The 40,680-nt window shown below is 69.9% G+C and carries 47 protein-coding genes and 1 pseudogene; 18 read left to right on the plus strand and 30 right to left on the minus strand.

Annotated features, from left to right (window positions below):
* The first annotated feature begins 354 nt into the window (after positions 1–354).
* From H7I41_RS15380 to H7I41_RS15400, 5 genes are all read left to right on the plus strand, one after another.
* Positions 355–669 carry a putative quinol monooxygenase gene (locus H7I41_RS15380; RefSeq protein WP_264013469.1) on the plus strand — a complete coding sequence of 105 codons (315 nt, stop codon included), beginning with the start codon at positions 355–357 and terminating at the stop codon, positions 667–669.
* Between the two features lie 31 nt (positions 670–700).
* Entirely contained in the window at positions 701–1,528 is an 828-nt protein-coding gene (locus tag H7I41_RS15385; RefSeq protein WP_264013470.1) for a mycofactocin-coupled SDR family oxidoreductase, read from the plus strand.
* A 236-nt stretch (positions 1,529–1,764) separates the two neighbouring features.
* On the plus strand, positions 1,765–2,397 hold the full coding sequence (locus H7I41_RS15390) for a TetR/AcrR family transcriptional regulator (protein ID WP_264013471.1): 633 nt from the start codon (positions 1,765–1,767) through the stop codon (positions 2,395–2,397).
* Positions 2,398–2,438: 41 nt separating this feature from the next.
* Complete coding sequence (locus H7I41_RS15395; protein WP_264013472.1) at positions 2,439–3,575, plus strand: oxygenase MpaB family protein; 1,137 nt, start codon at positions 2,439–2,441, stop codon at positions 3,573–3,575.
* 2 nt (positions 3,576–3,577) lie between these two features.
* Positions 3,578–3,934, plus strand: a complete 357-nt coding sequence (locus H7I41_RS15400; RefSeq protein ID WP_264013473.1) for a hypothetical protein — start codon at positions 3,578–3,580, stop codon at positions 3,932–3,934.
* Positions 3,935–3,961: 27 nt separating this feature from the next.
* Here H7I41_RS15400 and H7I41_RS15405 read toward each other — a convergent pair whose 3' ends face one another.
* The 3 genes from H7I41_RS15405 to thyX are packed head-to-tail and all read right to left on the minus strand — an operon-like array spanning position 3,962 to position 7,356.
* On the minus strand, positions 3,962–5,641 hold the full coding sequence (locus H7I41_RS15405) for a ribonuclease J (protein WP_264013474.1): 1,680 nt from the start codon (positions 5,639–5,641) through the stop codon (positions 3,962–3,964).
* Between the two features lie 22 nt (positions 5,642–5,663).
* Entirely contained in the window at positions 5,664–6,572 is a 909-nt protein-coding gene (gene dapA / locus H7I41_RS15410) for a 4-hydroxy-tetrahydrodipicolinate synthase (RefSeq protein ID WP_308214627.1), read from the minus strand.
* Positions 6,573–6,591: 19 nt separating this feature from the next.
* Positions 6,592–7,356 carry an FAD-dependent thymidylate synthase gene (thyX, locus tag H7I41_RS15415; protein ID WP_264013476.1) on the minus strand — a complete coding sequence of 255 codons (765 nt, stop codon included), beginning with the start codon at positions 7,354–7,356 and terminating at the stop codon, positions 6,592–6,594.
* A 75-nt stretch (positions 7,357–7,431) separates the two neighbouring features.
* On the opposite strand from thyX, the gene H7I41_RS15420 reads away from it, so the two are divergent.
* The 4 genes and pseudogenes from H7I41_RS15420 to H7I41_RS15430 all read left to right on the plus strand — a co-directional run bounded on the left by H7I41_RS15420 (position 7,432) and on the right by H7I41_RS15430 (position 8,810).
* Complete coding sequence (locus tag H7I41_RS15420) at positions 7,432–7,812, plus strand: hypothetical protein (protein WP_264013477.1); 381 nt, start codon at positions 7,432–7,434, stop codon at positions 7,810–7,812.
* Positions 7,809–8,174 carry a hypothetical protein gene (locus H7I41_RS15425; protein WP_264013478.1) on the plus strand — a complete coding sequence of 122 codons (366 nt, stop codon included), beginning with the start codon at positions 7,809–7,811 and terminating at the stop codon, positions 8,172–8,174. The genes H7I41_RS15420 and H7I41_RS15425 overlap by 4 nt, the downstream gene beginning before the upstream one ends.
* A 131-nt stretch (positions 8,175–8,305) precedes the next feature.
* Positions 8,306–8,551 (plus strand): annotated as a pseudogene (locus tag H7I41_RS30470) (hypothetical protein); the annotation flags it as partial.
* Between the two features lie 7 nt (positions 8,552–8,558).
* Positions 8,559–8,810, plus strand: coding sequence for a DUF6188 family protein (locus H7I41_RS15430; protein ID WP_264013479.1), 252 nt, complete (start codon positions 8,559–8,561; stop codon positions 8,808–8,810).
* Position 8,811: 1 nt separating this feature from the next.
* Here H7I41_RS15430 and H7I41_RS15435 read toward each other — a convergent pair whose 3' ends face one another.
* The 5 genes from H7I41_RS15435 to H7I41_RS15455 all read right to left on the minus strand — a co-directional run bounded on the left by H7I41_RS15435 (position 8,812) and on the right by H7I41_RS15455 (position 12,782).
* Positions 8,812–10,041, minus strand: a complete 1,230-nt coding sequence (locus H7I41_RS15435; protein WP_264013480.1) for a winged helix-turn-helix domain-containing protein — start codon at positions 10,039–10,041, stop codon at positions 8,812–8,814.
* A 14-nt stretch (positions 10,042–10,055) separates the two neighbouring features.
* Positions 10,056–10,634 carry a TetR family transcriptional regulator C-terminal domain-containing protein gene (locus tag H7I41_RS15440; protein ID WP_264013481.1) on the minus strand — a complete coding sequence of 193 codons (579 nt, stop codon included), beginning with the start codon at positions 10,632–10,634 and terminating at the stop codon, positions 10,056–10,058.
* A gap of 3 nt (positions 10,635–10,637) precedes the next feature.
* Positions 10,638–11,366, minus strand: coding sequence for a hypothetical protein (locus H7I41_RS15445; protein WP_264013482.1), 729 nt, complete (start codon positions 11,364–11,366; stop codon positions 10,638–10,640).
* A gap of 104 nt (positions 11,367–11,470) precedes the next feature.
* On the minus strand, positions 11,471–11,959 hold the full coding sequence (locus H7I41_RS15450) for a dihydrofolate reductase (protein ID WP_264013483.1): 489 nt from the start codon (positions 11,957–11,959) through the stop codon (positions 11,471–11,473).
* A 22-nt stretch (positions 11,960–11,981) separates the two neighbouring features.
* Entirely contained in the window at positions 11,982–12,782 is an 801-nt protein-coding gene (locus tag H7I41_RS15455) for a thymidylate synthase (RefSeq protein WP_264013484.1), read from the minus strand.
* 43 nt (positions 12,783–12,825) lie between these two features.
* Here H7I41_RS15455 and H7I41_RS15460 point away from each other — a divergent pair, with 43 nt between their 5' ends.
* On the plus strand, positions 12,826–13,569 hold the full coding sequence (locus H7I41_RS15460) for a dienelactone hydrolase family protein (protein ID WP_264013485.1): 744 nt from the start codon (positions 12,826–12,828) through the stop codon (positions 13,567–13,569).
* Positions 13,566–14,666, plus strand: a complete 1,101-nt coding sequence (locus H7I41_RS15465; RefSeq protein WP_264013486.1) for a winged helix DNA-binding domain-containing protein — start codon at positions 13,566–13,568, stop codon at positions 14,664–14,666. The genes H7I41_RS15460 and H7I41_RS15465 overlap by 4 nt, the downstream gene beginning before the upstream one ends.
* On the opposite strand, the gene H7I41_RS15470 is transcribed toward H7I41_RS15465, so the two are convergent.
* The 4 genes from H7I41_RS15470 to dapB are packed head-to-tail and all read right to left on the minus strand — an operon-like array spanning position 14,641 to position 16,763.
* Positions 14,641–15,090: a hypothetical protein gene (locus H7I41_RS15470; protein WP_264013487.1), complete on the minus strand. Its 450-nt coding sequence runs from the start codon at positions 15,088–15,090 to the stop codon at positions 14,641–14,643. The genes H7I41_RS15465 and H7I41_RS15470 overlap by 26 nt on opposite strands.
* 25 nt (positions 15,091–15,115) lie before the next feature.
* Complete coding sequence (locus tag H7I41_RS15475; protein ID WP_264013488.1) at positions 15,116–15,571, minus strand: flavodoxin family protein; 456 nt, start codon at positions 15,569–15,571, stop codon at positions 15,116–15,118.
* Positions 15,568–16,032, minus strand: coding sequence for a tetratricopeptide repeat protein (locus tag H7I41_RS15480; RefSeq protein ID WP_264013489.1), 465 nt, complete (start codon positions 16,030–16,032; stop codon positions 15,568–15,570). Before H7I41_RS15480 ends, H7I41_RS15475 begins: the two co-directional genes overlap by 4 nt.
* Positions 16,029–16,763, minus strand: a complete 735-nt coding sequence (gene dapB, locus H7I41_RS15485) for a 4-hydroxy-tetrahydrodipicolinate reductase (protein ID WP_264013490.1) — start codon at positions 16,761–16,763, stop codon at positions 16,029–16,031. Before dapB ends, H7I41_RS15480 begins: the two co-directional genes overlap by 4 nt.
* A 148-nt stretch (positions 16,764–16,911) precedes the next feature.
* Here dapB and H7I41_RS15490 point away from each other — a divergent pair, with 148 nt between their 5' ends.
* A complete protein-coding gene (locus tag H7I41_RS15490) occupies positions 16,912–18,294 on the plus strand; it encodes an HNH endonuclease signature motif containing protein (RefSeq protein ID WP_264013491.1) in 1,383 nt (460 codons plus the stop codon).
* An 18-nt stretch (positions 18,295–18,312) separates the two neighbouring features.
* On the opposite strand, the gene H7I41_RS15495 is transcribed toward H7I41_RS15490, so the two are convergent.
* Complete coding sequence (locus tag H7I41_RS15495; protein WP_264013493.1) at positions 18,313–18,978, minus strand: MOSC domain-containing protein; 666 nt, start codon at positions 18,976–18,978, stop codon at positions 18,313–18,315.
* A gap of 43 nt (positions 18,979–19,021) precedes the next feature.
* The gene (gene aldR, locus H7I41_RS15500) at positions 19,022–19,537 is read right to left on the minus strand and encodes an HTH-type transcriptional regulator AldR (protein WP_264013494.1); all 516 of its coding nucleotides are present in this window, start codon (positions 19,535–19,537) and stop codon (positions 19,022–19,024) included.
* A 91-nt stretch (positions 19,538–19,628) separates the two neighbouring features.
* Between aldR and ald the strand changes: the two genes are divergently transcribed.
* Positions 19,629–20,744, plus strand: a complete 1,116-nt coding sequence (gene ald / locus H7I41_RS15505; protein ID WP_264013495.1) for an alanine dehydrogenase — start codon at positions 19,629–19,631, stop codon at positions 20,742–20,744.
* 4 nt (positions 20,745–20,748) lie between these two features.
* Here the strand turns inward: ald and H7I41_RS15510 are convergent, their stop codons facing one another.
* Entirely contained in the window at positions 20,749–21,138 is a 390-nt protein-coding gene (locus H7I41_RS15510; protein ID WP_264013496.1) for a YchJ family protein, read from the minus strand.
* 56 nt (positions 21,139–21,194) lie between these two features.
* Here H7I41_RS15510 and H7I41_RS15515 point away from each other — a divergent pair, with 56 nt between their 5' ends.
* Entirely contained in the window at positions 21,195–21,749 is a 555-nt protein-coding gene (locus tag H7I41_RS15515; RefSeq protein ID WP_264013497.1) for a DUF4334 domain-containing protein, read from the plus strand.
* Between the two features lie 9 nt (positions 21,750–21,758).
* Here the strand turns inward: H7I41_RS15515 and H7I41_RS15520 are convergent, their stop codons facing one another.
* From H7I41_RS15520 to H7I41_RS15540, 5 genes are all read right to left on the minus strand, one after another.
* Entirely contained in the window at positions 21,759–23,108 is a 1,350-nt protein-coding gene (locus tag H7I41_RS15520) for a M16 family metallopeptidase (RefSeq protein WP_264013498.1), read from the minus strand.
* Positions 23,086–25,368, minus strand: a complete 2,283-nt coding sequence (locus H7I41_RS15525) for a polyribonucleotide nucleotidyltransferase (protein WP_264013499.1) — start codon at positions 25,366–25,368, stop codon at positions 23,086–23,088. Before H7I41_RS15525 ends, H7I41_RS15520 begins: the two co-directional genes overlap by 23 nt.
* A gap of 308 nt (positions 25,369–25,676) precedes the next feature.
* Positions 25,677–26,168: an LppU family putative lipoprotein gene (gene lppU / locus H7I41_RS15530; protein ID WP_372503749.1), complete on the minus strand. Its 492-nt coding sequence runs from the start codon at positions 26,166–26,168 to the stop codon at positions 25,677–25,679.
* A gap of 10 nt (positions 26,169–26,178) precedes the next feature.
* Positions 26,179–26,448, minus strand: coding sequence for a 30S ribosomal protein S15 (gene rpsO, locus H7I41_RS15535; protein WP_264013500.1), 270 nt, complete (start codon positions 26,446–26,448; stop codon positions 26,179–26,181).
* A gap of 120 nt (positions 26,449–26,568) precedes the next feature.
* The gene (locus tag H7I41_RS15540; protein ID WP_264013501.1) at positions 26,569–27,546 is read right to left on the minus strand and encodes a bifunctional riboflavin kinase/FAD synthetase; all 978 of its coding nucleotides are present in this window, start codon (positions 27,544–27,546) and stop codon (positions 26,569–26,571) included.
* A 113-nt stretch (positions 27,547–27,659) separates the two neighbouring features.
* Between H7I41_RS15540 and mntR the strand changes: the two genes are divergently transcribed.
* On the plus strand, positions 27,660–28,361 hold the full coding sequence (gene mntR / locus H7I41_RS15545; protein ID WP_372503752.1) for a manganese-binding transcriptional regulator MntR: 702 nt from the start codon (positions 27,660–27,662) through the stop codon (positions 28,359–28,361).
* Between the two features lie 145 nt (positions 28,362–28,506).
* Here the strand turns inward: mntR and H7I41_RS15550 are convergent, their stop codons facing one another.
* The 4 genes from H7I41_RS15550 to pptH form a co-directional block, all read right to left on the minus strand.
* A complete protein-coding gene (locus H7I41_RS15550) occupies positions 28,507–29,160 on the minus strand; it encodes a TetR/AcrR family transcriptional regulator (protein WP_372503750.1) in 654 nt (217 codons plus the stop codon).
* A gap of 90 nt (positions 29,161–29,250) precedes the next feature.
* On the minus strand, positions 29,251–30,147 hold the full coding sequence (gene truB, locus H7I41_RS15555) for a tRNA pseudouridine(55) synthase TruB (RefSeq protein WP_264013504.1): 897 nt from the start codon (positions 30,145–30,147) through the stop codon (positions 29,251–29,253).
* A complete protein-coding gene (gene pptT, locus H7I41_RS15560) occupies positions 30,144–30,782 on the minus strand; it encodes a 4'-phosphopantetheinyl transferase PptT (protein ID WP_264013516.1) in 639 nt (212 codons plus the stop codon). The genes truB and pptT overlap by 4 nt, the downstream gene beginning before the upstream one ends.
* Positions 30,783–30,799: 17 nt before the next feature.
* A complete protein-coding gene (gene pptH, locus H7I41_RS15565; RefSeq protein ID WP_264013505.1) occupies positions 30,800–31,765 on the minus strand; it encodes an ACP phosphodiesterase PptH in 966 nt (321 codons plus the stop codon).
* 139 nt (positions 31,766–31,904) lie between these two features.
* On the opposite strand from pptH, the gene H7I41_RS15570 reads away from it, so the two are divergent.
* On the plus strand, positions 31,905–32,486 hold the full coding sequence (locus tag H7I41_RS15570) for a DUF3558 domain-containing protein (RefSeq protein ID WP_264013506.1): 582 nt from the start codon (positions 31,905–31,907) through the stop codon (positions 32,484–32,486).
* A gap of 25 nt (positions 32,487–32,511) precedes the next feature.
* Positions 32,512–34,188 carry a CocE/NonD family hydrolase gene (locus tag H7I41_RS15575; protein ID WP_264013507.1) on the plus strand — a complete coding sequence of 559 codons (1,677 nt, stop codon included), beginning with the start codon at positions 32,512–32,514 and terminating at the stop codon, positions 34,186–34,188.
* On the opposite strand, the gene H7I41_RS15580 is transcribed toward H7I41_RS15575, so the two are convergent.
* Positions 34,177–34,737, minus strand: coding sequence for a DUF1802 family protein (locus H7I41_RS15580; RefSeq protein WP_264013508.1), 561 nt, complete (start codon positions 34,735–34,737; stop codon positions 34,177–34,179). The genes H7I41_RS15575 and H7I41_RS15580 overlap by 12 nt on opposite strands.
* The gene (locus H7I41_RS15585) at positions 34,734–35,018 is read right to left on the minus strand and encodes a DUF2277 domain-containing protein (protein WP_264013509.1); all 285 of its coding nucleotides are present in this window, start codon (positions 35,016–35,018) and stop codon (positions 34,734–34,736) included. The genes H7I41_RS15580 and H7I41_RS15585 overlap by 4 nt, the downstream gene beginning before the upstream one ends.
* Before the next feature lie 37 nt (positions 35,019–35,055).
* Here H7I41_RS15585 and H7I41_RS15590 point away from each other — a divergent pair, with 37 nt between their 5' ends.
* The gene (locus H7I41_RS15590) at positions 35,056–35,817 is read left to right on the plus strand and encodes an enoyl-CoA hydratase (protein WP_264013510.1); all 762 of its coding nucleotides are present in this window, start codon (positions 35,056–35,058) and stop codon (positions 35,815–35,817) included.
* 11 nt (positions 35,818–35,828) lie between these two features.
* Here H7I41_RS15590 and H7I41_RS15595 read toward each other — a convergent pair whose 3' ends face one another.
* The 4 genes from H7I41_RS15595 to infB all read right to left on the minus strand — a co-directional run.
* The gene (locus tag H7I41_RS15595) at positions 35,829–37,160 is read right to left on the minus strand and encodes an MATE family efflux transporter (protein ID WP_264013517.1); all 1,332 of its coding nucleotides are present in this window, start codon (positions 37,158–37,160) and stop codon (positions 35,829–35,831) included.
* 16 nt (positions 37,161–37,176) lie between these two features.
* On the minus strand, positions 37,177–38,187 hold the full coding sequence (locus H7I41_RS15600; protein WP_308214628.1) for a DHH family phosphoesterase: 1,011 nt from the start codon (positions 38,185–38,187) through the stop codon (positions 37,177–37,179).
* Positions 38,162–38,680, minus strand: coding sequence for a 30S ribosome-binding factor RbfA (rbfA, locus tag H7I41_RS15605; RefSeq protein WP_264013512.1), 519 nt, complete (start codon positions 38,678–38,680; stop codon positions 38,162–38,164). The genes H7I41_RS15600 and rbfA overlap by 26 nt, the downstream gene beginning before the upstream one ends.
* Positions 38,680–40,680: translation initiation factor IF-2 (infB, locus tag H7I41_RS15610; protein ID WP_264013513.1), on the minus strand; the 2,001-nt coding region annotated here is incomplete at its 5' end. The genes rbfA and infB, both read right to left, overlap by 1 nt.

The following is a 40,680-nucleotide window of genomic DNA, read 5'->3' on the forward strand; positions in this document are numbered from 1 at the left end:
GGCGCGTGCGCCCCGGCCGACGGCGGCCCCGGCGGTGGCCAGAGGCGACGCGTGTCCCCGAGGGGCGGGCCTGCGGCGGGCGGGCCCCGACTTCCGTGGTCGCGCCGCGCTCCGCGTACCCGCCTTTGACCTGCCGGAACGCGCTCCGGATCGGGCAACGGTCTTACTTGCCATGCCGCTCAGCCTAGTCGCATCAACCCCACTCTCACCATCTGCCACACGGGTCACAGATTGGTTGCAAAGACGCCGGTCTGCCTCACATCGCCGCCGGGCCTGCTGTTTAAGGTGGACACCTGTCCGGTCACTGTGCTGGACCGCCACCCACCGCCCCGCCCCACGAGGAGTCATCTGCCCATGCCCGTCACCGTCGTCGCCACCATGCAGGTCAAGCCCGAATCCGTGGACACCGTTCGGGAGATCATGAAGCGCACCGTCGCCGAGGTGCATCAGGAGCCGGGCTGCGACCTGTACTCGCTGCACGAGACGAACGGCACCTTCATCTTCGTCGAGCAGTGGGCCGACGGAGACGCGCTGGCGGCGCACGGCCAGGCGCCCGCGGTGACGCAGATGTTCGCCGAGGTCGGCGAGCACCTCGCTGGAGCTCCCGACATCAAGGTGGCGCAGGCCGTGGTGGCGGGCGATCCGGCCAAGGGCTCGCTGCGGCCCTGATGAGCGCTTGCGCGAAGAAGCGAGGATTTTGATGAGCGCCGACAAACCGCTCGCAGGCAGGGTCGCGTTCATCACCGGAGCCGCCCGCGGCCAGGGCCGTGCGCACGCCGTCCGGCTGGCGTCCGAGGGCGCCGATGTGATCGCTGTCGACATCTGTGACCAGATCGCGTCGGTCCCCTACCCGCTGGCGACCGCCGACGACCTGGCCGCCACGGTGAAGCTGGTCGAGGACACCGGCGCGCGGATCGTCGCCACGCAGGCCGACGTCCGCGACCGCGCGGCACTCAAGGCCGCGCTGACCGAAGGCGTAGAGGCGCTGGGCGGACGACTCGACATCGTGGTCGCCAACGCCGGCATCGCGCCGATGGCCGGCGAGGACGCCTGGCAGGACGTCATCGACGTCAACCTCACCGGCGTCTTCCACACCGTGGAGCTCGCTGCGCGCCCGATGGTCAAGGCGGGCAACGGCGGCGCGATGGTGCTGACCAGCTCGGTGGCGGGCCTGGTCGGCCTTGCGTCGCCGATGGCCGGCTCCGTCGGTTATGCCGCCGCCAAGCACGGCATCGTGGGCATCATGCGCGTGTACGCCAATCTGCTTGCCTCGCACAGCATCCGGGTCAACTCGGTGCACCCGGCGGGCGTCGACACACCGATGATCGACAACGAGTTCATCCGCAGCTGGCTCGAGGGTCTGGCGCAGGAGAGCAAGGGCGGCCCCGACATGGGCAATGCCTTGCCTGTGCAGACACTGCAGGCCGAGGACATCGCCGCGGCGGTGGCCTGGCTGGTGTCCGACGAGGCGCGCTACATCACCGGCGTCACGCTGCCGGTCGACGCGGGATTCGTCAACAAACGTTGACGCGGCCCAGATGAGAGCGCTCTCATCTGGGTCTCACCGCCGGTCCATCCTGTTCCGCGATGCCGGTGGCCGTGCCTACCTTGCTCGCCGCGACCGCGGTGGCGGTCGCCGGCGACTCGTTCTCAGCCTCGGACACTCCCGACGCATCCGATAAAAACCTTCACTGGTGAAGGAATTTCCTACATCGATGCAGAAATTTCCTTCACACATGTAGCTTCCGCTGGTACGTTGCGTTCATGGCCACCGCCGTGAAGACACGTCGACGCAGCCGGGCAGCCCACCTGGGCCCGGAACGCCGCCGGCCGCAGGTCCTCGACGCCGCCTTGGCCATCACGTTCGAGGAGGGCGTCAGCGAGGTCACCATCGGCGCTGTCGCACAACGCCTCAACGTCACCCGCCCGGTGGTCTACGCGTGCTTCGCCGACCGGATCCAGCTCATCTCGGCACTGCTGGAGCGCGAGACCGCCGTCCTGCGCGACGCACTGGTCGAGGCGCTGCACTCCGCCCGCGGCGACACCCCCGAGGCCGCCTTCACCACCGGCTTCCAGTCGCTGCTGCGGGTGGTGCAGGCGCGGCCGCAATCGTGGCGCTTCGTCTTCTTCGCCACCCCGGACCCGGCCGTGGCAAGCCGATTCGCTCGCGTGCGTGCCCAACTGGGCGACGCGACGTCCGCCTGGCTTCGGCCGGTGCTGGAGAAGTGGTGGTCGATGACCGACGCCGACACGAAACTGCCCGTCCTGGTCGAGCTGCTGATGTCCTCCTCCGAGGCGGCCGTCCGGTCACTGCTCGACGACGCAAACCCCTGGAGTGCAGACGATCTCGGCGAGCTCTACGGCCGGATGATGTGCCACGCCTTCGCCGCCGCATAGCAACAGCGGCAGCTCTCCACCCACCACTGAAGGGAAGTCCCATGTCCACAACCAGTCTCGAGCGCACCGCACGCCGTCGCAGACCCCGGTCCGGACCCGCTGCCGTCCTCCGGGCGGTCACCACCGAGAGCAGGGGCGCCGTGACCGCTCATGAGGACTACGGGTTCTTCGGACCCGACTCGGTGACCTGGAAGGTGTGGGGGTATCCGACATCGCTCACGGTCGGGTTCCAGCGCGCCGTCGTGGTCGAAGAACTCGACCCGAACCTCGTCGCCGCGGTCGACACGACCCACGACATCTACAAGCGCCCCCGCACCCGCTACGACCGCACCCTGCACTACTTCGCGCTGGTCGCATTCGGGGGGACACGCGAAACCGCCACCGCCTCGGACATTCTGGTGAAGATCCACTCGAAGGCGATCGGCACCGAACCCTACGGCGGCGGGCGATACGACGCGAACGATCCCGCCTCCCAGCTGTGGATCCATCTGACCGCCTGGCACTCGATCCTCTACGCCTACGAGAAGTACGGTCCCGGCCCCCTATCTCCCGAGGAGGAGGCCCGCTACTGGGAGGAGTGCGCGGTCGCCGCCGAACTGCAGACCTGCTCGCCCGAGGACGTGCCGCGCACCCGCGATGGGGTGCGACGCTACTTCGAGCAGATGCGACCGCAGCTGGCGGGCAGCGAGATCGCCGTCCAGGCGATGAACCACCTGCTCGACGCCAAGGTGATGCTGCCGCCGATGCCCAGGGCGGCGCGCCCGGTGGCGCGGGTGGTCGCCGAGGTGCTGCGGGCCGGAACCATCGCCACCATGCCGCGGTGGATGCGCGAGATGAGCGACATCCGCCAGCCCAGGATCGTCGACGTCGCGGTCCGGCCCGTCCTGTGGACGGCCTTCCGGGCGATGACCGTGAGTCCGCGCGCCGAACTCGCCATGCTCAAGGTGCTCTCGCCGATGACACATCCCGTCGTGGCGCCGGTCAAACTCGGTGTGCCCCCGGCTCGCCGGGAGACACTCACGCCCGCCGAGGCGCGGACGCGCTACGGCTTCGAACCACCCGCCGTCGCGCACCGCGAATTGCGGGACCGCCAGGCCAAGCGCGTGTTCGGGCAGCACATCGCGCCCAGCGACGAAGGCCTCATCGAGTCCGAGCCCATCCTGGGTTCCCTGTCCTGAGCATGCGACTGGTCAGGGCGATGCGCGACCGGGTCACGTTGGCCCTCATCGCTGCGGCGATGATCGGTGTGGGGTTCCTTGGGCTGTACTGGTCGACGTCGCTCGACGACTTCGACCAGTGGGGATTCCGCATCACGTGCGGTACCGGCTTCGCCGCCGACTACAGCCAGGCCGGCACCGCGGACGCCGCCGCCGCGGAAACCCGACAGACACAACCGGATTACGTCGGGCAGTGTCGTTCGGCGATCTGGATCCGCCGCGGCTGGACCGCGTCGGTGATGTCGATCGGCCTCGCCCTGTCCATCGCGCTGCTGCTCAACAGCAGGGAACGCGTCGACGACAGGGCAGCGCAGGAGTGATCCGAGGAGGAACCGCGGCGCGGACCCTCAGATCTCGATGACCGTCGGGACGATCATCGGCTGACGGCGATAGGTCTCCCCCACCCACTTGCCGACGGTGCGGCGCACCGCCTGGGCGATGCGCCCGGGATCGGTGACCGTGTCGGCGGCCAGCGACTCCAACTCGGCCTCCACCTTGCGCGCGACCGGTTCGAGCGCCTTGGGATCTTCGGAGAAGCCGCGGGAGAGCAGGTGCGCCGGCCCAGCGGGGCGGCCGGTGCCACGGTGCACCACCACGGTCACGGCGATGAAACCCGATGACAGGATGAGCCGTTCGCCGAGCGTGGCGTCGCCGACGTCGCCGGTGATCAGACCGTCGACGAACATCTTGCCGACCGGGACCGCTCCGGCGATGCTCGCCTTGCCCGCCACCAGGTCGACGCTGACGCCGTTCTCGGCGATCACCACGTTGTCCTCCGGCACGCCGCTCGTCGCCGCCAGCTTCGCGTTGGCGCGCAGGTGCCGCCAGGTGCCGTGCACCGGCATCACGTTGCGCGGTCGCACGCCGTTGTAGAGGAACATCAGCTCGCCGGCGTAGGCGTGACCCGTGACGTGCACGCGCGCCTGGGCATTGGTGACCACCCGGGCGCCGATCTTCGCCAGCGCGTCGATGACGCCGTAGACGGCTTCCTCGTTGCCGGGGATGAGCGACGACGACAAGATGATCAGGTCGCCTGCGGTGAGGGTGATGCTGCGATGCTCGCCACGTGACATCCGGGACAGGGCGGCCATCGGTTCGCCCTGGGTGCCGGTGGTGATGAGCACCACCCGGTCGGGCGGCATCATCTCGGCCGCGCCGATGTCGATCACGTCGTCGGTGCCGACGTCGAGGTAGCCGAGTTCGCGCGCGATACCCATGTTGCGCACCATCGACCGGCCGACGAACGACACCCGCCGGCCCAGTGCCACTGCGGCGTCGATGATCTGCTGCACGCGGTCGACGTTGGAGGCGAAGCACGCGACGATCACCCGGCCCTCGGCGCCGCGGATCAGCCGGTGCATCGTGGGGCCGATCTCGCTCTCCGACGGGCTGACACCGGGGTGTTCGGCGTTGGTCGAATCGCACAGGAACAGGTCGACGCCGGCGTCGCCCAGCCGCGACATCCCGGGCAGGTCGGTCGGGACGCCGTCCAGCGGCATCTGGTCGAGCTTGATGTCACCGGTGTGCAGGACGGTTCCGGCGCCGGTGTGCAGGGCCACCGCCAGGCAGCCGGGGATGGAGTGGTTGACGGTGAAGTACTGGCACTCGAAGACTCCGTGAGTGCTGCGCCCGCCCGCCGCGACCTCGACGAACTTCGGCTTGAGGCGGTGTTCGCGGCACTTCTCCGCCACCAGCGCGAGGGTGAACTTCGAGCCCACCACCGGGATGTCGGGACGCAGCTTGAGCAGGAACGGGATGGCGCCGATGTGGTCCTCGTGCGCGTGGGTGAGCACGAGGGCCTCGACGTCGTCGAGCCGTCCCTCGACGTGCCGCAGGTCCGGCAGGATGAGGTCGACGCCTGGCTCGTCGTGGGTGGGGAACAGCACCCCGCAGTCGATGATGAGCAGCCGGCCGAGGTGCTCGAAGACCGTCATGTTGCGGCCGATCTCGCTGATGCCGCCGAGTGCGGTGACCCGCAGCCCACCCGGTACCAGCGGGCGCGGTGGCCTCAGTTCGGGGGTCTCCATCACCGTGCCGTCCGAGCGGCGGTCATCGCAGTACCGCTGCCGCGCGCATGTCTCTGGCCAGCTCCTCGACCTCGGTGGGTGTGGCCGCGACCTGGGGAAGTCGCGGATCGCCGGTCTGGAAGCCCTGCAGGCGCAGTCCCTCCTTGGCCATCGTCACTCCGCCCAGGCGGGCCTGCGCGTCGGCCAGCGGCGCCAGCGTGCCGTTGATCTTGCGTGCGGTCGCCACATCGCCGGAGTGGAACGCGGACAGCATGTCGCGGATCTGGCCGGCGGCCACGTGCCCCCAGACGCTGATCACTCCGACGGCGCCCATCGCCAGCCACGGCAGGTTCAGCGCGTCGTCTCCCGAGTAGTACGCCAGCCCCGTCTCGGCGATGATCCGCCCGCCACCGTGCAGATCGCCCTTGGCGTCCTTGATCGCGACGACGTTCGGATGTTCGGCCAGCGTGCGGATGGTCGGCCATTCGATGGGGATCACCGAGCGCGGCGGGATGTCGTAGAGGATCAGCGGCAGCGGGGTCGCGTCGGCGATCGCGGTGAAGTGCGCGAGCAGGCCGGACTGCGAGGGTCGCGAGTAGTACGGGGTCACCACCAGCAGGCCGTGGGCGCCCTCCGCCTGGCAGGCCCTGGCCAGGTTCATGCTGTGGGCGGTGTCGTAGGTGCCCGCGCCGGCGATCACCCGCGCCCGGTCTCCGACCGCTTCGAGCACGGCGCTCAGCAGTGTCAGCTTCTCGCCGTCGGTGGTGGTCGGCGACTCGCCGGTGGTTCCGGAGAGCACCAGCCCGTCGCAGCCCGCGTCGACCAGGTGGGTGGCCAACCGGGCGGCGGTGGCGGTGTCCAGGGAGCCGTCCGGCTTGAACGGAGTGACCATCGCGGTCAGCACGGTGCCCAGTCGGGCCGTCACGTCGAATCCGCCGGTGCTCACGGACACCTAGATTACCCGCTGGTGTTCACGCTTCCGTAGCCAGCGGCGAGGTGGCCACCTCGGTGCCGTCGGCGAGCGTCGCGATGTCGAAGTCGCCGAACACCGCGGGGGCGACGTCGACGAGCTGGCGCAGGCAGGCGATGGCGAGCCGGCGGATCTCGACGTCGGCGTGCTCACTGGCCCGCATCGCGATGAAGTGCCGCCAGGCGCGGTAGTTGCCGGTGACGACGATGCGGGTCTCGGTCGCGTTGGGCAGCACCGCGCGGGCCGCCTGCCGGGCCTGCTTGCGGCGCAGCACGGCCGACCGGTCGCCGGACTGGTCGCCGATGAGCTTCGCCTCCAGCCGGGCCAGCAGGTCGGTGTACGTGGCCCGGTTCGCGTCGGCCGCCTCGGTGAAGATCCGGACCAGCTCCGGGTCGTCCTCCATGCCCGGCGGGATCACCACCTGCGAGTCGTGCTCGGGGACGTACCGCTGCGACAGCTGCGAGTAGGAGAAGTGCCGGTGCCGGATCAGCTCGTGGGTGCACGACCGGGAGATGCCGCTGATGTAGAAGGACACCGAGGCGTGCTCGAGCACCGAGAAGTGTCCGACGTCGATGATGTGCCGCAGGTAGGAGGCGTTGGTGGCGGTGCGGGGGTTGGGCTTGGACCAGCTCTGGTAGCAGGCCCGGCCGGCGAACTCGACCAGCGCCTCGCCGCCGTCGGCGTCCGTGCTCCACGGGACGTCCGGCGGCGCCACGAAGTCGGTCTTCGCGATCAGTTGCACGCGCAGCGGCGCGGTCTCGGCCACGGGCTCACCTTAGTGCGACGGCCGCAGGATTCGTGACCGGTGGCCTGCCGGAACCGCCTTACGCTGGACGGACCGATGAGCCACTACGCCGAGATGCCCGGATTGAGTGCCCTCTACCTCGAAGACAGCTATGTGCTCGACATCGTCGAGGCGGCCGGACGACTGACGTTCTCGATGTCGGCCGTTCTCGCCCCTGAGCATCCCGCCTATCACGATCCGCTTCCCGGCGAGCAGTACTGCTACGCCCACGGCGCGCTGGTGTTCTCCGACGTGGCGCACACCGATTGGCTGGAGCGCTCGACGCGGCGCTACGTCGACGCGACCGGCGAGACCGACCTGGGCAATATCGACAGCCTGACGTCGGCCGACGGCACGTACGAGGTCACCGGTGACTGGGGACGGGTTCGGGTCCGATGCGCCGGCCCGCCGCGGTTCACCCTGCGGGACGCGCCGTGACGCCGAAGGAGTACGACGCTGACTGGCGGCAGATGTCCGAGGAGGAGATGGCGGTGGTGACGGCCGTCGTCGCGGCACTGCCCGGGTTCGCGGGGCTGCTCGACGGGCTCGCCGGGGCGGTCGTCCGTCGTTCGACCGACTGGATCCTCGACATCCGGTCCCACAGCGATGTGCCGGAGGTCGACGTGCCGGACGGGCCGGTCCCGGCGCGGGCGTTCGTTCCGAACGGGGCCGAGTACCGGGGCGAGATCCTCGTCTGGGTGCAGGGCGGCCGGCTGTCCGGCCTCGAATACGCCTGGGTGACCGACGATGTGCCCACGCGGTGGCCGCGCCCGGACGAGATCGAGGTCGTCGGCCCGTGAACGGCGAATTCGAGTTCCTCACCCGCGATGACGCCGGGTTGCTCGTCGAGATCACGAGCCGCCGCCATCCGGATTTGGCCGACCGGATCCGCACGGCGCATGCGCTGTCGCGACCGGATGCCGTCGAGATCGTGAACACGCTCAGCGAGGAGTTCGTCGATCATCTCGACCGGGACTGGGAGCCGACGGACTACGGGCGGGACTATCCGCGGGAGGGCTTCTTCGACGATCTGACCCTGACCGTCAACGTCCTCTACGACATGGTGCTACCCGATCCGGGTGCCCGGCTGGGAACGGTCCTGACCGATGACCGCGAGGTCGACACGCTGAGGCTGCTCGAGCGGGTGCTCGGGCCGCTGATCGCCGATCTGGGCGATGCCCCGGATGCCCGTTACCTCTCCGACCCGCGCTGGGGCGACGTCGTGGATGCGTGCGCTGCTGGGTCGTCTCGTCGGCCACACCATCGTCGATGCCCGGGTGTCCGAAGCAGGGGCGCTGACAATCGGTTTCGACGACTCGACCCGGCTGACGGTCGAGCCCGATCTGGCCTACGAAGCGTGGAACGTCAGCGGTCCGGTCGGGTTCCTGACCGTGTGTATGCCCGGCGGCGAACTCGCGATCTGGACCGGCTCCTGACTCACCTCGGCGCCGTCGCGCCGACAGCGGCCCGTAACGCGCCGGCCAGATCCCCGCGCTCCCCGACCGCCACGTCGGCCAGTCCCAGCCAGTCCGCCATCCGGCGCAGCTCGACGGCCAGAGCGGCGGCCACCTCCACCGGGCGCTCCCCCGGCTCGGTGAACGCCCCCACCACGTGCAGGGCATCGGCGGCGCGTTCGGCCTTCAGGTCAACCCGGCCCACCAGGCGGCCGTCGAGCAGGAACGGCCACACGTAGTAGCCGAACTGCCGCTTGTGTTGCGGCACATAGATCTCGATGCGGTAGTGGAATCCGAACAGGCGCTCCATCCGCGGCCGGAAGAAGATCAGCGGATCGAACGGGCAGAGCAGCGCGGTGCCCCGGTCTCGGCGCGGCACACTCTGGCCCGCTCGCAGATATGCCGGCGCGGCCCACCCGTCGACCTCCACGGCCTCGAGCTGTCCCGCGTCGACGAGATCGGCGAGCGCCGGCTTCACCTGTTTGGCCGAGAGCCGGAAGTAGTCGCGGATGTCGGCCTCGGTGGCCACCCCGAGCGCCGTCGCCGCGCGCAGCGCCAGTTCGCGGATCGCCTCGTCGTCGTCGACCTCCCGCGCCAGCACGTCCGGCGGCAGCACCCGCTCGGACAGGTCGTAGTGCCTGGCGAATCCCACCCGGGTCGCTGTGGTCAGCACCCCGGACGACCACAGCGCCTCGGCCACCCACTTGGTCTCGCTGCGGTCCCACCACGGACCCTTGCGCCCCCGCGGCTCCGCCTCCAGGTACGCCTCGATCTGGCCGGCCGTCGACGGACCGAGCTCGGCCACGGCCGCGACGACGTCCTCGGCGAGCTTCGGATTCTTCCGGACGATCTCGGTGCCCCAGCGGCCGTGGACGTATTCCCGCATCCGCCAACGCATCAGCGGCCAGTCGTCGACGGCCATGAGCGCCGCCTCGTGCGCCCAGTACTCGACGAGCAGCCGGGGCGAGCGCGCACTGTGCCGCCAGGCGGCCGCGTCGAGCACGTCCCGGTCGTACCCGCCGAGACGACTGAACACCGGCGCGTAGTGCGCACGCACCGTCACCGACACCGAGTCGAGCTGCAGCACCTGGATCCGCCCGATGAGCCGTCGCAGGTGCGCGCGGGTGACCGGGCCGCGCGGCGCGGGCTCGCCGAAGCCCTGTGCCGACACGGCGATGCGACGGGCCTGCGCTGCGCTGAGCGAGACGACCATCAGGTGATCGTGCCCTAACGCACCGACAGGATGCGATCGAAGATCAGCGCGGTCACGTTGTCGATCGGTCTGCTCTCGCCGGTGCTCTTCGCCCGCAGCGCCGCGCCCTCCCATGCGTCGACGATCAACTCAGCCGCGGCACCGGCGTCGATGTCCCGGGCGAACTCACCGGACTGCTGCCCGTCGCGGATCGCGGCGGCCAGCACGCTGCGCCACCGTTCCAGCCCTCCGACCGCGGCGGCGGTGACCGCGGGCGCGTCCGCGGGCGCCTCGGCGGCGAAGTTGCCGTACATGCAGCCGCGCCGGTAGCCGTGCGCGGCGAGGTCCTGCCTCAGGTGTTCGAGGTGGTTGCGGACACGTTGCGCCGCAGGCACATCGGGTTGGTCGAGCAGCGAGAGCCGGCGCTGTTCGCCGTACCGGGCGAGCACCTCGAGGGCGAGCGCCTCCTTGCTCGGGAAGTGGTTGTAGAAGGACCCTTTCGGCGCGTGGGCGGCTGCAGCGATCGCCGCCACCCCGGTGGCGGTGTACCCACCGGCGTGCAGCGCGGCGAAGCCGGCGTCCAGGAGAGCCTCGCGGAGGCTGGGCTTGGGCACGGGCTACCTCCAGCCGGTCTGCACGTCGTCGATGTCGATGGAGACGGTGACGACGTCTTCGACCGGCCTGCCGTCGTCGTCGCGCGGATGGACGATGCGCGTGACGGGCAGCACGATGCCGTCGAATTCGCGGTGGTCGTCCATGTAGTGCGCCGCGGGGGACCCGCCGGCGATGTCGACCTGGTAGTCGCGCCGGCGTAGCAACCCGTCGGCGTCGACGTAGAGCACCTGGTCGGAGCTGTGCGTGGCGATGTCCTCGGGATACCGGACGGCCAGCCGTCGCCAGGTCTCGCCGCGTTCGTGCCAGGTGCCGAGTTCCTCGGTCTGCACGCCCGGAAAGGTCAGCTGGTAGGGCTCGGTCAGATACGTCCACATGGCGTATCCCGAGAAGTACGCGAGTTGGGAGGGTGACCAAGGCGTCTCGAGAGTGTGACCGGTGAAGGACGAGCGAGGGTCACGCAACTCCTCCACCTGCTGGTGTGCGTCGTCATCGTGTTCGATCACCACCAGGCCGGGGGTGAAGTGCGACCGGAATCCCGGTGTCGGTAGCGGTCGGTGCCATGTGTGCTGCTCCTGCACCCGGATCTGCACCCTCGAGTCGTCGAGGATGCCGCCGACACCCTTGAGCGGCCACAGCACGCCGCCCACGATCTGGTGAATCCCGAGCGTGTCGAGCTGCTGCCACCGGTCAGCACCTCCGTATGCGGCGAGAACCTCGTCGAGAAGCTTCATTGCAGTCTCCCTTCTGTGCGGTGACCGAGGAAAACGACCGGTCGTCTTACGCTTAACGCGGCGGTGCGGCGCCGCATTCCGGGGAGCGCTCAGTGCGCGGGGACTCAGGATCGGCGGTAGCTGGAGAATCGGTATCTCAGGCCGGCGGCACTGGTCAGCCACTCCCCCGCGGTCCCCACCCAGTCGCCGCCCAGGACCGGCGCCACCGCGTCGGCGTCCTCCCGCGGCAGGTCGATCTCCACCTCGGTGACTTCGCACCGCGTCGCCAACGGCATCGCGAGCGTGTAGATCTGGGCGCCACCGATCACCCAGGTGTCGTCGTCGCCGATCGCCTCGTCGAGGTCGCCGACCACGCTGGCGCCGTCGGCCGCGTACTCCGCCTGCCGGGTGATGACGACGTTCTTGCGTCCCGGCAGCGGCCGCACCTTGGCCGGCAGCGATTCCCAGGTCAGCCGGCCCATCACCACGGTGTGGCCCATGGTGAGTTCCTTGAACCGGGCCTGGTCCTCGGGCAGCCGCCACGGGATGCCGCCGTCCCGGCCGATGATCCCTGAGGTGGACTGAGCCCAGATGAGGCCCAGACTCAGCGACATGACTCGGACCTGCGAGCAGTCCTCATACCGCCACCGGGGCCTTGATGGCCGGGTGCGGATCGTAGTTCAGGATCGAGATGTCGTCGTAGGTGTAGTCGAAGATCGAGTCACGCTGCGCCAGAAGGAGTTGCGGGTACGGCCGGGGCTCCCGGCTCAGCTGCAGCGTCACCTGCTCGACGTGGTTGTCATAGATGTGGCAGTCACCGCCGGTCCAGATGAACTCGCCGACGCCGAGCCCGGCCTGGGCCGCCATCATGTGCGTCAGCAGCGCGTAGCTCGCGATGTTGAACGGCACTCCGAGGAACAGGTCGGCGCTGCGCTGATAGAGCTGGCACGACAGCCTGCCGTCGGCGACGTAGAACTGGAAGAACGCGTGACACGGCGGCAACGCCATCTGGGGGATCTCCCCGACGTTCCAGGCCGAGACGATGATGCGCCGGGAGTCCGGGTCGGTCCGCAGCAGGTCGAGCGCCGCGGTGATCTGGTCGATGTGCTCCCCCGACGGCGTCGGCCACGACCTCCACTGGACCCCGTAGACCGGGCCCAGATCGCCTGTCGGCGAGGCCCACTCGTTCCAGATAGTGACACCGCGCTCCTGCAGCCACCGGACGTTGGAGTCACCGCGCAGGAACCACAGCAATTCGTAGACGATCGACTTGGTGTGCACCTTCTTGGTGGTGATCAGGGGGAATCCGGCGGCCAGGTCGTAGCGCAGCTGGTGGCCGAACAGGCTGCGGGTGCCGGTGCCGGTGCGGTCGGATTTCGGCGTTCCCTCCGAGAGCACCAGACGCAGCAGATCCTCGTACGGCGTCTCGATCGGCACGTCGCTCAGCTTACGTCCACCCCCGGCGAGTAGAAACGAAGCCATGCCGAGTATCAACGCCACGATCGACACGCCCGACGGCGCCTGCCCCGTCACGCTGCACACGCCGAACGGCACCGGCCCCTGGTCGGGTGTGGTGATGTTCCCCGACGCCGGCGGCGTGCGCCCGACCTTCCAGGAGATGGCCGCCCGGCTGGCCGGCTTCGGCCACGCCGTGCTGCTGCCCGACGTCTACTACCGCGACGGCGACTGGGAGCCGTTCGACATGGGCACGGTGTTCACCGACGAGGCGGCACGCAAGCGGCTGTTCGGGATGATCAGTTCCTTGACGCCGGAGCGCGTCGCGGGTGACGCGGGCGCGTTCTTCGACTTCCTCGCCGGCCGCCCGGAGGTGCGCGGCGACCGGTTCGGTGTCTGCGGCTACTGCATGGGCGGGCGCATCTCGGTGACGCTGGCCGGGTTGCTGCCCGACCGCATCGCCGCGGCCGGGTCCTTCCACGGCGGCGGCCTGGTGGTCGACGGTGACGACGCCAGCCCGCACCTGCTCGCCGACCGGATGACCGCGACGATCTACGTCGCCGGCGCCGAGAACGACAAGTCCTTCACGACAGAGCACGCCGAGACGCTGGAGAAGGCGCTCACCGCGGCCGGCGTCACGCACACCGTCGAGATCTACCCGGCCGGGCACGGGTTCGCCGTGCCGGACAACGTGCCCTATGACGAGGAAGCCGCCGAGCGGCACTGGATCGCCCTGCAGGAGCTGTTCGAGACCGCCCTGCCCAGTTGACCCCACTCTCGGAGCGGGCGCTGAACCGGGCCACGCTGGCCCGTCAGCTGCTGCTGCAGCGCTCGTCGATGAGCGCGCTCGAGGCCCTCGAGCACCTCGTCGGTATGCAGGCCCAGGCGCCGTTCCCGCCCTACTACGGGCTCTGGAGCCGGCTCGAGCACTTCACCGCCGACGAACTGTCCGGGCTGCTGCTCGACCGTCGGGCCGCGCGAATCGTGTTGATGCGCGGCACGATTCACCTCGTCAGCGCGGCCGACGCCCACCGGCTCCGTCCCCTGGTGCAACCGCTGCTGGACCGCATGCTGCGCGGGATGCACGGCGCCGCGCTCGGCGACGTCGACGTGGACGCCGTCGCCGCCACGGCCGCCGAGATCCTCGAGACCGAGGCGCTGACACCGGCCGAGTTGGGTGCCCGGCTCGCCGAGCGGTGGCCGGACTGCCCTCTGCGGGCGCTCACCGAGATCGGTCGCAGCCTGGTGCCGCTGGTGCAGGTGCCGCCGCGGGCGCTGTGGCAGCGCAGCGGGCAGGTGCGGCTGACCACTGCGGTTGGCTGGCTCGGTCCGGCAACCGACACGCTGTCGATGGACGACCTCGTGCTGCGGTACCTCGGCGCCTTCGGGCCGGCTTCGGTGGCCGACATGCAGACATGGAGCGGGCTCACGCGGCTCGGTGAGGTATTCGACCGGCTCTCCGACCGGCTGATCCGGCTGCAGACCGACAGCGGCCGGCGGGTCTACGACCTGCCAGACGCACCGCGGCCCGATCCCGACCAGCCTGCGCCGGTGCGGTTGGTCGCGGCGTTCGACAATCTGGTGCTCTCGCACGCCGACCGCACGCGGGTGATCAGCGACGCGCACCGCAAGCGGCTGTTCGCCGGCGGCAACGGCGTGTTCCCCGGCACCGTGCTGGTCGACGGGTTCGTGGCGGGCACCTGGGAGCTCGAGGGGCGCGCGGCGGCCACGTCGATGCGGGTGACGCCCTACACCGAGCTCGCGGACACCACGTCGGCCGAGGTCGAGGCCGAGGGAATCCGGTTGCTGCGCAGCGCTTTCGACGCCGAGGATCCGACGGTCAGTTTTTCTGACGGCGGCGCTTGAACAGTGCACGCAGCAGGCCGCGCGCGGCATAGATGCCGGTGGCGATGCACAGCACGATCATCGCCACGAACATGACCAGCCAGTTCGGTCGGTCGTGTTTGACGTTCCACCAGATGATCGTGAACAGGACAGCGCAGATGAAGACGAAGATGTCGCGCCAGTCGCCCTGATACGACATCGCGGCCGTTCGCATCTGTCGGCTGCGGTCGTTCGCGGCGATCAGGTCCGCGATGCGCTGGTCGATGCTGCGCTTGAGTCCGGCCCGGAGTTCGGGCTGGTCATCCGGGATCCGCTGGAGCAGGTCGAGGTCCTTGAGGATGAGGCCCCGAACGTCGGGCCCTTTGATGTTGCCGGCGACCATGCCGAGCAGGGCGCCTCCTGCCAGCGGCGCCGCCCCGAGCGCGAGTTCGGCGATTCCCGGCATGGGTCCTCCTGGTGGTGGGTGGACGTCAGTTCATCAGGGTGGCTGCCAATGTGCCACCGAGTTCGTACGCGCGTTCGCGAACGCCGGAATCGACCGGCCCGGCGACCTCGAGCACGTCGGCGGCCTTGGCCAGGGCCAGACCGGTCGCCAGCTTCTCCACCGCGGCGGCGGCGCCGACGGTGTCGTTGTTGCCGTGCACCCACAGTCCGTAGGGGCGGCCCGCCACGTGGTCGAGGCTCGGGTAGTAGACCGTGTCGAAGAAGTGCTTGAGCGCCCCGGACATGTAGCCGAAGTTCGCGGTGGTGCCGAACAGATAGCCGTCGGCGCCGAGCATGTCGGGCAGGGTGGCGGCGAGCGCCGGGCGCACCTCGACGTCGACTCCGGCGATGTCGGGATCCCGCGCGCCCTCGAGCACCGCCTCCAGCAGCTCCCTGGTCGCCGGCGACGGGGTGTGGTGCACGACGAGCAGGGTCCTGCTCACGTCCGCTCCTCCAGTTCGACGGCCTTGCGCATCGTCTCGCGGGCCCGGCTTCGGTCGCCGGCATAGTCGTAGGCCCTGGCCAGCCGGTACCAGCGGACCCAATTGTCCGGCTCGGCCTCCACTTCCGCGCGCACGGTCTGGAACAGCGCGTCGGCGGCCTCACGTTCGACGCGCCCCGACGCCATCCGCGGTAGTCCGCTGACGTCGAGTTCCATGCCGCGCTCGCGTGCCGTCCGCGCCAGCCGCTGATGCGCGAGGCCGGCCCGCAGCGTGCTCACCATGACCCAGATGCCGATCAACGGCAGCGCCAGCAGCGCCATCCCGAGGCCGATGGCCGCCGCCTCGCCGGAGGTGATGAAGGCCATGGCGATGCGGCCGAGCAGGATGAAGTAGACGACGAGCGCCACGCACATGAAGCCGATGAGCACCTGGATGCGCAGGGCGCGGCCGCCTTCGGTCATAGGTCGAGCAACGGCTCGATGCCGATGGTCAACCCCGGCCGCTCCGCCACCTTCCGCACTGCGAGCAGCACTCCCGGCACGAACGACGTGCGGTCGATGCTGTCGTGACGGATGGTGAGCGTCTCACCCTCGGTGCCGAACAGCACCTCCTGGTGCGCGACGAGGCCGGCCAGCCGAATCGAGTGCACCGGCACACCGTCGACGTCGGCGCCGCGGGCTCCGTCCAGGCCCGTGCTGGTGGCATCGGGGTTGGGCGGCAGCTCTTTTCGCGCCTCGGCGATGAGCTTGGCAGTGCGGGTCGCCGTTCCCGACGGCGCATCGGCCTTGTGCGGGTGGTGCAGTTCGATGACCTCGACCGAGTCGAAGAACCGCGCGGCCTGCTGCGCGAAGTGCATCGACAGCACAGCGCCGATCGCGAAGTTCGGGGCGATGAGCACCGCGGTTTCGGGCTTTGCCGACAGCCAGTCCCGCACCTGAGCCAGCCGCTCGTCGGTGAACCCCGTGGTGCCGACGACGGCGTGAATCCCGTTGTCGACGAGAAACTTCAGGTTGTCCATCACCACGTCGGGATGAGTGAAGTCGATGACCACCTCGGTGTCGCTGTCGACGAAGAGGCTCAACGGGTCTCCGGCGTCGACGGCCGCCGACAGGGTCAGGTCGTCGGCCGCCTCGACGCCCGACACCATCGCCGCACCGACCTTGCCCTTCGCGCCCAGCACCCCTACTCGCATGCCAGGGAGCCTAGTCGGCGCCCAAATCAACGCGAGGAGCGTGCCGGGGGCACCTCCACTTGCGGGGGCCGAAATCCCTTCTGTCACTCTTACTTCTCCCGCCACATCGCGGCCGTTCTTGTCGGACCATCGAACTAATGTTCGATACATGGAGAGCTTGTCGGTGCGGATCAAGGCGATGGCCGCCGATTTCGACGCTCTGCGCGACGAGCTGGCCGCAGGCAACGCCTCACCCCGCGAGCTGATCGCCGCTGCCGAGGACTGGGAGGTGCTGCAGCGGCGCCACGCCACCTTCAGCCACGAACTCCTGGCCATTCTCACTCGAGACGCCGACCCGGCCGACCTGGGGGGCTCCTCCCTCAAAGACCTGCTGGTGCACCGGTTGCGGATCAGCAGCGCCGAAGCCGGCCGGCGCATCACCGACGCCCAGCAACTGGGGCCGCGACGGGCACTCACCGGCCAGCCGCTGCCACCGCTGTTGGCCAACACCTCCGCCGCCCAGGCCGAGGGCCGCATCGGCCAAGAACACATCCAGATCATCTACAAGACGCTGAACAAGAAGCTGCCCGCATGGACCGACGGGCTCGCCCGCGATCAAGCCGAACACACCCTGGCGTCCATCGCCTGCACCCTGGATCCCGAGCAACTCCAGGCCGCCGCCGACCGGCTGATCCTGCTGCTCGACCCCGACGGCCCCGAACCCACCGACGGCCAGGCCCGCAAACGCCACCTCACCCTGGGCCGCCAAGACGCCGACGGCATGAGCCGCCTCACCGCAGTCATCGACCCCCAGTGCCGCGCCACCCTGGAACCGCTGCTGGCCAAGCTGGCCGCACCGGGGATGTGCAACCCCGACGACGACACCCCGACCGTCGACGGCGAACCCGACCCAGACGCAGCCCGCCGCGATCTGCGCACCCCCGGGCAGCGCCGCCACGACGCGCTCACCGCCGCCGGACGCGCGCTGCTGGCCTCCGGAGAGCTGGGGCAGCACCACGGGCTGCCGGTCAGCGTCATCGCCAGCACCACCGTGCAGGAACTGCAGCGCGGCGCCGGGGTCGCGGTCACCGGCGGCGGGTCGTTGCTGCCGATGGCCGACCTGATCCGGATGGCCTCCCACGCCTACCACTACCTGGCGGTGTTCGACGAACACACTCGACTGCCCCTCTACCTGGGCCGCACCCGGCGCATCGCCTCCGCTGCCCAACGGATCGTGCTGCACGCCATGGATCGCGGGTGCACCCGGCCCGGCTGCACCGTGCCGGGCTATTGGTGCCAGGTCGACCACCTCAATCCCTGGGCCGACGGCGGAGCCACCGACATCACCGACCTCGGCCTGGCGTGCGGGCCCGACAACCGGATGAAGGAGAAAGGCTGGACCACCCGCCGCGTCGACGGCCGCGTGCACTGGATTCCACCCGAACATCTCGACACCGGGCAACCCCGGACCAACCGCTACCACCACCCCCAGGAATACCTCGCGGAACCAGGAGCCGACGACGATGACGGTGAAAAACCCGGCGCCGCATGACCTGCGGCGCGGCCCGGCTCAGGCCGAGCGTTCGGCGCGGCGACGCGCTTTGCGCTTGATGTCCTCCGCCAGCGCATCGATGTACTGCAGCCCGTCGAGTAGCGACGGGTCGGTCAACAGCGCGCGGAACACGGTCTGGACGGTGACGCCGTGGTCGGGCCGGTCGGTCACGGTGATCGAGTCGCCCGCCCGGACGTGCCCCGGGGTGATCACGCGGAAGTACGCACCCGGAACGGCCGCCGCGGTGAACGTCTTGATGAGGCCGGGGATCCCGAGCCACGCAGCGAACGTCTTGCAGGGCGTGCGGGGCGCGGTGAGCTCCAGCACCAGGCCGTCCGAACCGATCCGCCAGCGTTCGCCGATGACCGCGGTGGTGACGTCCACACCCGACGTGGTGAGGTTCTCGCCGAACATGCCGTCGCTGATCTGGCGGTCCAGCCGGCCGGACCAGTTGTCGAGGTCCTCCCGGGCGTACGCGTACACCGCCTGGTCGCCACCGCCGTGCAGCTTCCCGTTCCCGATGATGTCTCCGGCCAGGCCGCTGCCCGCGCCGGGACCCGGGGATCCGGGCGCCTGCACCAGGACGGCGCCGTCGGTGGGCGCCTTGTCGATCCCGGTGGTCGCGGACGGTTTCGCGGGGTTCGCTCGCGGACGAGCGACGTTGACCGACAGCACATGCGACATGCCGCCCACAGTAAGCGGGCGCCGACGCGATGGCTCGGCGAGGTCACACCGGCGACGCGCCGCGCAGATGCTCGAAGATCAGCGACGTCTGCGTACCCGCGACATCGGCGTCGGCGTTCAGGTTCTCCACCACGAACGAACGCAGGTCGTCGGTGTCGCGGGCGGCGACGTGCAGGATGAAGTCGTCGGCGCCGGCGAGGAAGTACACGTCCATCACCTGCGGGCGGCGCCGGATCTGCTGGATGAAACTGCGGATCTTGCCGCGGGAGTGCGACTGCAGCGTCACCGAGATCATCGCCTGCAGCGACAGACCGATGGCCGCCGGGTCGATGTCGGCGTAGAAGCCGCGGATCACGCCGACCTCCTGCAGTCGTCGGACCCGCCCGTGGCACGTCGACGCGGCGATGCCGACTTGCTCGGCGAGTGCGCTGTTCGACATCCGCGCATCGGCGTGCAGTGCGGCCAGGATGCGGCGATCCGTCTCGTCGAGCGGAACGGCCCGAACATCCTTCGGCTCGCGCGGCTCCGGATAGGCCGAGATCGTCGGATCATCATTCACGCGGGCAGCATACCGAATTATCCACAGTGTTATTGCATATCTTCCGAATGTTCTTCACACTTGATGCAGCCCACAACCTCAAGGAGCGATCATGCGTGTCGGTATCCCGACCGAGATCAAGAACAACGAATACCGCGTCGCCATCACCCCCGCCGGAGTGGCGGAACTGACCCACCGCGGCCACGAGGTGCTCATCGAGGCCGGCGCCGGCGAGGGTTCGGCCATCATCGATCGCGACTTCAAAGCCGCAGGCGCGCAGATCATCAGCACCGCCGACGAAGTGTGGGCGGAAGCCGACCTGCTCCTGAAGGTCAAAGAGCCGATCGAGCCCGAATACGCGCGCATGCGCGAGGGTCAGACCCTGTTCACCTATCTGCACCTGGCCGCCTCGAAGCCCTGCACCGACGCCCTGATCGCCTCGGGCACCACGTCGATCGCCTACGAGACCGTTCAGACCGCCGACGGCGCACTGCCCCTGTTGGCGCCGATGAGCGAGGTCGCCGGTCGGCTCTCCGCCCAGGTGGGCGCCTACCACCTGATGCGCAGCCACGGCGGCCGCGGCGTCCTGATGGGCGGCGTGCCCGGCGTCGCACCCGCCGAGGTCGTCGTCATCGGCGGCGGCGTGGCCGGATACAACGCCGCCCGCATCGCCAAGGGCATGGGCGCGCACGTCACCGTCTTCGACCTCAACGTGAACACGCTGCGCAAGATCGACAACGAGAACAGCGGCGCCATCGAGACCCGTTACTCGTCGATGCTCGAACTGGACGACGCCGTCAAGCGCGCCGACCTGGTGATCGGTGCGGTGCTCGTGCCGGGCGCCAAGGCCCCAAAGCTCGTCACCAATTCGACTGTGGCCGGCATGAAGTCGGGTGCGGTGCTCGTCGACATCGCGATCGACCAGGGCGGCTGCTTCGAGGATTCCCGCCCCACCACGCACGACGACCCGACGTTCGCGGTGCACGACACCGTCTTCTACTGCGTGGCCAACATGCCCGGTGCGGTGCCGCGCACCTCGACGTTCGCGCTGACCAACGCGACCATGCCCTACGTGCTGAAATTGGCCGACAAGGGATGGCAGGCGGCCTGCGCGGCGGACGCCGCGCTCGCGAAGGGCCTGTCGACCCACGAGGGCGCGTTGCTCAACGAGCATGTCGCCGACGCGCTCGAGCTGCCCTTCACCGATCCGGCCACCGTGCCGGCCTGATCGACTACTCGAACAACGTCCCGTCGACGTAGAACCACTGGCGGGCTCTGACCACGAAGCGGGACCGCTCATGAAGCGTCCCGCTTCGTCTGTCCTGCAGGTAGTGCGCGCGGAACTCCACCTCCCCCGTCTCGTCGCCCGCACCGCCGGCCACGACGTCGAGGACCTCGAGGGCGGTCCACTCCAGCGAGGCATCCGGTGTCAGTGCGTCCGGACGGCTACGCGGATGCCATGTCCGCCATACATATTCGAGGTCGCCGACGGCGTAGGCGCTGAACCGCGACCGCATCAGCCGCTCCGCCGTCTCGGCATGCCGCTCACCGTGGTGCAGCGGACCGCAGCACCCGCCGTAGGGGTCGCCGCTGCCGCAGGGACAGGCATCGGTCGGGCGCACGCTCCTCAGTCTGCCGCCATTCCCTAACGTTGACACCTGTCAAGTATCGTGGAGCCATGCAGCTCGCCGACGTCCTGCCCCATGCCCCGACCACCACAGCCGATGCGCTCGCGCTGTACGACGGCTGCCCCGCCGTGCCGACGGAGTCGATGATCGGCACCTGGCACGGCGCGGAACTACCCACAGGCCACCCGCTGGACGGGATGCTGGCCGCAAGCGGGTGGTGGGGAAAGCAGTTCGTCGACGGCGAGACCGTGCACCCGCTGCTGTTCCCGACCACCGGTGGCGACGCGCTGTGGCCCCTCAACCCGGTGTTGGCGTTCAGCGGCCTCGGGCTGGCCACCAGGATCCCGGCGCTCAAGCGCCAGAACTTCGCAGGCACCATCTCCGCGCTCAAGCCGGCGCTGCGGGCGCGCGGACCCAAGGCCCGGCTGCGCACCACCCGCTACCGCGACGTCGACACCGCCACGATGGTGTACGACCAGCTGCCCATCAACGACGTGTTCCGCCGACTCGACGACGACACCGTGCTCGGCGCGATGGACCTGCGCGGCATCAGGACGCCGTACTTCTTCGTGCTGCGCCGCGACGATTCACTGCAGGTGCGATAGCGCGGCGGATCAGCCGGCCAGCACCCGCAACCGCTCGGGCAGCGTCTTGTCCGCCTGCGGCCCCAGCACTCCCGCGCCGTAGGACCGGGTGAGCAGCTGCGAGGCGACCGCGTTGACCTCGTCGAGCGTCACCGCGTCGATCAGGTCCAGCGTCGCCTCGATGCTGCGGTGCTCGCCGTAGTTCAGCTCGCTGCGGCCGATGCGGTGCATCCGCGACCCGGAGTCCTCCAGGCCGAGTACCAGCCCGCCGCGCATCGATCCCTTGGCGATCCGGCACTCCGCCTCGGTGATGCCGTCGCGCGCCACCCCGTCGAGCACGTCGGTGACCACGCGGACCACCTCGTCGAACCGCTCGGGCAGACACGCCGCGTACACCGAGAGGGCTCCGCTGTCGGCGAAGGTGTCCACCGTCGAGTACACCGAGTAGGCCAGGCCGCGGGTCTCGCGCACCTGCTGGAACAGCCGGGAGCTCAGGCCGCCACCCAGCGCGCTGTTGAGCACGGCCAGCGCCCAGCGGTGCTCCCAGTGCCTGCCGGGCGTGCGCACCCCCAGTGAGAGGTGGGTCTGCTCACCGTCGCGGTCGACGAGTTGCAGCGACGGGCGTCCGCCGATGCGGCCGGTGCCCTTGCGCGGCGCAATCGCGTTGCGCCCGCGGACGAGTCGATCGCCGAAGTGCTCGCGCGCCAGGCGGACCACCTCGTCGTGGTCGACGTTGCCCGCCACCGCCAGCACCATGCGCTCGGGCACGTAGCGGCGAACGTGGAAGGAGTGCAGCTGGGCCCTGGTCATGCCCTCGATCGACTCGACGCTGCCGATCACCGGGCGGCCCACCGGATGCGAGCCGAACATCGCCGTGAGGAACACGTCGCCGAGCGTGTCCTCCGGATCGTCGTCACGCATGGCGATCTCCTCGAGCACCACGTCGCGCTCGACCTCGACATCGCCTGCCGCACAACGGCCCCGCAGCACCACGTCGGCCACCAGATCGACGGCCAACTCCAGATCGGTGTGCAGCACGTGCGCGTAGTAGCAGGTGTGCTCGCGCGCGGTGAACGCATTCAGCTCACCGCCGACGGCGTCGACGGCCTGGGCGATCTCGACCGCCGACCGCGTCGGCGTCGACTTGAACAGCAGGTGTTCCAGGAAGTGCGCGGCCCCGGCCACACTGTGGCCCTCGTCGCGCGAGCCGACACCGACCCACAGCCCGACCGACGCCGAGTGCACCGAAGGGATGTACTCGGTGACCACCCGCAGCCCGCCGGGCAGCGTGCTGCGGCGGAACCGCGACTCCGAGGTGGAGTCGCGGTGACCGCGCCGCAGCGCCGCTGCTCCGGACCTAGCTGCTGCTGGTCGCGGCATCGACAGGCGTTGCGCCCGAATCGGCGGTGGCGGTGCCGTCGCCGCCCTCGGCGGCCTCTTCGGCCACCAGGATCAACGAGATCTTGCCGCGGTTGTCGATGTCGGCGATCTCCACGCGGAGCTTGTCGCCGACCTTCGCCACGTCCTCGACCTTGTTGATGCGCTTGCCGCGGCCCAGCTTGGAGATGTGGACCAGACCGTCACGACCCGGCAGCAGCGAGACGAACGCGCCGAAGTCGGTGGTCTTGACCACGGTTCCGAGGAACCGCTCACCGATCTTGGGCAGCTGCGGGTTGGCGATGGCGTTGATCTTGTCGATCGCAGCCTGCGCGGCCTCGCCGTTGGAGGCGCCGACGAACACGGTGCCGTCGTCCTCGATCGAGATCGACGCGCCGGTCTCCTCGGTGATCGAGTTGATCATCTTGCCCTTGGGCCCGATGACCTCGCCGATCTTGTCGATCGGCACCTTGATCGTGGTGATGCGCGGCGCGTACGGGCTCATCTCGTCGGGCTCGTCGATGGCCTCGGCCATCACCTCGAGGATGGTGATACGCGCGTCCTTGGCCTGGGCCAGCGCCCCGGCCAGCACCTGCGAGGGGATGCCGTCGAGCTTGGTGTCGAGCTGCAGCGCGGTGACGAAGTCCTTGGTGCCTGCGCACTTGAAGTCCATGTCACCGAACGCGTCCTCGGCGCCCAGGATGTCGGTCAGCGTCACGAAGCGGCGCTCGGTCTTGCCGTCCACCTCGACGTCGTCGGACACCAGGCCCATCGCGATGCCCGCGACCGGAGCCTTGAGCGGCACACCGGCGTTGAGCAGCGACAGCGTCGACGCACACACCGAACCCATCGACGTCGAGCCGTTGGAGCTCAACGCCTCCGACACCTGACGGATCGCGTACGGGAACTCCTCGATGCTCGGCAGCACCGGCATCAGGGCCCGCTCGGCCAGCGCGCCGTGACCGATCTCGCGACGCTTCGGCGAACCGACGCGGCCGGTCTCACCGGTCGAGAACGGCGGGAAGTTGTAGTGGTGCATGTAGCGCTTGGACGTCTCCGGCCCCAGCGAGTCGATCTGCTGGGCCATCTTGACCATGTCCAGCGTGGTGACACCCAGGATCTGGGTCTCGCCGCGCTCGAACAACGCGCTGCCGTGTGCCCGCGGCACGATGGCCACCTCGGCACTGAGCGCCCGGATGTCGGTGACGCCACGGCCGTCGATGCGGAAGTGGTCGGTCAGGATGCGCTGGCGGACGAGCTTCTTGGTCAGCGACCGGAACGCGGCGCCGATCTCTTTCTCGCGGCCCGCGAACTGGTCGGCCAGCCGGCCCAGCACCTCGACCTTGATCTCGTCGGTGCGGTCGTTGCGCTCTTCCTTGCCGGCGATGGTCAGAGCCTTGGACAGCTCGTCGGTGGCCACCGCGGCGACCGCGTCGAACACGTCGTCCTGGTACTCCGGGAACAGCGGGTACTCCGCGGTCTCCTTGCCCGCACTGCCGGCCAGCTCCTGCTGGGCGGTGCACAGGGCCGCGATGAACGGCTTGGCGGCCTCGAGGCCCTCGGCCACGACGCTCTCGGTCGGCGCACCGGCTCCGCCGGCGACCAGTTCGATCACGTTGTCGGTGGCCTCGGCCTCGACCATCATGATCGCCACGTCTTCTTTTCCGGAGTCGTCGACTTTTCGGCCGGCGACCACCATGTCGAACACCGCACGCTCGAGCTGCTCGACGGTCGGGAACGCGACCCACTGTCCGTCGATCAGGGCGACGCGCACGCCGCCGACGGGGCCGGCGAAGGGCAGCCCGGAGATCTGCGTGGACGCCGAGGCGGCGTTGATCGCGAGCACGTCGTACAGATCCTTGGGATCCAGGCTCATCACGGTGACGACGACCTGGATCTCGTTGCGCAGGCCGGACACGAACGTCGGCCGCAGCGGGCGGTCGATCAGCCGGCAGGTGAGGATCGCGTCGGTGGACGGCCGGCCCTCGCGGCGGAAGAACGAACCGGGGATGCGGCCCGCTGCGTACATCCGCTCCTCGACGTCGATCGTCAAGGGGAAGAAGTCGAAGTGGTCCTTGGGGTTCTTGCTGGCGGTCGTGGCCGACAGCAGCATGGTCTCGTCGTCGAGGTAGGCGACGACAGAACCGGCCGCCTGCTGGGCCAGCCGGCCGGCCTCGAAGCGGATGGTGCGGGTGCCGAAGCTCCCGTTGTCGATCACGGCGGTGGACTCGTACACGCCGTCTTCAATTTCAACTACAGACATAGGCGTCCGTATGGCCTCTCTGAACATCATTCAGCTGTTTCGCGTGGTCACCGTCGGACATGCCGGGCAGCCGGAACGGCGCCCTGAACCACCAGCCTTGATGCGGCTACGGCCGTCGATCGAAGCTGCCGGATTCCTGTCCGGCAGCCACTACCGAAGACCGTGCCATCAGGCGGGTCCCGATATGACACGCGGGGACGGCTTTCGCGGATCTGCGAAACCGCACCCGATGCCCGCGGGTGAACGAAATCCGCGCGGACAGATCAATGGTACAACCTGGCTGGTCCGGACCCTAAAGACCGGGCCGATCAGGACACGTCCTCGACGCAGACGGTGAACTGTCGCTCGTCGTAGGCGTAGCCGACGCCGGTGGTGCACTGGTCGACGTTGGCGACCTCGTCGAGGATCTGGGTGGCCCGCTGGCGGTGCGGCATCGTGCCGTCGTAGCAGTCCACCCGCACCGGGTCGCGGGAGTTCTCCGGATCGATGCTCATGCAATCCCCGACGACCCAGTCGATGTCCATGCAGATCGTCTGGCCGGTGTCGCGGAACGCGCTGCGCATCGAGTAGTACGAGTCGACGTCGGTGGGGCACTGGTCGCTGTCGTCGACCGTGGCGACCACCTTGAAATTCGACTCCGGTGTGCCGCAGCCGACCTTCGTCGCCTCCGGACGGTCGAGGGTGCCGCCCATCTTCAGGCAGTCCCCCACCCCCATGTCGGCCGCGGCGGCCGACGAGCAGCCCGTCAGCCCCGCGGCCGCGAGCAGCGCGGCCGTGACGACCGCGGACAGCGTCCGCACGTGAACAGCGTCAGCGACGCAGGCCCAGCCGGTCGATCAGGGAGCGGTAACGCTCCACGTCGACCTGCGCGACGTACTTGAGCAACCGGCGACGGCGGCCGACGAGCAGCAGCAGGCCGCGCCGCGAGTGGTGGTCGTGCTTGTGCAGCTTGAGGTGCTCGGTCAGGTCGGCGATGCGCTTGGTCAGCAGTGCCACCTGCGCCTCGGGCGAACCGGTGTCGGTCGCATGCAGGCCGTAGGAGCCCAGGATCTCTTTTTTCTGATCGGCGGTGAGCGCCACGAATTCACTCCATCTTTTTCAGTTCGCGAACTGCGGGAGCCGGACGGCTCCGAAGGGCACGGCCACCGCGAACTGCAGCAACGTGCCGGGTCGGCGCAAAGTCTAACAGCGCCGGGGCGCTCAGAAAGAATCGCGCAGTATGGTGCGGGCCCGCTCGGTGTCCCCGCCCATCGCCACGATCAGGTCGTCGACCGAGTCGAACTTCTCCTGGCCCCGGATCCGGGCCACGAAGTCGACCGCGACGTGCTGGCCGTACAGGTCGGCGGTGGTGTCCAGGACGAACGCCTCGACCGTGCGGGTGCGCCCGGAGAACGTCGGGTTGGTGCCGACCGACACCGCGGCCTGGTACCGCTCTCCGGGGATGACGGTGCCCATCACCGGTCCGCGGCCCAGCACGGTGAACCAGGCGGCATAGACCCCGTCGGCCGGTATCGCCGAGTACATCGGCGGCGCCACGTTGGCCGTCGGATAGCCGAGGTCGCGGCCGCGACCGTCACCGCGCACCACCACCCCCTCGACCCGGTGCGGGCGTCCCAGCGCCTCGGCGGCGGCGACCACGTCGCCAGCGTCGACGCAGGACCGGATGTAGGTCGACGAGAAGGTCACCGACTGTTCCCGGTGGTGTTCGGCGACCAGCGACAGACTCTCGACGGCGAACCCGAACCGCTCGCCGGCCCTGCGCAGCAGTTCGACGTTGCCTGCGGCCTTCTTGCCGAACGTGAAGTTCTCCCCCACCACCACCTCGACGACGTGCAGGTTCTCCACCAGCAGCTCGTGGATGTAGCGCTCCGGGGTGAGCTTCATGAAGTCGGAGGTGAACGGCATCACCAGGAAGACGTCGATGCCCATCTCCTCGACGAGCTCGGCACGCCGGGTCAGTGTGGTCAGCTGCGCCGGATGGCTGCCCGGGAAGACGACCTCCATCGGGTGCGGGTCGAACGTCATCAGCACAGTGGGCACACCGCGTGAGCGGCCCGCCTTCACGGCGTGGTTGATGAGTTCGGCGTGCCCGCGATGCACGCCGTCGAACACCCCGATGGTGACGACACATCGGCCCCAGTCGGTCGGGATTTCGTCCTGACCTCGCCAGCGCAGCACACCGCCAGCCTACGGCCCGGGCCGCGCCGTGGGCGCGCTGGATGCCCGGATCAGGTGATGATTGCCTAAACTTGCTAGTTGTGAGTCCGGACAGCAACGCAGGTGAGCTGACGATGGTTGCCCAGGACTATCTCAAGGTCATCTGGACGGCCCAGGAATGGTCCCACGAGAAGGTGAGCACCAAGATGCTCGCCGAGCGGCTCGGGGTCTCCGCGAGCACGGCCTCGGAGTCCATCCGCAAGCTGGCCGACCAGGGCTTCGTCCACCACGAAAAGTACGGCGCGGTGACGCTCACCGACGCCGGCCGGCGCGCGGCGCTGGCGATGGTGCGCCGCCATCGGCTGATGGAGACCTTCCTGGTCCGCGAACTGGGCTACGGCTGGGACGAGGTGCACGACGAGGCCGAGATCCTCGAGCACGCGGTCTCCGACCGGATGCTCGACCGCATCGACGCCAAACTCGGTCATCCCACCCGTGATCCGCACGGCGACCCGATTCCGGCCGCCGACGGTCAGGTGCCCACGCCTCCGGCGCGGCAGCTGTCGGTGTGCCAGGACGGCGACGCCGGCACGGTGGCCCGCATCTCCGACGCAGATCCGGAGATGCTGCGGTATTTCGACACCGTGGGCATCACGCTCGATTCGCGGGTGCGGGTACTCGCTCGGCGCGACTTCGCGGGGATGATCTCGGTGGCCATAGAGAATCCAGTGAACCCGGTGGACCCGGGCGACCCCGCGCGCCCGGGCAGCGAAACCACCAGCACCACCGTCGACCTCGGCAGCCCGGCCGCCGAGGCGATCTGGGTGGTGGCCTAGGTACGACAGCGGCCGTGTGAACGGCCCTTGGGTGCCGTCGGGGGCATCACCGAAGTGACGCCCCCGACGCTCCGGCGGCTCCTCCCCCTGACGCCGCCGTGAATAAAGATACATTCCAACCGGAACGCAAACAACTCGAACGGGCTCAGGCCGGTGCCTGCGCCGCCTCGGCGAGTGCGGAGCCGATGTCGCGATGCAGTCGCGTCGCTGCACGATCCCAGCGTCGCCGCAGCCGGGCCGGGTCGCTGTCGGCGAAACTGCCCACGAAGATCCCGCGAAGCGCGTCCATCGCGGTGTAGACGGCGTCGCGCAGTTCCTTCTGCGCCGCGGCCCGTTCGGGCAGCACCTGCGCGATGGCCGCCAGCACTGCGCCGTTGACGACGGGCTCCACCCGCTGGACCTGCTCGGCCAGCGCCGGGTCCGTCCGCGACGCGATCCACAGCTCGAAGGTCGCGACGGTCAGCGGCCCCTGATGGATGTCCCAGAGGAACTCCAGGATCGCCGTGGGCAGGTCGTCGCTGCGCTCGATCCGGCCGAGTTCCCGGATGGCGGCCTCAGCGCGCTGATGCGCCAGATGTTCGATCGCCGCGATCACCAGGTCCTCCTTGGACCGGAAATGGTGGATCTGGGCTCCGCGCGTCACCCCGGCGACCTCGGCGACGCGGTGCGTGGTGGTGCCGGCATATCCGTGATCGACCAGGCATTCAACGGTCGCGTCGAGGAGGCGGAGCCGCATCGCGGCGCTGCGTTCGGCCTGGGTGCGTCGCACCCGGCCGGCTGCTCCGTCGGCCACCGTCACGAGCGCAGCCTACCGACCGCGGTGCGCTCGAGCCGGGCTCTCAGTTCGCGGGACGTCGTGCGCCCGGCACCTTCCTTCGGCGTATCGACGTCACAGCGTCGCCGGCCGCACCACCACAACGCTTCTCGTCCGTTGCCCGTCGTCGGTGAGCAGCGCCATCACCCGGCCGTCGGGCGCGGTCGCGGCATACACACCGTCGATGCCCGCCGGCCGCAGCGCACGGCCGTGGCGCGCCGACTCGGCCTCCTCGTCGGTCAGCTCGCGGCGCGCGAAGCCCTGCAGGCACGCCTCGTCGAGCGAGTAGCTCAGCGACGGCTGCTCGGCCAGCGCATCGAGCGTGCGCGCCTCGTCGAGGCCGAACCGGCCGACGCGGGTACGGCGCAGCGCCGTGAGGTGGCCACCGACACTCAGCGCCGCGCCCACGTCACGGGCCAGCGCGCGGATGTAGGTGCCGCTCGAACAGGACACATCGACATCGACGTCGACGAAGCCGGCGGCGTCGCGGCGGACGGCGGTGACGTCGAACCGCTCGACATGCACCGGGCGGGGCGGCAGTTCGACGGTCCGGCCTTCCCGCACCAGCTTGTAGGCGCGCTCCCCACCGATCTTGACGGCGCTGACCGCCGACGGCACCTGCTCGATGTCGCCGCGCAGTGCCGCCACCGCCGCCTCAATCTGGGCGTCGTCGACCGCGGTAGCCGAGATCGTCTGCAGCACTTCGCCTTCGGCGTCCTCGGTGGTGGTGGTCTGCCCCAGCCGGATGGTCGCCGAGTACGACTTGTCAGCGGCGGTCAGCAGGCCGAGGATCTTCGTCGCCCGCTCGATGCCCACCACCAGCACACCGGTCGCCATCGGGTCGAGTGTGCCTGCGTGGCCCACCTTGCGGGTACCGAAGACCCGCCGGCAGCGGCCCACCACGTCATGGCTGGTAATCCCCGCCGGCTTGTCCACGACGACGATGCCGGCCGGCGGTGCCGGCGTGCTCACAGCGCGATCGCCGTCAGCGCGATCCCGTCGGCCACCGACCACCGCCCGGCGAGCGTGGTCAACGGCGGTCCGAACTCCGCGGCCGGGTCGATCAGGATCCGCGACTCGAAGGTGCCCGCGGTGCCGGTGCTGTCGGGCGTGAACGTGATGTGCGCGTCCTCGAAGCCCAGCCAGCGGTGCGTCAGCGGGTACCACGCCTTGTAGGTCGCCTCCTTGGCGCAGAACAGGATCCGGTCCCAGTGCAGTTCGGCAGGCAACGCGGCCAACTCGTGCCGCTCCACCGGCAGGCTGATCGCGTCGAGCACGCCGTCGGGCAGGACGTCGTGTGGTTCGGCGTCGATGCCGAGCGACCGCACCTCCGAGCGCCGACCCACCACGGCGCCGCGGAAGCCCTTGCAGTGCGTCAGGCTGCCGACCACGCCTTCGGGCCAGCACGGTTCGCCCTTGTCCCCCTTGAGGATCGGCACCGGCGGCAGGCCGAGCTGGGACATCGCCTGGCGCGCGCAGTGGCGCACGGTGACGAACTCGTTGCGGCGCTTGGCAACCGACCGCGCCACCAGTGGCGCCTCCTCCGGCAGCGGGGCCAGGCCGGCGGGGTCGTCGTACAGTTCGGCGGTCGCCACCGCCGGTGGCATCACCGTGGGCAGCAGGCTCACTTGGACCGCCTCGACTGCACCCGCTCCTGCATCTTGCGCGCGCCGTCCCGCATCTCGGGGGTGATCTCGAAGTGCCCGCCGAACTCGTTGAGGTAGCCGGGCGCGTACTTCGGGTCGGGCAGGATCTGCCGCAGCCACCGATAGGGCTTGCGCCGCCGCCACTCCCGCGGATATCCCACCGACACCTCCTCGAACCGCACGCCGTCATACCAGGTGGTGCGCGGGATGTGCAGGTGGCCGTACACCGAGCAGACGGCGTTGTAGCGGGTGTGCCAGTCCGCCGTGGCGGTGGTGCCGCACCACAGCGAGAACTCCGGGTAGAACATCGCGTCGCACGGTTCGCGCACCATCGGGAAGTGGTTGACCTGGACGGTCGGCATCATCCAGTCCAGCTCCTCGAGCCGCTTGCGGGTGGCGGCCACCCGCTCGCGGCACCAGGCGTCGCGGGTGGCATACGGCTCGCACGACAGCAGGAACTCGTCGGTGCCCACGACGTTGCGTTCCCGGGCGATCGCCAGGCCCTCTGCCTTCGTGGCGGCCCCTTCCGGCAGGAAGCTGTAGTCGTAGAGCAGGAACATCGGGACGATGGTCGCGGGGCCACCCTCGCCCGTCCACACCGGGTAGGGGTGCTCAGGGGTGACGATGCCCATCTCGTCGCACATCGTGACCAGGTAGTCGTAACGGGCCCGGCCGAAGATCTGCATCGGGTCCTTGTTCGTCGTCCACAATTCGTGGTTGCCGGGGATCCAGATGACCTTGGCGAAGCGCTTGCGCAGCAGGTCGAGCGCCCACCGGATCTCGTCGGTGCGTTCACCGACGTCGCCGGCGACGATCAGCCAGTCGTCGGGCGAGGAGGGATACAGCGACTCGGTGATGGGCTTGTTGCCGTTGTGCCCGGTGTGCAGGTCGCTGATTGCCCACAACACCGGCCGCCGGTCGCGCGGCTGCGCAGGAGTGACCACAACCGATCAGCCTACTTGCGCGCCCGCGGTGACCCCTGTCGGCGACTAGAACATGTTCTCGTTTACGGTGGCCGTTACGAGTCATCCAGCCGCCGCGGACCGATACACTCCCGGCAGGGTCGGACCTGAGAGGGGTGTGATGGTCGCCAGGATGCGCCTGCTCTCGGCGCTCGCCGCGCTGTTCGCGGCGGTGGTCGTGGTGTGGCAGACCGCACCGTCGCCCGGCACCGCCACCGGTGGGGTCGATCTGCGGTCCACGTTCCTGCCGCTGACGGCCTCGACGACGATCAAGTGGCCGGTGGTCGACATCGTCGATCCCAGCCCGTTCGCCCCGTGTAACGACATCCCGCTCGACGTCGTCCAGCGCATCGGGCTGGCCTTCACGCCGCCGCAGCCGGAGGAGGGCCTGCGGTGCAAGTACGACGCGGGCAACTACCAGATGGCGATCGAACCGCTCGTGTGGCGCAGCTACGAGGAGACCATCCCGCCGGACGCCGTCGAACTCGACGTCTCCGGTCACCGCGCCGCCCAGTACTGGATCATGAAGCCGACCGACTGGAACAACCGGTGGTGGATCACCTGCATGATCGCGTTCGACACCAGCTACGGCGTGATCCAGCAGTCGGTGTTCTACTCGCCGATCTACTCCGAGCCGGACCCGGACTGCATGCAGACCAACCTGCAGCGCGCCCACGAACTGGTGCCGTCGTACACGTTCTGAGACGACGCTTCTCTAACCTGGCCGCATGACCACCACCGGCCGGCGACCGGCCACCTCGACCGGTCCGCTGCGCAGACTCGCGGGCAGAACCGTCAGCCGGCTGCTGCGGCTGCCGCCCCACACCAGCGACTTCCGGGTCGAGCGCGGCCTGCGGGTCCCGATGCGCGACGGTGTCGACCTGATCGCCGATCACTACGTGCCCGACACCGACCGGCCCGCGGGCACGCTGCTGGTGCGGGGACCCTACGGCCGCGGCTTCCCGTTCTCACTGCTGTTCGCCGCCGTCTACGCCGCGCGCGGCTACCACGTGCTGGTGCAGAGCGTGCGTGGCACATTCGGCTCCGGCGGGGAGTTCACGCCGATGGTGCACGAGAAGGCCGACGGCGCCGACACCGCCGCCTGGCTGCGCGACCAGCCGTGGTTCACCGGGTCTTTCGCCACCGTCGGCCTGTCCTACCTGGGCTTCACGCAGTGGGCGATGCTCGAGGACCCGCCGCCGGAACTCGCGGCGGCCGTGATCGCCGTCGGGCCGCACGACTTCCGGGCCTCGTCCTGGGGCACCGGGTCGTTCTCCCTCAACGACTTCCTGGGTTGGAGCCACATGGTCGCCCATCAGGAGGACCCGGGCCGGGCGGCGGCGCTGATCCGCCAGGTGCGCTCCCGCCGGGAGGTGGCCCGGGCCACCGCCGGACTGCCGCTGGGCGACTCGGCCCGCGACCTGCTGGGCAGCGGTGCGCCGTGGTTCGAGTCGTGGCTCGAGCACGAGGACCCCGACGACCCGTTCTGGGCTGGGCTGCGGGCCACCGACGCGCTGGACCGGGTGGCGGTGCCGGTGCTGCTGGTCAGCGGCTGGCAGGACCTGTTCCTCGAGCAGTCCCTCACCCAGTACCGGCATTTGCGCGACCGCGGTGTGCCGTGCGCGCTGACCGTCGGGCCGTGGACCCACTCACAGCTGATGACCAAGGGCGCCGCCACGGTGGTCGGCGAGACGCTCGACTGGCTGGCCACCCACCTCGGTGGCGCACCGGCGCGGCGGCGCAGCCCGGTGCGGGCGTTCGTCAACGGTCACGGCTGGCTCGAGCTGCCCGACTGGCCGCCGGCCATGACCGAGCAGGAGATGTTCCTGCACCCGGGCCACCGGCTCGCGGGCGCCGCCCCTGATCCGGCCGCACCGTCGTCGACGTTCACCTACGACCCCGCCGACCCGACACCGACCATCGGCGGGCGGCTGCTGTCCCCCGAGGCCGGCTACCGCGACGACTCCCGGTTGGCCCGCCGCGCCGACGTGCTGACCTTCACCGGTGAGCCGCTCACCGAAGACCTCTACGTCGTCGGCACGCCGGTGGTCGAATTGGCGCACTCCTGCGACAACCCGCACAACGACGTCTTCGTCCGCCTCGGCCACGTCGACGAGCGCGGCCGGTCCCGCAACGTCTCCGACGGCTATCTGCGCCCCGGCTGCGTCAGCGGGACGGTGCGCATCGAACTCGACGCGGTGGCGCACCGCTTCCCCGCCGGCTCGCGGCTGCGGGTGCTCGTCGCGGGCGGCTCGCATCCGCGGTTCGACCGCAACCTCGGCACCGGCGACGCGCCGTTGCGCGGCAACCGGACGGTGCCGGCGACCCACACCGTCCACCACGGCGCAGGGGGCGCGTCCCGACTGCTGCTGCCCGCCGGGCCCCGTCCGCCGTCAGCCCACTAGGTCACGAACGCGACCGGCCAGCTCCCCCAGCTCGGCCGCATCGCGGACCGGCGCGCCCCACGCCGGGGCGACCGGCAGTTGCACCCAGCTGGTGCAGCCGCCGTACTCCGGGGCGCGCGTGAGCCGGACCGGCTCGAGAAGCGGACTGACCGCGACCACCAGCACGGTCAGCCGGTGCTTCGGCCGGAAGTCCAGGCGATCGGACCGGATCGAGTCGGCGGTCCAGATGTGCAGCGGCGCAAGCTCGTCGATCGCCTCGGGCCTGTTCACCTCGACGGCCTCCACGACGGCGGCGCCGGCCCGCAGCACGACGGCGTCCTCGGTGGAGTCGGCGGCCGCCGGCTCTAGCAGGTCGCGGTGTTCGGGACGCACCCGTTCGGCGTGGCTGTGCGCGACGGTGGGGAACAGCGGGAAGCGCGAAGCGTCCACCCGGAAGCGCTTCTCACCGATTCCGCCCTTGCGCAACAGGATCGACTGCCGGCCCGCGAGCATCGCGTGCACCGCGGCGCTCCACTCCTTGAGCGCCGGGCCGGTGGGCGCCGGCGTCACGCCGAGGTCTGCGCGGCCTTGGCGGCGATGCGGGCCCGCACCTCGGGGCGGCGCAGCGGCGGCACGGTCTTCGGCGGCTGGCGCCGCTCGGGCAGCGTCGACAGCAGCCGGGTGGTGGTGGCGGTGACCTCGGCGACGGCCCGTTCGAACGCCTCCTCGTTGGCCGTCGACGGCCGGGTGATGCCGCTGACCTTCCGGACGTACTGGCGCGCCGCGGCCTCGATCTCCTCGTCCGTCGCCCGCGGCTCCAGCCCACGCAGTTCAGTGATGTTTCGGCACATGACGACCACGATAGGCGCGGTCGCTAGCGTCTACCCCATGACCGACGCCGACGACATCCTGCTGATCGACACCACCGACCGGGTGCGCACCCTGACGCTGAACCGGCCGAAGGCCCGCAACGCGCTCTCGGCGGCGCTGCGCGGCAAGCTGTTCGGCGCGCTGCGGGACGCGGAGACCGACGACGACCTCGACGTGCTGATCTTCACCGGCGCCGACCCCGTGTTCTGCGCCGGCCTGGACCTCAAGGAACTCGGCGACCAGACCGACCTGCCCGACATCTCGCCGAAGTGGCCGCACCTGACCAAACCGGTGATCGGTGCGATCAACGGCGCCGCCGTCACCGGCGGGCTGGAGATGGCGCTCTACTGCGACATCCTGATCGCCTCGGAGCAGGCCCGGTTCGCCGACACCCACGCCCGCGTCGGCCTGATGCCCACCTGGGGGTTGTCGGTGCGGCTGCCGCAGAAGGTCGGTGTCGGGCTGGCCCGCCGGATGAGCCTGACCGGCGACTACCTTTCGGCATCCGACGCGCTGCGGGCCGGACTGGTCACCCAGGTCGTCGCGCACGACGAGCTGCTGCCGACCGCGCGACAGGTCGCGGCCTCGATCGTCGGCAACAACCAGCGCGCGGTGCGGGCGCTGCTGGACTCCTACCACCGCATCGACGAATCGCAGACCAACGCCGCCCTGTGGATCGAGGCCGACTCGGCGCGCCGCTGGATGGCGACGGCGTCCGGCGACGACATCGCCGCCAACCGCGCCGCGGTGTTCGAGCGGGGCCGCGCCCAGGTGCGCTGACCGGCCGCAGGTCACGCCGTTCCGGGCACCAGCCAGCGGCCGGACAGGGCGCGCCAGCCGACGAAGACCAGTCGCAGCACCATGAACGTGCTCAGCCCCGCCCAGATGCCGAGCAGTCCCCAGCCGAAGGCGAGCGACAGCCAGATCAGCGGCAGGAAGCCCAGCAGCGCCGCGGCCAGGGTGGCGTTGCGCATGAACGTGGCGTCCCCGGCGCCGAGCAGCACGCCGTCGATCGCGAACACGATGCCCGCGATCGGCAGCTGCGCCACCAGGAACCACCACGGCACCGCGATCTCGTCGAGCACCGACCGGTCGCCGGTGAACACGCCCGGCAGCACCGACGCGCCTGCGGCGAACACTCCCGCCAGCGCCGCCGCGGCCGCCGTCGAGAACACCGTCACCCGCCAGGCCACCGATTTGGCGTGCGCCAGGTGGCCAGCTCCGAGGGCGGCGCCGACCAGCGACTGCGCCGCAATGGCCAGCGAATCAAGCACCAGCGCAAGGAAACTCCACAGCTGCAGCACCACCTGGTGCGCGGCCACCGCGGCGGCGCCGAACCTGGCGGCCACCGCCCCCGCGGACACGAAGCACGCCTGGAACGCCAGCGTGCGCAGCACCAGGTCCCGGCCCATCACCACCTGTGCGCGCAGCACCGCCGGCGCGGGCCGCAGCGCGACGCGCTCCACCAGCAGCGCCCACACGAACAGCAGCGCGGCGATCCACTGGCCGACGACATTGGCGATCGCCGAGCCCGGCAGGCCCAGCCGCGGCGCGCCGAGCAGGCCGTAGACCAGCACAGGGCACAGCACCGCCGACACGGCGAAGCCGAACACCACGTACCGCAGCGGCCGCATGGTGTCCTGCACGCCGCGCATCCAGCCGTTACCCGCCGCGGCAATCAGGATGGCGGGCACCGCGAGGCTCGCGATGCGCACCCACGGCAGGGCGGCCTCGGCGACCACGCCGCCACCCGACAGTGCGGACACCAGCGGCACCGCCGCGACCTGCACCGCGGCCACGATCGCCGTGCCGATGGCCAGCGCCAGCCAGGTGGCCTGCACGCCCTCGCCGACCGCAGCGGTGCGGTCACCGGCCCCGAAGTAGCGCGCCGACCGGGCCGTCGTGCCGTAGGACAGGAACGTCAGCTGGGAGCTGAGAACGCCCATGATCAGCGCGCCGATGGCCAGGCCGGCGAGGCTGACCGCGCCGAGGCGGCCGATGACGGCCAGGTCGAACAGCAGGTAGACCGGCTCGGCGGCCAACACGCCCAGCGCCGGGAACGCCAGCGCGGCGATGCGCCGGGAGGTGACCGGTTCCGGCCGTGCCGCGACCGGCTCGGGCAGGGCCCCGCTGACGTCGTCAGCCAAGGGCGGAATGCAGCGCCGCGACCACGTCGTCGGCGGATCCGATGGCCGAGTAGCCGGCCGCCAGCCGGTGTCCGCCGCCACCGAACGAACTGGCCACCGTGGCGAGGTCGAAGGACTTGGCGCGCATCGACACCGACCAGTGCAGCGGTTCGATCTCCTTGAAGACCGCCGCCACCTCGGCCTGCGCGGTGGTGCGCACGATGTCGACGATGCTCTCCACCTCTTCGGGCCGCGCGGTGGACCACTCATCGTGTGCCACAACGGCATACACCAGGCCACGGCCACCGGCGGCGTCGGGCACCAGGCGCGCGGAGGCGAGCACCCGCGACAGCATCGGCAGCCACGCGAACGGATGGGTGTCCAGCAGTGTGCGGCTGATCGCGGCATTGTCGACGCCCAGCTCGACCAGCCGGGCCGCCAGCCGGTGCGCGCGGGCGCTGGCCCACCGGAACGACCCGGTGTCGGTGGTCAGCCCCGCGTACAGGCAGTGCGCCACCCCGGCGTCGATCGGCTTGCCCCAGGCGTCGAGCAGTTCGGCGACCAGCATGGTGGTCGAGTCCGCCGACGGATCGACGTAGTTGGCGCTGCCGAACAGCTGATTGGAGGCGTGGTGGTCGATCACCAGCACATCGCGGTCGGGATCGGTGTCGAAATCGGCCAGGTCGCGCAGCGCACCCAGGCGGTTCACACTCGGGATGTCGACCGTGACCACCAGGTCGGCGTCGCGCCGCATCGCGTCCGGTTGGACCAGCAGGTGCCCGCCGGGCAGCGACTGCAGCGATTCGGGCAGGTCCTCGGGAGCGGCGAAGCTGACCTGCACGGCCTTGCCCGCCTGTTCGAGGATCAGTGCCAGCGCCAGCCCGGCGCCGATGGTGTCGGCATCGGGATAGACGTGACAGACCACGCTGACGGTGCCTGCCGCGGACAGCAGCCCGGCGGCCGTGTGCGCGTCGACGCGCGTGCCCGGCAGCGCGACGTCAGTCGCCTTGTCTGTCGTTGTCACCGGTGTCCTCAACATCGAGTCCGTTGTCTTGCCCGTACTCCGAGTCCCCGCCGGTTTCCTCCGCCCCCGTCACACGGTACGGGTCGGCGTCGCCTGCGTGCCTGGCACCCTGCCGAACTCTCGCCAAATCCTCATCTGCGGCACGCGCGCGCGCCAGCAGCGCCTCCATGTGAGCAGAGGTCTCGGGAACCTTGTCGAGCTCGAAAGCCAGTGTGGGAGTGAATCGCACGCCGGTGGCGGCGCCGACCTTGCTGCGCAACGTGCCCTTGGCACGCTCCAGCGCCGCTGCCGCGGCGGCGTAATCGGGTTCGTCCTGCAGCGTCTCGCCGCGCACCGTGTAGAACACGGTGGCGTCGTGCAGGTCACCCGTCACCTTCGTGTCCGTGACGGTCACGAAGGCCAACGGGGGATCCTTGATCTCGAACTCGATCGCCGACGCGACGACGGTGCCGATGCGCTTGGCCAGCCGGCGTGCCCGTGCCGGATCGGCCACTACGTCCTCGCTTTTTCGACGAGTTCGTACGCCTCGATGATGTCGCCTTCCTTGATGTCGGAGTACGTCAGCGTGAGACCGCATTCGTAACCCTCGCGCACCTCGGTGGCGTCGTCCTTCTCGCGCTTGAGCGACGAGATGGTGACGGTCTCGGCCACCACGACGTTGTCGCGCAGCAGGCGGGCCTTGGCGTTGCGCCGCATGATGCCCGACTGGACCAGGCAACCCGCGATGTTGCCGACCTTCGACGACCGGAAGATCGCGCGGATCTCGGCGCGGCCGAGCTCCTTCTCCTCGTAGACCGGCTTGAGCATGCCCTTGAGCGCGGCCTGGATCTCGTCGATGGCCTGGTAGATCACCGAGTAGTAGCGGATCTCGACGCCCTCGCGGTTGGCCAGCTCGGTGGCCTTGCCCTCCGCGCGGACGTTGAAGCCGATGATGATCGCATCCGAGGCCGACGCCAGGTTGACGTTGGTCTCGGTGACGCCACCGACACCGCGGTCGATGACGCGCAGTTCCACCTCGTCGTCGATCTCGATGCCCAGCAAGGCCTCCTCCAGCGCCTCGACGGTGCCGGAGTTGTCGCCCTTGAGGATCAGGTTCAGCTGGCTGGTCTCCTTCAGCGCCGAATCCAGGTCCTCGAGGCTGATCCGCTTGCGCGAGCGCGCCGCCAGGGCGTTGCGCTTGCGGGCGCTGCGCCGGTCGGCGATCTGCCGGGCGATGCGGTCCTCGTCGACCACGAGCAGGTTGTCACCGGCTCCCGGCACCGACGTGAAGCCGATGACCTGCACCGGCCGCGACGGCAGGGCATCGTGGATGTCCTCGCCGTGCTCGTCGACCATGCGCCGCACGCGGCCGTAGGCGTCGCCCGCGACGATCGAGTCGCCGACCCGCAGCGTTCCGCGCTGGATCAGCACGGTCGCGACGGGGCCGCGGCCACGGTCCAGGTGCGCCTCGATCGCCACACCCTGGGCCTCCATGTCCGGGTTGGCCCGCAGGTCCAGCGCCGCGTCCGCGGTCAGCAGGACCGCTTCGAGCAGCGCGTCGATGTTGGTGCCCTGCTTGGCGGAGATGTCGACGAACATGGTCTCGCCACCGAAGTCCTCGGCGACCAGGCCGTACTCGGTGAGCTGACCGCGGATCTTGGCCGGGTCGGCGCCCTCCTTGTCGATCTTGTTGACCGCCACCACGATCGGCACGTCGGCCGCCTGCGCGTGGTTGATCGCCTCGACCGTCTGCGGCATGACGCCGTCGTCGGCCGCGACCACCAGGATCGCGATGTCGGTGGCCTTCGCACCACGGGCACGCATGGCGGTGAACGCCTCGTGACCGGGGGTGTCGATGAAGGTGATCGGCCGCTCGGTGCCGTCGTGCTCGACCGTGACCTGGTAGGCGCCGATGTGCTGGGTGATGCCGCCGGCCTCGCCCTCGCGGACGGTGGCGTTGCGGATCGTGTCCAGCAACCGGGTCTTGCCGTGGTCGACGTGACCCATGACGGTGACCACCGGGGGCCGCTGCTCGAGGTCATCCTCGCCGCCCTCGTCCTCGCCGTAGGTGAGGTCGAAGGATTCGAGCAGCTCGCGGTCCTCGTCTTCCGGGGACACGACCTGCACGACGTAGTTCATCTCGTTGCCGAGCAGCTCGAGGGTCTCGTCGCCCACCGACTGCGTGGCGGTGACCATCTCACCGAGGTTGAACAGCGCCTGCACCAGCGAGGCCGGATTGGCGTTGATCTTGTCGGCGAAATCGCTCAGCGACGCGCCGCGGGCCAGCCGGATGGTCTCGCCGTTGCCGTGCGGCAACCGCACGCCGCCGACGACCGGCGCCTGCATGTTCTCGTATTCGGCGCGTTTCGCCCGCTTCGACTTACGGCCGCGCTTCGGCGCGCCACCGGGACGCCCGAAGGCACCCGCGGCGCCACCGCGCTGGCCTGGACGACCACCGCCGCCGCCACCGGGGCGACCGCGGAATCCGCCACCGGCACCGGCCGGTGCACCGCC

Source organism: [Mycobacterium] manitobense, assembly GCF_025821665.1.
Taxonomy (GTDB): domain Bacteria; phylum Actinomycetota; class Actinomycetes; order Mycobacteriales; family Mycobacteriaceae; genus Mycobacterium; species Mycobacterium arseniciresistens.

Bases quoted from the DNA above. Each gene is read 5' to 3' on its own strand.
- H7I41_RS15470 (WP_264013487.1), bottom strand. From the start codon at position 15,090: ATGCCGGGAATCGCCGAACTCGCGCTCGGGGCGGCGCCGCTGGCAGGA.
- H7I41_RS15390 (WP_264013471.1), top strand. From the start codon at position 1,765: ATGGCCACCGCCGTGAAGACACGTCGACGCAGCCGGGCAGCCCACCTG.
- H7I41_RS15380 (WP_264013469.1), top strand. From the start codon at position 355: ATGCCCGTCACCGTCGTCGCCACCATGCAGGTCAAGCCCGAATCCGTG.
- H7I41_RS15480 (WP_264013489.1), bottom strand. From the start codon at position 16,032: ATGACCGAAGGCGGCCGCGCCCTGCGCATCCAGGTGCTCATCGGCTTC.
- pptT (WP_264013516.1), bottom strand. From the start codon at position 30,782: ATGCCACCGGCGGTGGCGACCGCCGAACTGTACGACGACCCCGCCGGC.
- H7I41_RS15590 (WP_264013510.1), top strand. From the start codon at position 35,056: ATGACCGACGCCGACGACATCCTGCTGATCGACACCACCGACCGGGTG.
- H7I41_RS15395 (WP_264013472.1), top strand. From the start codon at position 2,439: ATGTCCACAACCAGTCTCGAGCGCACCGCACGCCGTCGCAGACCCCGG.
- H7I41_RS15435 (WP_264013480.1), bottom strand. From the start codon at position 10,041: ATGGTCGTCTCGCTCAGCGCAGCGCAGGCCCGTCGCATCGCCGTGTCG.
- H7I41_RS15495 (WP_264013493.1), bottom strand. From the start codon at position 18,978: ATGTCGCATGTGCTGTCGGTCAACGTCGCTCGTCCGCGAGCGAACCCC.
- H7I41_RS15445 (WP_264013482.1), bottom strand. From the start codon at position 11,366: ATGAAGCTTCTCGACGAGGTTCTCGCCGCATACGGAGGTGCTGACCGG.
- H7I41_RS15585 (WP_264013509.1), bottom strand. From the start codon at position 35,018: ATGTGCCGAAACATCACTGAACTGCGTGGGCTGGAGCCGCGGGCGACG.
- H7I41_RS15450 (WP_264013483.1), bottom strand. From the start codon at position 11,959: ATGTCGCTGAGTCTGGGCCTCATCTGGGCTCAGTCCACCTCAGGGATC.
- ald (WP_264013495.1), top strand. From the start codon at position 19,629: ATGCGTGTCGGTATCCCGACCGAGATCAAGAACAACGAATACCGCGTC.
- H7I41_RS15400 (WP_264013473.1), top strand. From the start codon at position 3,578: ATGCGACTGGTCAGGGCGATGCGCGACCGGGTCACGTTGGCCCTCATC.
- H7I41_RS15405 (WP_264013474.1), bottom strand. From the start codon at position 5,641: ATGGAGACCCCCGAACTGAGGCCACCGCGCCCGCTGGTACCGGGTGGG.
- H7I41_RS15525 (WP_264013499.1), bottom strand. From the start codon at position 25,368: ATGTCTGTAGTTGAAATTGAAGACGGCGTGTACGAGTCCACCGCCGTG.
- dapB (WP_264013490.1), bottom strand. From the start codon at position 16,763: ATGCGAGTAGGGGTGCTGGGCGCGAAGGGCAAGGTCGGTGCGGCGATG.
- H7I41_RS15570 (WP_264013506.1), top strand. From the start codon at position 31,905: ATGGTCGCCAGGATGCGCCTGCTCTCGGCGCTCGCCGCGCTGTTCGCG.
- H7I41_RS15490 (WP_264013491.1), top strand. From the start codon at position 16,912: ATGGAGAGCTTGTCGGTGCGGATCAAGGCGATGGCCGCCGATTTCGAC.
- mntR (WP_372503752.1), top strand. From the start codon at position 27,660: ATGGTTGCCCAGGACTATCTCAAGGTCATCTGGACGGCCCAGGAATGG.
- H7I41_RS15385 (WP_264013470.1), top strand. From the start codon at position 701: ATGAGCGCCGACAAACCGCTCGCAGGCAGGGTCGCGTTCATCACCGGA.
- H7I41_RS15575 (WP_264013507.1), top strand. From the start codon at position 32,512: ATGACCACCACCGGCCGGCGACCGGCCACCTCGACCGGTCCGCTGCGC.
- H7I41_RS15460 (WP_264013485.1), top strand. From the start codon at position 12,826: ATGCCGAGTATCAACGCCACGATCGACACGCCCGACGGCGCCTGCCCC.
- H7I41_RS15420 (WP_264013477.1), top strand. From the start codon at position 7,432: ATGAGCCACTACGCCGAGATGCCCGGATTGAGTGCCCTCTACCTCGAA.
- H7I41_RS15515 (WP_264013497.1), top strand. From the start codon at position 21,195: ATGCAGCTCGCCGACGTCCTGCCCCATGCCCCGACCACCACAGCCGAT.
- H7I41_RS15520 (WP_264013498.1), bottom strand. From the start codon at position 23,108: ATGCCGCGACCAGCAGCAGCTAGGTCCGGAGCAGCGGCGCTGCGGCGC.
- H7I41_RS15430 (WP_264013479.1), top strand. From the start codon at position 8,559: ATGCCCGTTACCTCTCCGACCCGCGCTGGGGCGACGTCGTGGATGCGT.